Raw genomic sequence first — 56,034 nt, 5'->3', positions numbered from 1 at the left:
GGACCGAACACGCGCCGCACCAGCGGCTTGTCGTCGGCATCGTTCAGGGTCAGCTCGATGCTGGGCCAGGCCAGCGCCAGGTCGCCGCCGTTGCGCAGCACGGTGCTCAGGGTATAGGCGTTGCCGCCCAGGGCAATCAGTTCGCCGGTCTCGATCACCAGCGCGTCCGGCCGCGCCGGCAGGCCGACCTGGCAGCCGAACAGGGCGCAGGTCGAGACCAGGGCCGGACGCAGCGCCGGATAGCGCGCCGCCAGCACGTCGCGCAAGCTCACCATGGCCTGCACGGCGAGCGCCAGCAACAGCAGGATGCTGCCGGCGACCATCGCGATGCGCACGGCCTTGCTTGACTGCTCGCGCTGGCGGCCTCGGCGCACGAACTCGGGTTCGTCGATCTCGGGCACGCGCAGCTTGGGCGTGTCTTCGATCCGGGTCGGGGTCAGCTTGGAACGGCGCGAACGGGCGTCGGCGGCGCGTGCGCGCGGGGATTTCGGCGGCAGCGGCGGCGCATGCGAGACAATGGGCGGCGAGCCTCCGGCGGATTCGCGCAGCAGCAGCGGCGGGGCGTCGGGCGCCGGTGGACGCGCGACGGGTTCGGGCTCGTCGTGCTCATCGTCCGGCGGCGGAGCCGCCACGATCTCCTCGTCGGCCTGGATGTCGGCCACAGGAGCTGGTGCGGGTTCGGCCTCTACCGCCACATCCCGTTCTTCGTCCTGTTCGGTCAAGGGATGGGGCAGGATGCCGTACGGTGACAGCGCACGGTCGAATTCGAGCGTATAGATCGGCTGTTCGTTGTCCGCTGCGGTATCCGGAGCGGTATCCGGCGCGGTATCCGGCGTTTCGGCAGCGCCGGGCCCGGGCGCGTCTGGCGTGACGCCTGGCTCGGCGACCGGGGAGGAAGAAGAAGGGGCGGGCTGCGGGGCGTTCAGGTCGACCAGCCCCGCGTTGCCGTCAAAGACCTGCTGGCAGGCGCCGCAGCGCACGATGCCCCCACGCAGCTTGAGCTGGTCCGCGGCGACGCGGAACAGCGTGCCGCAGTGGGGGCATTGGGTGGCGAGCGCCATGCCTGCCTAGCCGCCAGAGCGGGGCGGCGGCGCGCTGTCCTGGCCGAGCGTCCCGTGAAGGGCAACCCAGCCGTCCTGCTCGGCCCAGACGCCCAGCTTGATGAAAGGTGCGTAGGCGGCGGCGACTTCTTCCGCCTGGCGCGCCAGCACGCCCGACAGGATGAGCGAACCGCCGGCGGCCACGCGGCCGGCCAGCATCGGCGCCATCAGCTTCAATGGGCTCGACAGGATGTTGGCCACGACGATATCGAACTTGCCGCCCGCATGACGCTCGTTGCCGGAGGCAGCGAAGGTATCGGGCAGGTAGTAGTCGATCTCGACGCCGTTGCGTTCGGCGTTGGCGCGCGCCGACTCGATCGCTTGCGGATCGATGTCGACGCCGGCGACGTCGTGCGCGCCCAGCTTCTTGGCCACCATCGCCAGGATGCCCGAGCCACAGCCGTAGTCCAGCACCGACCTGCCCGGCGCCGGATGGGCCTCGAGCCACTCCATGCACAGGCGGGTGGTCGGATGGCTGCCGGTGCCAAAGGCCAGGCCTGGATCGAGCTCGAGGATCAGGCCATTCGGGTCTGGGGCCTCGTGCCAGCTCGGCACGACCCAGATGTTCTTGCCGATGTGGATAGGCTCGAACTGCGATTGCGTCAGGCGCACCCAGTCGGCGTCTTCCACTTTACGGGTGGTGAAGGCCGGGACGACCGCCAGCTTGACCGCCTGGGCGGCTTCGGTGACGATCGCCAGTTGGTCGGCGTCGGTGTCCGTCAGGGCCACGACGCGGCTGTGGTCCCATGCGGCCTGGGTCGGTTCCATGCCCGGCTCGCCGAACAGGGGTTTTTCGTCCTCGGTGCCTTCGTCCGCGTCCTCGACGGACACCGACAGCGCGCCGGCTTCCATCAGGGCGTCGGACAGCGCTTCCGCGTGGTCGCGGGCGATCTCGATGACGACTTCAGTCCAGCTCATTCTTGTACCTTGGCTTCCGATTTGGCGCCGAGCGCCGTTTCCTTCGGCAGGTCGGGCTTGGCGGCCAGTTTCTGCTCCAGGTAGTGGATATTGGTGCCGCCTTCGATGAACCGGGCGTCGACCATCAGTTCGCGGTGCAGCGGAATATTGGTGAGGATACCTTCGACCACCATTTCGGAGAGCGCGATTTGCATGCGGCGGATCGCCTGCTCACGGGTCGCACCGTAAGAAATTACCTTGCCGATCATCGAGTCGTAATGAGGTGGCACATAGTAGCCCGCATACGAGTGCGAATCGACACGGATGCCAGGGCCGCCCGGCGGGTGCCAGCCGGTGATGCGGCCTGGCGACGGGGTGAACTTGAACGGGTCCTCGGCATTGATGCGGCACTCGATCGAGTGACCCGACAGCATGATGTCGCGCTGGCGGAAGCGCAGCTTCTCGCCGCAGGCGATGCGGATCTGCTCCTGCACGATGTCGATCCCGGTGATCATCTCGGTGACCGGGTGCTCGACCTGGACGCGGGTGTTCATCTCGATGAAGTAGAACTCGCCGTTCTCGTACAGGAATTCGAAGGTGCCGGCGCCGCGGTAGCCGATCTTGCGGCAGGCTTCGGCGCAGCGGTCGCCGATCTTCTCGATGAGTTTACGCGGGATGCCCGGCGCCGGCGCTTCCTCGATCACCTTCTGGTGGCGGCGCTGCATCGAGCAGTCGCGTTCGCCCAGCCAGACGGCGTTTTTATGTTCGTCGGCCAGGATCTGGATTTCCACGTGACGCGGATTTTCCAGATACTTCTCCATATAGACTTCCGGATTGCCGAAGGCGGTGCCGGCTTCGGTCTTGGTCATCTGCACGGCGTTCAGGAGCGCGGCTTCGGTATGCACCACGCGCATGCCGCGGCCGCCGCCGCCGCCGGCGGCCTTGATGATGACCGGGTAGCCCACGCGGCGCGCGGTCTGCACGATTTCCTTCGGATCGTCCGGCAGGGCGCCGTCCGAACCCGGCACGCACGGCACGCCGGCGCGGATCATCGCCTGCTTGGCCGAGACCTTGTCGCCCATCATGCGGATCGAGTCGGAACGCGGGCCGATGAAGACGAAGCCGGACTTTTCGACGCGCTCGGCGAAGTCGGCGTTCTCGGACAGGAAGCCGTAGCCCGGGTGGATCGCCTCGGCGTCGGTCACTTCGGCCGCGCTGATGATCGCGGGCATGTTCAGGTAGCTGAGGGTCGATTGCGCCGGTCCGATGCAGACCGATTCGTCCGCCAGTTTCACGTACTTGGCGTCCTTGTCGGCCTCGGAGTGGACGACGACCGTCTTGATGCCCAGCTCGCGGCAGGCGCGCTGGATACGCAGCGCGATTTCACCACGGTTGGCGATGAGGATTTTTTCAAACATGGTAGGTCCGGTATTCAGTGAAAACCGGCGCGGCTGAAAGAACAGGCGGCGCCGGACACGTCATGGAGGTAAGCCGGCGGCGCGTCATGCGCGGCCGGCTTGGAGAAGCAGATCAGCCGATCACGAACAGTGGCTGGCCGAATTCGACCGGCTGGCCGTTTTCCACGAGGATCTTGGTGACGGTGCCGGACACGTCGGCATCGATTTCGTTCAGGAGCTTCATCGCTTCGATGATGCACAGGGTGTCGCCTTCCTTGATGCTCTGGCCGACTTCGACGAAGGCGGCGGCGCCAGGCGCGGACGAGCGGTAGAAGGTGCCGACCATCGGCGACTTGACCACATGGCCGGTCGGTTCGGCGGCGACGGCCGGCGCGGCGGCCGGGGCCGGTGCGGCCGCGGGAGCAGCGGCAGGCGCCGAGTATTGCTGCACGCCTTGATGCGGCAGCATGACCATCTGGTTCTGCGGGATTGCGGACGACTTGACGATGCGAACCTTGCTTTCGCCTTCGGTCACTTCCAGCTCGGCGATGTCCGATTCAGCGACCAGGTCGATCAAAGTCTTGAGTTTTCGTAGATCCATGTGAAACCCCTTGGAATTATTCGTTTTAGAGAGCAGGCCGCTGTGTCGGAATGGGTCGTGCGGCCGCTGTTACATGAAGTTGACGTAGATTAACGCTATTTAAGTGCGAAGTCGATGGCAAACCGATATCCGTCCGCCCCCAGCCCGCAGATCACGCCGCGCGCGATTCCAGACAAATAAGAATGGTGCCGGAAGGACTCGCGTTGGTGGATATTCGAAATATGCACCTCCACGAAGGGAATGGCCACCGAGGCGAACGCATCGCGCAGGGCTACGCTGGTATGGGTCAGGCCGCCAGGGTTGATGACGATGAAATCCACGCCATCCGCACGCGCGGCATGGATGCGGTCGATCAACGCTCCCTCATGGTTACTCTGGAAATATTCCAGCGCTGCGCCGGCCTGGCTGGCCTGCGTGACTGCCGCTTGTTCGATGTCGGCCAACGTCGTCGTGCCGTACACCGCCGGTTCCCGCGTCCCCAATAAATTGAGGTTGGGGCCGTTCAGCAGCAGTAGCTTTTTCGCCATGGTGAGTGTCTGGTTGCCCGAAAGTCAGGCATTGTGCCGCCTAGCTCAGCTATTGGCAAGCAGTAAAATTGTCGGTCGATAGACGCAATTAACGGCAGTGTCAATCGTACGATCGTTCGTAATTTGGCCAGTCAGGACTCCAGTTTGGCGAGATCGGCGCGCAATTCATCGAACTTCAGTTCGCCCAGATAAGTCTTGATCACCTGCCCATCGGCGCCGATTAATACGGTATACGGCAAGCCGCCATTCGTATTGCCGAACCCGCGCGACAGCTCGGTGCCGCCCATGCCGCCCACGTACAGCGGATAGGTGACGTTCATCTTGGCGGCGAACTCGCTCATATTGGTGGGCGAATCGATGCCGATGCCGATCACGTTGAAGCGCTTGCCGCCATCCTCGCTCGCCAGGTGCATCAGTTCGGGCATCTCGCGCACGCAGGGACCGCACCAGGTGGCCCAGAAATTCACCAGGAGGGGCTTGCCCTTCCACTGGGCCAGCGGCTGCGGCTTGCCTTCGAGGTCGTTGAGCGACTGTGCATACAGGTTGACGGCCGGGTTGGTGACCTGGCCGTCGCGGGCGACGGTGGTCGGGGCAGGCAGCACGCTTTGCGCCGGTTTCTTGTAGACCGCCACCACGGCGCCCATCACGCCGAACAGCGCGGCGACTGCCGCATACGCGGCCAGATGTTTCTTGTTCATTCGTCAGCTTCCATCAGTTTCCACTCCGGTCGTCCGCCGCGATCAGGGCGCGCAGGCCGCTCATGTCGATGCGTTGCGGACGGCCGTCGGGGCGCGGCTTGAGGGCGCCGCGCAGGTCTTGATACTCATACAGTTCGGCATGCACCGTTTCCTTCATCCAGGAGAAGGTCACGGTCTCGACCGGCGCATGGCGGCCGCCCTTGAAATGCGGGGTTTCCGAGATGTCGATATTAACATTACGGTTGAGCAAGTAGATCTCTACCTCTTTGGCACTGTCGGCGAACAGCTGAAGGTGGATATCGTCGTGCTCGCCTGCTGTGCCGTTGAGGACGGCGCCGGTGAGATAGGGGTTAAAGTCGGCCAGGGCTTCCATCGCCTGCAGCGCGGTCGCGCGCAGGTGTGCCAGGCGCTCGGTGTGCGCGGCGCCGCCGAACAGGGCCAGGTATTTGCGCACCTCGTCCTCGACTTGAGCGTCGTCGGGCAGCATATTCGGTTTCGGCGGAGTCACGCCCAGGACCTGGCGGGCGGCCTTGCGGCGGGCGGTATCGAGATCGGCGCCATCCTGCGCGACCAGGCGCGCAGCAAGCAGGGCGATCTCGTTACGCAACTGGAGGAGATCGGTGTTCAGATTCGGCATCATGCCTGGGATCATACTCTTGAACGGAAAATGACAGCGGCTCGGGTAGAATCGCGTATTCGTCAATTCACTTCCGGTTAGATATTTTATCCATGCACATTCATATCCTCGGCATCTGCGGCACCTTCATGGGCGGCCTGGCCGTCCTGGCCAAGGAGGCGGGCCACCGCGTGACCGGTTGCGACGCTAACGTCTATCCTCCGATGAGCATCCAGCTGGAAGCCCAGGGGATCGAACTGATCCAGGGCTATGGCCCGGAACAGGTGGCGCTGAATCCCGACCTGTATGTGATCGGTAATGTCATGACGCGCGGAAATCCGCTGATCGAAGAGATCCTGAACCGCGGCCTGCCGTATGTATCGGGCCCGCAGTGGATCGGCGAACACATCTTGCGCGAAAAATGGGTGCTGGCCGTGGCCGGCACGCACGGCAAGACCACGACCACTTCGATGCTGGCCTGGATCCTGGAAGACGCGGGCTATGCGCCGGGCTTCCTGATCGGCGGCGTGCCGATGAATTTCGGCGTCTCGGCGCGCCTGCATGGCGACAAACCGAGCGACTTCTTCGTGATCGAGGCCGACGAATACGACACCGCCTTCTTCGACAAGCGCAGCAAGTTCGTGCACTACCACGCCAAGACGGCGGTGCTGAACAACCTCGAATACGACCACGCCGACATCTTCCCCGACATCGGCGCCATCGAGACCCAGTTCCACCACCTGGTGCGCACCGTGCCGGGCGTTGGCCGGCTGGTCGTGAATGGCGATGAAGCGTCGATCGGCCGCGTGCTGAAACGCGGCTGCTGGAGCGACAAGGAAAGCTTCGGCTCGGCCGACGGCGTCGATTGGGCGATGGTCGAGCATCCGGGCGGCGCCAGTTTCGACGTCATCTTCAAGGGCGAACACCAGGGCACCGTGCACTGGGACCTGAGCGGCAAGCACAACCGCTCGAACGCGCTGGCCGCGATCGCCGCCGCCCGCCACGTCGGCGTGCCGACCGCCCAGGCCATCGAGTCGCTGGCGCGCTTCCAGAACGTCAAGCGCCGCATGGAAGTGCGCGGCGTGGTGGGCGGTATCACCGTGTATGACGACTTCGCCCACCATCCGACGGCGATCGCCACCACGGTTGGCGGCCTGCGCCAGAAGCTGGGCACGGGCGGGCGCATCCTGGCCGTGCTCGAGCCGCGCTCGAACACGATGAAGCTGGGCGCCATGAAGGATGCGCTGCCGGGCAGCCTGAAGGACGCCGACCTGGTGTTCGGCTTCGGCAGCCAGCAGGCGCTGGGCTGGTCGCTGGCCGACGCCTTGACACCGCTGGGCAAGATCGCGCACAGCTTCGACCAGATCGACTATATGGTGCAGGCCATCGTGCAGCAAGCGCAGCCGGGCGACCACATCCTCGTGATGAGCAATGGCGGCTTCGGCGGCGTGCACCAGAAGCTGCTGGACGCGCTGGCGCCATGAGCTCGTCGCCTTACCTGCTGTATCTGCACGGCTTTCGCTCTTCGCCGCGCTCGTTCAAGGCGCGCGTGGTGCAGGAAAAGCTCGAGCAGGCCGGCCTGGGCGAAAGACTGATCTGCCCGCAGCTGCCGGCCTCGCCGAAGGCGGCGATGGATCTCGCGCTGGCACTGGCCGAACGCCATGCGCCGGATAATCTTGCGATCGTCGGCTCTTCGCTGGGCGGATTTTATGCATGCTGGCTGGCGGAGCGCCTGGGCGTGCGCGCGGCCGTCATCAACCCTTCCGTCGATCCGACCCGCAATCTGGAAAAGCACGTGGGCGTGACCACCGCCTGGCACTCCGACGAGCCGTTCGAATTCCGCCAGGAGTATATCGGCGAACTGCAGGCGCTGCGCGTGGAGCAGATCACCCGCCCCGAGCGTTACTTCCTGCTGGCCGCGACCGGCGACGAAGTGCTGGACTACCGCGACATGGTGGCCCACTATGCTGGAGCGCGCCAGCACGTGATCGAGGGCAGCGACCATGCGATCCCGGAATTCCCGCAGTATGTGGATGAAGTGCTGGCGTTTTGCGGCTTTGGCCCGGTGGGCGCGGCGCAGTGAAGGGCAAGTCTTTACGCCTGGCTGCCTGGCAGCCGCATGCGCGCGCGGTGCGCGCGCCGGAAGGCATGCACGACTGGCTGGTCACACCCGGTTCGCTGACGGCGCGGCTGGTGTCCAGCAGCGCCGCCTTCCGGGTGCGCCGCCTGCACCAGCGCAGCGCCACCTGCCTGGCGGACGAGGCGCAGGCGATCGGCCTGGCGCGTCCACAGCGGGCCTGGGAACGCGAAGTGCTGCTGGAGTGCGACGGCGAGCCGGTGGTGTTCGCCCACACGGTGGTGCCGATGGATTGCGACGCCACCGATTGGCCGCTGTTCTCGGCGCTGGGAGAGCGCTCGCTGGGCACCACGCTGTTCTACGATCCGCTGGTGCGGCGTGGGCAACTGGAATTTGCGCGCCTGTCTGCCGACCATCCGCTGGTGCGCCGTGCGCACGCGGCGCTCGGCAGGCAAGGCGACACTGACACGACTATTTATTACGCGCGGCGCTGCGTCTATCGCCGCCGTCAAGGCCTGCTCCTGGTCACCGAGGTATTCTTGCCGGCGGTACTGACCCTGGGAGCGGCTGCAACCATGAAGAACATTACTTAATATGAACGTATTTTTCGAGGAATCGGGCGATTTCAAGGTCGGCGCCATCCTGTCGCAAGCGGGCGAGGCCTACCAGGTGGAGATGCCGAGCGGTAAGCGCACCAAGGTCAAGACGCGCGACGTGCTGCTGCAGTTCGAGAAGCCCGAGCCGCAAGCCCTGCTGGATGCGGCCAAGGCGATCGTTGCCGAGGTCGATCTCGATTTCCTGTGGGAAGTTGCGGGCGAAGAAGAATTCGGTTTCGCCGAGCTGGGCGCCGAATACTTCGGCCATGCCCCGCTGCCGCACGAAGCCGCCGGCCTGGTGCTGGCCCTGCACGGTTCCCCGATCTATTTCTACAAGAAGGGCCGTGGTCGGTACAAGGCGGCGCCGGAACAGTCGCTCAAAGCCGCGCTGGCCGGCATCGAAAAGAAAAAACAGCAGGCCATCGTCCAGGCCGGCTATGTGGAAGAGCTGAAAGCGGGCAAGCTGCCCGCTTCGATGCAGCAGATCGTGCACCAGCTGCTGTTCAAGCCCGACAAGAACACCATCGAGTACAAGGCCTTCGAGACGGCGGCCAGCGAACTGCAGACCAGTGCGCCGCGCCTGATGCTGGACGTCGGCGGCCTGGCCTCGCCGAAAGAGCTGCACATGGGCCGCTTCCTGTTCGAGCACTTCCCGCGCGGCGCCGGTTTCGCGCCCGTGGAGATCCCGAAGGCGCCTGGCGACCTGCCGCTGGCCAACGTGGCCGCCTTCTCGATCGACGACGTCACCACCACCGAGATCGACGACGCCTTCTCGGTCGTGCGCCTGGATGACGGCAGCGTGCAGGTCGGCATCCACATCGCGGCGCCGGGGCTGGGCATCCGTCCGGACGACGCGATCGACAAGATCGCCCGCGCGCGCATGTCGACCGTGTATATGCCGGGCGACAAGATCACGATGCTGCCGGACGAGGTGGTCAATGCCTTCACCCTGGCCGAGGGCAACGATTGCCCGGCGCTGTCGCTGTACGCCGTGCTCGATCCGAGCGACTGGAGCGTCAAGTCGACCACGACCCGCGCCGAGCGCGTGCCGGTCAAGAACAACCTGCGCCACAACGACCTCGATCACGTGGTCAACGAAGAGACGCTCGAGAGCGGCGAGGGCGACTATCCGCACAAGGAAGAGCTGGGCCTGCTGTGGAAGTGGGCGCTGCAGCTGGAAGCGGGCCGCATGAAGAAGCGCGAAGCCTTCGGCCTCAAGCCGGAACAGGCGAACCGGGTCGACTTCAATTTCTACGTCGAGGACGACGTGGTCTCGATCGTGCGCCGCAAGCGCGGCGCGCCGCTGGACAAGATCGTGGCCGAGCTGATGATCTTCGCCAACAGCACCTGGGGCAAGCTGCTGCACGACTCGGGCGTGCCGGGCATCTACCGCTCGCAGACGCCGGGCGCCGGCGGCTGGGCCGCCAAGATGCAGGTGCGCATGGTCACGCACGCGGCGCCGCACCAGGGGCTGGGCGTGGACCAGTACGCCTGGAGCACCTCGCCGCTGCGCCGCTACACCGACCTGGTCAACCAGTGGCAGATCCTGGCCGCCGCCGAGCACGGCGTGACGGCGCCGCTGGTGGCGCCGTTCAAGCACTGCGACGCGACCCTGTTCGCGATCGTCTCGAGCTTCGACGCCGCCTACTCGGCGTATAACGACTTCCAGCAGAATATGGAGCGCTACTGGTGCCTGCGCTGGCTGGGGCAAGAGAATGTGAAACAGGCCGAGGCCGTCGTGCTCAAGGACGAGCTGGTGCGCCTGGTCGACGTGCCGCTGGTGGTGCGCCTGACCGGCATGCCGCAGGTGGCGCGCGGCGCCCAGGTGAAACTCGACATCGTGCGCTGGGACGAGATCGACCTGAACCTGGAAGCGCGCCTGCTCGAAGTGGCATCCGCCGAACCGGATGCATCGCTCGACTACGAGGAAGAAGCGGATACTGGCGAAGCGGCGGTGGCCGAGGTAGTCGAGGCCGAAGGCGCGGTGGCGGCGGTCGATACCGGGGATGCGCCGCAGCCGGCGCCGGCGTCGGCATCGTAGGGTTGGCCTCGGCGGCCCCGCGGTCATCCGCCGACGCGGTGATGGTTATTGGCGCCGATGTCGAATCGGATGATCTCGCCGCTAACCGTCACTAGACGGCAACCACATCCAGCTCACGTCCGAGCGCGGCCATCGCGTTCGCGACGGTATCGATCTTCGTGTTATGGCCCAGGTCGATAATGCGATTTACTTCCTGCGGCTTGATTCCCATGAGGCGGGCCAATTGAGAAGGACCGACCTGGCGCTCGATCATCGCGTTCAGCAGCAGCACCTTGGCCGACACGCTCAATGGCAGCGCGACCAGGCGCTCGCCTCTGCGTGCTTTCGAAGGCGCGGGTACGGGCCGGCTGTCCTCAAAGTAGAAGTCCATCGCGGTGACGAGCGCATCTTGCGCTTCCTTGAGTGATTCCTCCTCATCGTCGCCTTGGGCAATCGCCTCAGGGATATCTCGGAACGTGACAACGAATCCGCCTTCGTCGGCTGGGGTGAAGGTAGCAGGGTATTTCATACATACTCCATGGCTTGCATCTAATTTACTGTGGTACGGTGCTGCGGGGCAAAGACTTAATTGCGTGTATTACTTGAGCTTTAACTGCTACTTTACGCCCTCGACAAGGCCAGTCTTGAGTTCCTTGCTCGGGTGCCTCGGCAGGATGGTCTGCTGTCCGTTCAGGTAGACCTTCAAGTGGTTAGTGCCGTCCTTGAACGTCGCTCCTTGAAGCTTCAGCCACCTGACGAACTCGCTCTGTTTCACCGCGTGTCCCAGTGTGCTCCGACGTATCTAAGTTAGACAGGTTTGAGTGAGAGCGCAAATGGAAATTTAAACATATTTGTTTAAAATCTTATCCTCCAAGTTTTGATTAGCGGCTGTTTTTGCCTACTTGCAGCATTGATGCGTCCGAAGTTTAGAAAGAACGCCCAAGTCTTTAGCCACTAAGCGTTATCGAACCGACCACGTTCCAGGTCCTTCACGTTTTCAACCTCCCTCAACCGTTCCTGCCGGGTTAGAATTGGTCAATTCTCTGATTCAATTGCCCCACCAGGCCACCCGTAGCGCGTGAAGTCCTTTCTCCAAAACCGTCCCCTGATGATCGCCCTGGCCGTATCGGTGGCAGCCCATGCCGGGCTGCTGGCGCTGCGTTTCGCTGCGCCGGAGGCGTTCCGCCACCAGCCGGCCGATCCCGGACTGGAAGTGGTGCTGGTCAACGCCAAGCACGACCGGGCGCCAGCCAAGGCCGACGCGCTGGCCCAGGCCAACCTGGATGGCGGCGGCACGGCCGAGGCCGGCCGCGCCAAGTCGCCGCTGCCCGACCTGCGCAAGGTCGAGGACGGCGACAGCATCAAGGCCCTGCAGCGCCGCATCGCCGAATTGGAGCGCCTGCAGCAGAATGTGCTGACGCGCGCCCGCAGCGGCGGCAATTTCACTGCGCCGCCGGTCACCGAGCGCGAAAAGCCCGATCCGACCCGCACCGGCAACGACAACCTCGACACCACACGCGCCATCTCGCGCACCAGCGCCGAGATCTTCGAGCGCATCGAGGAAGAAAACCGCCGCCCCAAGCGCACGCAAATCACGCCCAGCACGCGCCAGGTCGGCTACGCGCTCTATTACAAGGCGATGCAGAAGCGCATCGAGGAAGTCGGCACGCTGAATTTCCCGCAGCAGGCCGGCCGCAAGCTGTATGGCGACCTGGTGGTCTACATCCCCGTGTTCCAGGACGGCACCCTGTACCTGGGCGATGGCGGCCCGCGCGTCGAACGCAGCTCTGGTAACCCGGCCCTCGACAAGGCCGCGCTCGAGATCGTGCGCCGCTCGGCCCCGTTCGGCGCCTTCCCGGCCAATATGCGCACCCAGGGCAAGGACGACCTGTGGGAAGTGTTCACCCGATTCCGTTTCACCCGTGAGGACAAGATGCAGGCAACCCTTGGAGACGCCGCCAAATGAGCGACCGCTACTGCGTCATCGGCAATCCGATCTCCCACAGCAAATCCCCGCAGATCCACGCCGCCTACGCACTGCAGACCGGCCAGGACATGACGTATGAACGCTGCCTGGCGCCGCTGGACGGCTTCGAGGCCACCGTGCGGCGCCTGGTCGCCGAAGGTTATCGGGGCGCCAACGTCACGCTGCCGTTCAAGCTCGACGCGGCGCGGCTGGCGACCCGGCTGGCGCCGCGCGCCCAGGCCGCCGGCGCGGTCAACACCCTGATTTTCGACCAGGGCGAGATCGTCGGCGACAACACCGACGGCCCCGGCCTAGTGGCCGACATCGTGCGCAATGCCGGCGTGCCGCTGGCCGATAAACGCATCCTGTTGCTGGGCGCCGGCGGCGCCGCGCGCGGCGCGCTGCTGCCGCTGCTGATGGAAAACCCGCGCCAGATCGTCATCGCCAACCGTACCCTGGCGACGGCCGAACGGCTGGCGGCCGATTTCGCGGCGCACGCGGACCTGCTGGCGGTGAGCGGTTTCCAGGACGTGGAGGGCAGCTTCGACGTGGTCATCAACGCCACCTCGGCCAGCCTGGCGGCCGACGTGCCGCCCGTGCCGCCATCGGTATTCGGACCCGGCGTGCTGGCGCTGGACATGATGTACGGGAAGGAGCCGACCGTGTTCATGGCATTCGCCGTGCGCCATGGCGCAAACGTGCGCGATGGCCTGGGCATGCTGGTCGAGCAGGCGGCCGAAGCCTTCCTGCTGTGGCGCGGCATGCGGCCGGAGACGGATGCCGTGCTGGCCGCGATGCGCCAGGCAGGCTGACCATGGCCAAGTCGCGCAAGGCCGCGCCGGCGCGGCGCCGCTGGATCAAGTGGATCTTCCTGGCCCCGCTGCTGCTGGTGCTGCTGGTCCAGCTGTATTTCTTTGCGATGGTGTGCTGGTATTCCCAGTTCAATCCCGGCTCGACCAGCTTCATGCGCGAGCAGCTGTCCCAGCTGCGCGAAAAGAATCCGAACGCGACCCTCAAGCACCAGTGGGTGCCGTATGCGCGCATTTCGCGCCACCTCAAGCGCGCGGTGGTGGCCTCGGAAGACGCCAACTTCAGCGTGCACAATGGCGTGGATTGGGAAGGGATCGAACGTGCCTACGAGCGCAACAACCGGCGCAGCAAGGTGGTCGGCGGTGGCTCGACCATCACCCAGCAGCTCGCCAAGAACCTGTTCCTGTCCGGCTCGCGCAGCTATGTGCGCAAGGGCCAGGAACTGGTGATCGCCTTCATGCTGGAGACGGTGATGAGCAAGGAGCGCATCCTCGAACTCTACCTGAACGTGGTCGAATACGGCCGCGGCGTGTTCGGCGCCGAGGCGGCCGCGCGCCACTATTACAGGACGTCGGCCGCCAACCTCAGCCAGGCGCAGGCGGCCCGGTTGGCGGTGATGCTGCCCAACCCGCGCTACTACGACAAGCACGGCACGACCAACTACCTGCAGCGCCGCACCAACGCGATCATGCGCCAGATGAGGTTCGCCGAGGTGCCTTGATGCGAAATTGTCGTTACTGAGTTGGCTCAGTGCACGGCGAACGGTTACACTTGCGCTAATTTTTCTCACCCGGCCGAAAAATAGCGAACGAGACCCCAGCGCATGATCAACGTATTTGTCCTCCAGAATGGCCGCCTGAACCAGGCAACGATCGCTTCCCGGCAAGACCTGGAGAACGTTGCGCCGGTGTGGGTCGACCTGACCGATCCGGACGAAGAAGAGCGCACCTGGGTCAAATCGAAGTATGGCGTCACCTTGCCGGGCGAGGACGAAGTCCAGGACATCGAAGCCTCGGCGCGCTACTACGAGGCCGAAAACGGCGACCTGCACCTGCGCACCGACTTCCTGCTCGAAGAAGAAGACGGCCCGTCGCGGGTGGTGACGGTGGCCTTCATCCTGTCCGGCAAAATCCTGTTCTCGGTCCATAACGACGACTTGCCCGTGTTCCGCCTGGTGCGCATGCGCGCGCGTTCGCGGCCCGGCTCGATCGAAGACTATATGGACGTGCTGCTCGACCTGTACGCGACCGACGCCGAATACTCGGCCGATGCGCTGGAAGGCATCTACGAAAGCCTCGAGGAAGTCTCGACCCGCGTGCTGCAGAAGGAATTCACCGACAATGACGCGGCCGCCGCGCTGAACGCCATCGCACACGAGGAAGACTTGAACGGCCGCATCCGCCGCAATATGATGGACACCCGGCGCGCGGTCAGCTTCCTGATGCGCGGCCGGCTGCTGAACTCGGACCAGTTCGAGGAAGCGCGCCAGATCCTGCGCGACATCGAGTCGCTCGACGGCCACACGTCCTTCCTGTTCGACAAGGTGAACTTCCTGATGGACGCCACCGTCGGCTTCATCAACATCAACCAGAACAAGATCATCAAGATCTTCTCGGTGGCCTCGGTCGCCTTCCTGCCGCCGACCCTGATCGCCAGCCTGTACGGCATGAACTTCGCCTTGATGCCGGAACTGAACTGGCGTTTCGGGTATCCGTTCGCGATCGCCCTGATGGCGGCCAGCGCGGTGGCGCCGCTACTGTACTTCCGCCGGCGCGGGTGGTTGAAGTAGGACTGGCAGGTTTTCTCTGAATTGGTCCGCTTGCTTTTAGATCGTCACTTCTGCCAGCGGCAGAAATGACGATCTAAAAGCAAGCGCGAATCCAAGTCTCGCGCACAACTGCCAGAACCCTTGCATCGGACGTGCTGGCTTTACCCGCCGAATAAAATCATTTTCCGTTGTCGTGGCGTGACCATTGGAGAGTTTTCTGTCGATCTTTGTCGACTAATATGCTCGCCTTGCGCCAGTCGGGCAGTCTTCACTGTGTATATTTCTGCCTAAATCGATACGTTTCCACAGTCCCGACCAATGGAATTGAGCGATTGGTAGCCGAGGAAAATTTGAAATCTGATCGCTAGGTGCAAAGCATGTGCGTCATCAGGCGCCAATAAAATCAAAGTAATTAAAGGAATATATGATATTAAGCCGGATCCTTTTCATAATTGCGCTTTTTGCCCAAAGTGCCTTATCATTTGCCGCAACAGCCATCGAAATCGAAAAAGTTGAACGTACAAACGCCGGCATTACCATTTATGGGGCTTCGCCGATTCTGCCGCCAGGAACCAAGCTCTGGGCTACCGTCATTAGGTTCAACGGCAAGAAAGTTGGTGATGCTATGGTTTTGAAAGATACAAAAGTACTGATAACGCCAGGAAAGAAATTCGTTGCAAATCTCTCGCGTAATAATCAAAGTGCCGCTTATCCGCCGGAGATAGGAAAGTATCAGGTCGAATTTTATGCGATATTCAACCGCGCGTGGCAGGAAGTGCCCGTGCTCAAGGCAGTTGGCGCCAGGCTCGACGAGCAAGGCAGGGCGATCGACTCGGAACCGCGTTCGCTTCCGTCATCCACCGATTTGATAAAGGAAGATATCTTCGGAGAAAAAGTTCGCGTATTGAGCACGCGACGCACAATCGACCTGAAACATGCAAATTCGGTTGGAGCGTCTGAGTCAAGCACCAAAAAGATTGTCGTGGAGATTCACGACGTGAATGCTGCCAATAATCCGGTTCGGGCTTTCGATGCGACGAACCTCTCGGTGAATGAGGCTATAAAGAAGGCTGGACGAGTCGGTAAGGGCCGAGCCATGTCGGTACTTTGCAACGGTGACTTCAAGGATGGCTTGGGTCAACGCTCCCTGGCCGACGATCTTATTTATCCAGATGGGCGTGTAAACCCGATCTTTAAAGTCAACGATTATGCAAATATGATGGACGTCTGTATAACTCAGGAGACTTCTTACAATTCCCGTCGACGTCGGTAATTATATATGTCGCGCCCGGCCGCAGGTGAGAGTCACGGCGATTACCATGGCCGTATTACTGGCAGCAAGCATGTAGGTCAGGCTCCCGCATTTCCGGAAACGGCATTCATTGGAAAAAATGGGGATAACCGGCGCAGACGAAATGCTGCGCCGTCCTCAATGCTCAGCCAATCCGCTTGAACACCCGCCGCGCCGCTTCGATCGTCTCGTCGATGACCGCATCATCATGCTGGATCGACACAAACCCCGCTTCGAACATCGCCGGCGCGAAGTACACGCCTTCTTCCAGCATGCCGTGGAAGAAGCGGTTGAAGCGCTCCTTGTCGCCCGCCATCATCTCGCTATAGCTGGACGGCACGTCCTTCGAGAAGTAGAAGCCGAACATGCCGCCCACCGAGTCGCCGCAGAAGTCGATGCCGGCTTCCTGCGCGGCGGCGGTGAGTCCCGTCACCAGCCGATCCGCGGTCGCGGTCAGCTTTTCATAAAAGCCTTCTTCCTGGATCAGCTTCAGGGTGGTCATGCCGGCCGCCACCGCCACCGGATTGCCCGACAGCGTGCCGGCCTGGTACACCGGGCCGATCGGGGCCATCTTCTGCATCAGGTCCGCGCGCCCGCCGAAGGCCGCCACCGGCATGCCGCCGCCGATCACCTTGCCCAGCGCGGTCAGGTCGGGGGTGATGCCGTACATGCCCTGCGCGCCTTCGAGGCCCACGCGGAAGCCGCACATCACTTCGTCGAAGATCAGCACCGCGCCGTGTTCGGTGCACAGTTCGCGCATGCGCTGCAGGAACTCAGGGGTGGCGCGGATCAGGTTCATATTGCCGGCCACCGGCTCCACGATCACGCAGGCGATGGTGTCGCCCATCGAGGCGAAGGCGTCTTCCAGCTGCGGGACGTTGTTATAGTCGAGCACCAGGGTGTGCTTGACGAAGTCTTCCGGCACGCCGGCCGAGGTCGGGTTGCCGAAGGTCAGCAGGCCGCTGCCGGCCTTCACCAGCAGCGAGTCGGCGTGGCCGTGGTAGCAGCCTTCGAACTTGACGATCTTGTCGCGGCCGGTGGCGCCGCGCGCCAGGCGCAGCGCGCTCATGGTGGCTTCGGTACCCGACGAGACCAGGCGCACCTGCTCGATCGACGGCAGCAGGCGGCAGATTTCTTCGGCGATCTCGATCTCGCCTTCGGTCGGGGCGCCGAAAGATAGACCGTTAGCAGCAGCGGCCTGCACCGCCTCGACCACTTCGGGACGGGCGTGGCCGAGGATGGCCGGGCCCCAGGAACCGATGTAGTCGATATAGCGCTTGCCGTCGGCGTCCCAGAAATGCGGGCCCTTGGCGCGCTCGATGAAGCGCGGGGTGCCGCCCACCGAGCGGAAGGCGCGCACCGGCGAGTTGACGCCGCCGGGCGTCGATTGCTGGGCGCGGGCGAACAGGGTGTCGTTGCGCGAGGTGGATTGTTCAGTGGTCATGATAGCTGCTTCGTGATTGGAAAGAACCCGTCCCGGCGCAGAACGCCTAGGGACGGAAGAATTTACTGGGAATGAACTTGCCCATGCCGAAACGCTGCGCATGCTCGAGCGCGCCGGTGGTGTATTCCTGGGCCACGACCAGCGCCTGCTTCGCGTCCATGCCGCGCGCCAGGCAGGCGGTGAAGGCGGCCGAATAGGTATTGCCGGCGCCCAGGAAGGGGCCGGGCAGGTGCTGCCACTCGACCCGCGCGACTTCGCCGCTGGCGTCGTACAGGCGGTTCGAGCAGGCGCCGTGTTCGTCGCGGCTGCCGGTCACCAGCACGTAATGCAGGCCGCTCGAGGTGAGTTCGGCCACGTCTTCTTCCAGGTCGCCGTCCTTGCCGTCGGCGCCATCGCGCCACAGCTCGGCCATGCGGCCCAGTTCGGACTGGGACAGGATCAGGGCGGTGGCCTGCGGCGCCAGGATCGAGCGCAGCGCGGACAGCATTTCCTCGTCGCCCAGGCCGGCGTCGGGCAGGGCCGACAGGAAAGGATCGAGGACCAGCGGCGCATCCGGGTAGTCGGACACGATCTCGGCGATCGCGGCCAGGTGCAGGGCCGAGCCGACGGCGCCGACCTTGAAGGCGGCGATCGGCATGTCTTCCAGCAAGGTGCGCGCCTGCTCGGCCATCCAGTCGCTGTCGAGCTCGTACATATTCTCGATGCGTGCACTGTCCGCGACCAGCAGGCCGGCGATGGCCGACAGCCCGTGGCATCCGAGGGCGGCGAACGCGGCGCAATCCGCCTGCACGCCGATGGCGCCGACCGGATCGCAGACGCCGAAGCTCAGGATGAGGGGGAACGTTTGGTTTTGCACGTCGGGTAGATTAAGATGCCGGATTCCGATTCCACATTTTACTAGATACAAGGACCAATACTGTGAGTACCGAATCCACCGCGCCTTTCCAGACCTGGATGTGCCTGATTTGTGGCTGGGTCTATGACGAGGCTGTCGGTGCGCCCGACGACGGCATCGCTCCCGGCACGCGCTGGGCCGACGTCCCGATGAACTGGACCTGCCCGGAATGCGGCGCGCGCAAGGACGACTTCGAAATGACGGCAATCTGAAGCAGGCGAAATACAAAAATGATCACAATGTGATCAGCTTGATAATGGCATCTCGGCCACTCTCGGGATGCCATATTACGCAGTAGTTGACTCTCTGCAACACTTTGCGCACAAGAAAGATGCGCTGTGCTATCGTGGCGCTTCAAGCCGAAGTGAAACGAAAATGACGACATCGCCGCAATCCACGGCCCTGACCATCATGGTGATCGACGACAGCAGCACGATCCGCCGCTCCGCCGAGATTTTCCTGAACCAGGCCGGTTACCAGGTGGTGTTGGCCGACGACGGCTTCGACGCCCTGGCCAAGATCAACGACCATCATCCGGCGCTGGTGTTCTGCGACATCCTGATGCCGCGCCTGGACGGTTACCAGACCTGCGCCCTGATCAAGAAGAGCGCGCGCTTTCGCGCGACGCCGGTCCTGATGCTGTCGTCCAAGGACGGCCTGTTCGACCGCGCGCGCGGCGCGATGGTCGGCGCCAGCGCCTATCTCACCAAACCCTTTACCAAAGACAGCCTGCTGGCGGCGGTGCGCGAGCACGCCTTGCCCCAGGCCTGACCTGACCTTTCTACCGAGCCGGAGCCGTAAGTGGCCATCAACAAGATCCTCATCGTCGACGATTCCCCGACCGAACGCCTGTACCTGACCGACATCCTGGTGAAGAACGGCTTTGCCGTCAGCACCGCCGTGAATGGCGACGAAGCGATCGAGCGCATCCGCGCCGAACGCCCCGAACTGATCCTCATGGACGTGGTCATGCCGGGCTCCAACGGCTTCCAGGTGACGCGCGCCATCGCGCGCGACCCGGAGCTGGCGGCGCTGCCGGTCATCATTTGCAGCAGCAAGAACCAGGAAACCGACCGCATCTGGGGCCTGCGCCAGGGCGCGAAGGATTACCTGGTCAAACCGGTCGACCCCGAGCGCCTGCTGGCCAGCATCGCGGCCGTGGCGACCGCCGGCGGCGTGAGCGCATGACCGGCGCGGCGGAGGAGGGCAAGGAGAGTGACGAGGGCGGCCGGCGCGATCCCGCGGCGCGCCGTACCCGCCTGCGCCTGTACCAGGAGCAGTTGCTGGAAAAAATGCAGGCAGCCAGGACCGGCGCCGGCGCCAGCACCGGCCAGCTGGGCCTGGCGATCGGCGCCACGCGCTACCTGGTCGACCTGCTCGAGGTCGGCGAAATCGTCGCCCCCGCGCCCCTGACCGCCGTCCCGCTGACCCAGCCCTGGTACCTGGGCCTGGCCAATGTGCGCGGCAGCCTGCTGGGCGTGATCGACCTGGCGCGCTACCTGGGCGAGGAAGCCGCGCCCGATGGTCCCGCGACGCCGCGCCTGGTGGTGTTCGCTCCGCATCTCGGCTTCAACTGCGCCTTGCTGGCCTCGAACGTTTTCGGATTGCGCCAGGCCGGCGCGATGGAACGCGTGGGGGATGCATTGCGCGACGCCGACGGCAACACATGGACGCCGCTGTCGCTGGCGGCGCTGGTGCGGGAAGAGCGTTTCCTGCGGGTTGCAGGCTAACTCGCAGGCTAACTTGCACGCTAAAACAACCATACTCACAGCAGCAAACAGGGAGCAGCAATGGGATTCGCTTCGAAACTGACCACGAATTTTTTCGCCAAGGATGATGCCGCCATCGATGCGGCCACGCCCGGCGAGTCCCCGCTGGACGCCGACGGCGGCGGGTCGGCCGCCGCGGCCGCGCGCCGGCTCGGTGGCTTTCGCAGCCGCAGCGCGACCGAGGCGCTGGCGGCGGAAAGCGCCGACGACCTGCGCGCGGTCCCGATCGGCGGGCAGTTCCAGCCCGGCCGCCTGAACCTGCTGCTCGGCGCTTTTGTGGGCGGCGTGCTGCTGACCATGCTGGCGGCCTGGCAGAATTCGGCGATCGATGCCCGCCTGGCCGGCCAGAGCCAGGTGACCGGCGACGCCGTGATGCACTCCCAGCGTTTCGCCAAGGCGGCGCCGATCGCGCTGCGCGGCGACGCCGCCGCCTTCGACCAGCTCGAGGACAGCCGCACCCAGCTGGGCCGCGAACTGGACCTGCTGGCGCGCGGCGGCCAGTCGCCGACCGGCCGCATCCCGGCCGCCAGCGGCCCGCGCGCGGAAGAACTGCAAAAGGCGATCGTGCTGTGGAACGCCTCGTCCAAGGCGGCCGCCAACATCATCGCCAACAAGCGCAACCTGCTGGCCTTCGGCGTCAGCCTGCGCCAGTACGAAGAGGTGGGGCCAGAGCTGACCGCGATCGCCGAGCGCCTGCAAAAGGACGAATCGAGCGACGCCCGGCGCCAGGTGGCGGCGCTGAGCATGCAGTCGCTGGCCCAGCGCCTGTCGGCCGGCACCCAGACCTTCACCACCCCGGGCTCGGCCCAGAACGCGGTGACCTACATCATGGGCGACATCGAGTCGCTGAGCGCGATCATCGACGGCCTGCTCGACGGCGGCGGCAAGCTGGGCCTGGCGCCGCTGACCGACCTCGAACAGAGCATGCGCCTGGCGCGCACCCGTGACAGCTTCGACGAGTACGTCAAGACCATCACCCCGCTGCTGGGCAACCTGACCAACTACGCCAGCGCGCGCGCCGCCGAGCGCGTGATCTCGCGCGACAGCGAACAGCTGCGCGTCATGCTGGCGGAGTTGCACCACGATTACCAAAGCGACCAGGCCGGCACCAGCGGCTGGTTCTGGCTGACGGTCGGCGCCGCCCTGTTCACCCTGGTGGCGGCGCTCGGCATCTCGCGCGCCATGCTGCAGGACGCCGCCTCCCGCGCGCGCGCCGCCGAGGAGCGCCGCCGCGAAGCGGAAGCGATGCGCCAGCTGGCCCAGGCCAAGGAAGAAGAAGCCAAGGCCACCAACGACCAGAACCAGGCCGCGATCCTGCGCCTGATGAACGAGCTGCAAGAGGTGGCGGACGGCGACCTGACGGTGCAGGCCACGGTGTCGGAAGACATCACCGGCGCGATCGCCGACTCGGTCAACTACACGGTCGAGGAATTGCGCGAGCTGGTGGTGCGCGTCATCAAGACCTCGGAACAGGTGGCGCGCGCCTCGAACGGCGCGCAGCAGGTCTCGACCGAGCTGCTCGGCGCGGCCGAGCGCCAGTCGCGCGAGATCCAGGAAGCGTCCAGCACCACCATGAAACTGGCCGGCCTGATCACCGACGTGTCGCGTTCGGCCCTCGAATCGGCCAGCGTGGCGCGCCAGTCGGTGGCGGCGGCGGAGCAGGGCGCGACCGCGGTGCAGAACGCGATCGAAGGCATGCAGGAGATCCGCGAGCAGATCCAGGAAACCTCGAAGCGCATCAAGCGCCTGGGCGAATCCTCGCAGGAGATCGGCGAGATCACCGAGCTGATCTCGGACATTACCGAGCAGACCAACGTGCTGGCGCTGAACGCCGCGATCCAGGCCGCATCGGCCGGCGAGGCCGGTCGCGGCTTCTCGGTGGTGGCGGAAGAGGTGCAGCGCCTGGCGGAACGCTCGGGCGAGGCGGCCAAGCAGATCGGCGCGCTGGTGCGCACCATCCAGACCGACACCCACGACGCGGTGGCGGCCATGGAAAAATCGACCCAGGGCGTGGTCGAGGGCGCGCGCCTGTCGGACGCCGCCGGCGCCGCGCTGTCGGACATCTCGCGCGTGTCGAACCGCCTCGGTGAACTGATCGGGGACATGTCGAACGCCACCGAGCGCCAGGCTACCAAGGCCACCGGCGTGGCCGACAAGATGCAGGAGATCCTGTCGGTGACCGAACATACGCAGCAGGGAACGCGCCAGACCGCGCAGTCGATTCATGAACTGGCCACCCTGGCCCAGGAGCTCAAGGATTCGGTGTCGCGCTTCCGCGTGGTATCCTGAGCGGCCCATGGCTACCCCGAATCCGACCTTGCAACGTTCCAGCTTCGACACCGGCCCGCTGTCCTGGGTCATCGGCGAAATCCGCGACGCCCTGGCGCGCGCCTCCACCGCCTTGCGCGAGGCCGCCGGACGCTCGCTAGAAGCCCAGCCGACCCTGCTGCTGCATGCCAAGACCCACCTGCACCAGGCGCACGGCGCCCTGCAGCTGGTCGACGTCGAGGGTGTCGGGGTGTACACCGGCGCGGCCGAGGCGGTGCTGGACGGTTTCAAGAATGGGGAACTGCCATGCACCGTGGATAGCGTGCAGGTGGTGCTGGACGCCTTCGGGGCGCTCGGCGAATACCTGGACGAACTGCTGGCCGGCATGCCGCAACAGCCGGCGCGCCTGTTCCCGTATTACCGCGACATGGTCGAGCGCCAGGGCGAGCGCAAGGTGCATCCATCCGACCTGATGCCGCTCGACTTGTCCACGCTGCCCGAGTTGCCTGCGCCGGAAGGTGACGGCCAGGTCGATATCGCGGCCTGCCGTGGCCGATTCGAAAAAGCGCTGCTGCCCTACCTGAAAGCCGAGGACGACGCCGGGCGCCAGATCCATGCCGCCGACCTGGTGGCCGCCATCGCGCCGATCGCAGCCAGCCAGGACGAGCTGCGCGCGCGCTTGTTCTGGCAGGCGATGCATGCCTTCGCCACCGTGGTGGCCGACGGCCAGGTCGAGAGCGATCTCTACATCAAACAGCTGTTCGGCCAGGTCAACCTGCAATTACGGCGCCTGGCCAAGGGTGAGCTCGATGCGCCCGAGGCGATGCTGCGCGACGCGTTGTTCTTCATCGCCGCCGCGCGCGAACCGGGACCGGAGGCGCGCGCGCTGCGCCAGGCCCTGGGCCTGGACGGCGCCGTGCCGCCCGACTATGCCGAGCGCCGCTACGGCAAGCTCGATCCACAAGCCCTGCAAGAGGCGCGCGAAGCGCTGGCGCGCACCAAGTCGGACTGGGACCGCATCGCCGGCGAGGGCAAGCCGGACGCCGAGGTCGAGAGCGACTTCAACGACGCGCTGGCGCGCCTGGCCGGCGCCAGCGAAAAGCTCGGCGCCCCCGCGCTGGCCCAGCTGCTGCGCGAACTGGGCCGCGCGGCCAGCGACTCGGTGCAGTCGGGCCGCGACGACCAGTTCGGGCTCGAGATGGCGGCCGCCATGCTGTTCGTCGAGAACGGCCTGGACCAGCTGCGCCAGCTGCCCGACGATTTCTCGGAGAATGCCGAAGCCGTCGGCGCGCGCCTGCTGGCGCTGGCCGCCGGCGAGACGCCGCCCGACGCCCCGCACTGGCAGGGCGAGCTGGCGCGCCAGATCCAGCAGGGCCAGACCGTGGCCGTGCTGGCGAACGAGGTCAAGGCCGGCCTGCGCCAGATCGAGAAGCTGCTCGACGACTACTACGACGACCCGGGCAAGCGTCAGGTGCTCGGGCAGGCGGCGCCGATCCTGCACCAGCTGCAAGGGGCGTTCGCCATCCTCGACCAGGACCAGGCGGTGCTGGCCGTGCGCCACGTCGAGGAAGCGGTGCGCGCTTTGGCCGCCAGCGATGCCGACGTGACCAGCCAGCACGCGTCGCTGCATAATATCGCCCAGAACATCGGTGCGCTCGGCTTCTTCGCCGACCTGCTGGCCCAGGACAGCGAGGCCGCGCGCGGCCGCTTCACCTTCGACCTCGACAAGCTGCTGCTGCGCGAGCTGCCGTTCGAGTTCGTCGAGGCGCCGGCCGAGGCCGCGCCTGCGGAGACGCCGGCGGCCGAGCCGGCAGATGAGATCGCGGACGGCGTCGACGCCGAACTGCTCGGCATCTTCATCGCCGAGGCGCAGGAAGTGCTGGCCTTCGTGGTCGAGACCCTGCCGCGCGCGGCCGACGAGCCGTCCAACCAGGAAATCCTGACCCAGCTGCGCCGCGGCTTCCATACGCTCAAGGGCAGCAGCCGTATGGTGGACCTGGAGGCCTTCGCCGCCACCGCCGCCGCCATCGAACGCGTGATGAACGTGTGGCTGGCCGACGGTCGTTCGGCCACCGCCGACCTGCTGGCCCTGCTGGCCCATGCCTACGCCGAACTCGATGCCTGGGTGGCCGAGCTGGCCGCCGGCCTCCTGCCCGCCCGCGATGGCGCGGCGCTGATCGAGGCTGCCGCGCGGGTGCAGGAGGGCGGGCCGTTCGAACCGCTGACGTTCGAGCCACCGGGCGAAGAGCCTTTGGTGCTGGACGACATCATCGAAGCGCCGGTGCTCGACGATATTCCGCTGCTCGACGAACCGCTGGCCATGCCCGGCGACGATGGCGTGAAGCGCGTCGGCGACCTGGCCATCCCGCAGGCCCTGCACGACGTCTACCTGGGCGAAACCGAGGCGCTGTGCGCCACCCTGGAACAGGCGTTGGACGCGCTGCGCCGCGGCCTGGACAAACAGGTGGTGCAGGACGCGGTGACGGCGGCGCACACGCTGTCCGGTACCTCGGCCACGGTCGGCTACAGCGCCTTGCGCGACCTCGCGCACGAGCTGGAGACGACGCTCGAGAAGCTGGCGGCGCCGGGCACGAAGCTCGAGGACGGCCAGTTCGATCTGTTCGATTCGACCCTGTCGCGCATGCGCACCATGCTGCAGGTGTTCACCCTCGGCGAGCTGGCCCCTGGCCAGCCCGACCTGGTGGAACAGCTGACTGCGCTGCGCGAGCGCCTGGCCAGCCAGCTGGCGGCCGCCTTGTATGGCGAGGCCGATCCGGCCCTGGCCAGCCAGCTCGACGCGCTGTTCGCGGCCGCCTACGAGCAGTTGCTGGCCGCGCCACCGGCATTCGAAGCGCGCCAGGCGCCGCAGGCCCAGCCGAAGCCGGCCGTGAAGGACGACATCGACGACCTGTTCGATTCCTTCCTCGACGATGCCTTCGCCGCGCCGGAACTCGACCAGGCCGCCCCGCAGGCGCAGGATGCGACCTTTGTAGCCGTCACCCCGGACGAAGCGGTGCTGGCCGAAGCGGTGCCGGAAGCCGAACCTGAACTTGAGCCGGAGCCGGAGCCGGAACCCGAACTGGTCGGCGCCAGCTATGCCGACGAGATCGACCCGGACCTGCTGCCGGTGTTCCTGGAAGAGGCCGCGGACCTGTTGCCGCGCATCGGCCACGACCTGCGCCAATGGCGCTCGGCGCCGACCAATACCGCGATCGCGCAGGGCATGCAACGCGACCTGCACACGGTGAAGGGCAGCGCGCGCATGGCCGGCGCGATGCGCCTGGGCCAGCACGCGCACGAGCTGGAAACCCAGATCGAGAACATGGTCCACGCCGGCACATCCACCTTGCCGGCCACCGCCTTCGACGAGCTGCTGGCCAACTACGACGCGGCGATGCTGCTGTTCGAGCAGTTGCAGCAACCTGTCCAGGCGCAAGCCGCGTCGACGCCGGAGCAGGCGCACACGCCGCCTCCTGCCGAGCCTGCCCGTTCGCCGCTGGTGCGGGTGCGCGCCGACATCCTCGACCGCGTGGTGAACCAGGCCGGCGAGGTGTCGATCACGCGCTCGCGCCTGGAAAACCAGATGGGCGCGCTCAAGGGTTCGCTGGGCGACTTCTCGGACAACGTGGCGCGCCTGCGGCGCCAGCTGCGCGAGATCGAGATGCAGGCCGAGTCGCAGATCGCATCGAAGCTGTCGATCTCGGGCGAGCGCGAATTCGATCCGCTCGAATTCGACCGCTTCACGCGCCTGCAGGAACTCACGCGCATGCTGGCCGAGAGCGTCGACGACGTCGCCTCGTTCCAGGAAAGCCTGGCGCGCACGGTCGACGGCGCCAACGAGGAACTGGCCAGCCAGGCGCGCATGACGCGTGACCTGCAGCGCGACCTGATGCGGGTGCGGATGGTGCCGTTCGCCAGCCTGTCGGAACGCCTGTTCCGCGTCGCGCGCCAGACCGCCAAGGAAACCGACAAGCGCGTCAACCTCGACATCCGCGGCGGCGCCGTGGAGATCGACCGCGGCGTGCTGGAACAGATGGCCGCGCCCTTCGAGCACCTGCTGAGGAATGCGATCGTGCACGGCATCGAGCCGCGCGCGGCGCGCCAGGAAGCGGGCAAGGCGGAGACGGGAGAATTGCTGGTGCAGGTCAGCCAGCACGGCAACGAAGTCATGATCGTGTTCGGCGACGACGGCGCCGGCCTGGACCTTGAGCGTATCCGCGCCAAGGCGCAGGCGGGCGGCCTGCTGGAGGGCGGCGAAGACGCCTCCGACCAGGAGGTGACGGAACTGATCTTCGAGCCGGGCTTTTCGACGGCGGACACGCTGACCGAGCTGGCTGGCCGCGGCGTCGGCATGGACGTGGTGCGCTCCGAAGCCCAGGCGCTGGGCGGACGCGTGGCCGTCGTGTCCGAACCGGGGCAGGGCGCGCGCTTCACGATCACGCTGCCGTTGACGCTCGCTGTCGCCCAGGTGGTGCTGGTGACCGCCGGCGGGCGCACGCATGCGGTGCCATCGACCCTGGTCGAGCGGGTGGAGCAGGTGCGCGCGCTGGACCTGGCGGCGGCGATCGAGGCCGGCAGCATCGCGCTGGCCGGCGAAACCCTGGCGCTGCATGCGCTGCCCGGGTTGTTGGGCGAAGACGAGGATGAGGACGAGGACAAGCCGACGGCGAGCCAGCGCTCGGCGCCGGTGCTGGTGCTGAACGGCGGCGCCAGCCGCATCGCGCTGCGCGTGGACGAAGTGCTGGGCAACCGCGAGGTGGTGGTCAAGAACATCGGTCCGCAGCTGTCGCGGGTGCCGGGCATCGCCGGCGCGACGGTGCTGGGTTCGGGCGAGATCGTCCTGATCCTCGATCCGCTGGCGCTGGCGCAGCAGCCGCAGGCTGCCGCGCAGGTGAAGAAGGAAGTGGCGCGCCAGGTGCGGCGCCCGACCGTGATGGTGGTCGACGACTCGCTCACGGTGCGCCGCGTGACCCAACGCCTGCTGGAGCGCGAAGGCTATCGCGTGCAGCTGGCCAAGGACGGCGTCGAGGCGCTCGAATTCATTGGACAGGGCGCGCCCGACCTGATGCTGGTCGATATCGAGATGCCGCGCATGGACGGCTTCGACCTGACCCGCAATGTGCGCGGCAACGACGCTACCAAGGACATCCCGATCGTCATGATCACCTCGCGCACGGCGGACAAGCACCGCAACGTGGCGATGGGGCTGGGCGTGAATGCCTATTACGGCAAGCCGTATCAGGAGCCGGTGCTGCTGGCGGCGATCGAAGAGCTGCTCAAACGCTGACGGTTTTCTTGACCACGGCAAAGCGCTCGAGCGTGCGCCTGCGCGCCGCGTCGTGGTCCACGACCGGCGCCGGATAATTCTCACCCAGCACCACGCCGCGCTCGGCCAGCACCTCCGGCTTGACCAGCCATGGCGCGTGGATCTGCTTCGCATCCAGCTTCGCCAGTTGCGGCAGGTAGCGCCGGATGATTTCCCCGCGCGCGTCGAAGCGCGTCGATTGCGTCACCGGATTGAAGATCCGGAACCAGGGCTGGGCATCGCAGCCGGTCGACGCCGCCCACTGCCAGCCGCCGTTGTTCGAGGCCATCTCGTAGTCGTTCAGCTTCAGCGCGAAATAGCGCTCGCCGCGGCGCCAGTCGATGCCGAAGTCCTTGGTGAGAAAACTGGCCGTCACCATGCGCAGCCGGTTGTGCATGAAGCCGGTCGTGTTCAGCTGCACCATGGCCGCGTCGACCAGCGGATAACCGGTGCGGCCCTCGCACCAGGCGGCGAACAACGCATCGGCCTCGAGCCCGTCGTCCCACCGCACCGCATCGAAGGCCGGCTTGAAGGAGCGCTCGACCACGTGCGGGTTCTGCGCCAGCACCATCGCATAGAAATCGCGCCAGATGAGTTCGGACAGCCATACCGAGGCGCCGTTGCCGCCGGCGCCCGACAGCATCAATTGCTGGGCCGTGCGCACCAGGTGGCGGATCGAGGTGGTGCCGAAGCGCAAATGCGTCGATAACCTCGACGTGCCATCCTCGGCCGGGAAATCGCGCGCGCGGCCGTAGTCGGCGATGTCTTCCACGAAGGCCTCGAACAAGGCTTCGGCGCCTTCCATGCCGGCCGGCAGCGGCGGTTCGCCGGACTCGAAGCCGATGTCTTCCAGCGCGGGCAGGGCCGGCGCCGGGGCCGAGGCGGCGGGCGGCGCGAACGCATGCGCGAACGCGTCGACCGGATACGCCGCCAGCGTATCGGGACGCGCCGCCAGCCGCTTGAGCCAGGCGTTCTTGTAGGGTGTGAAGACCGAGAATGGCTGGCCCGCCAAGGTCAGCACCTCCTCCCTCTCGAAGATGACCTGGTCCTTGTACGCATGGAAGGCGCGGCCTTGCGCCGCCAGCAGCCGCGCCACCTCGTCATCGCGCGCGATCGCCAGCGGTTCATAGTCGGTGCAAGCATGCACTGCGTCAACATCGAGTGCGTTCGCCAACGCCGCCACCTCATCCCGGGCGCTGCCGTGGCGCACGATGAGGTAGCCTCCAAGACGACGCAATTCCTCATCCAGGCTGGCCAGGCTGGCGTGAATGAAACGCAGGCGCCGATCGTCGCGCGGCAAGCCGTCGAGAATCTCGGTGTCATACACGAAGACGCAAAACACCTGTTGCGAACCGCGCAGGGCGTGGTGCAGGGCGGCGTGGTCGAATGCGCGCAGGTCGCGCCGGAACCAGACTAAAGACTTGCTCAAATTCATCACTGTGTGCGAGGTCAAGGCGGGAGCAGATTTTACTGTCTAGGATCGGACCGTGGTGTGCGTGTCGTGATGCTTCCGGGGGTGCTCCGGCCAAATGGGTGTAAACTAGGGAAAAGCGTAACGTTGTGCTGCAGAACGTTGGCAGTCGATCATGTTTTAACGCAAGAGTGCGCCTTTTGAGAGTATCCGTATGAAAAAAAGCAAAGTTGGCAAAACTCTACCGATGCCGGGCATGCCCCGGGAGCAGGATGAAGGGCTCGCCAAGGCCGGTCCGGCAGCATCCGGGCTCAACCTTGCGAACCATTTCCTGATCGCCATGCCATCGATCCAGGATCCGATCTTCGGCGGCACCGTCGTCTATGTCTGCGAGCACAACGACAAGGGCGTGCTGGGCGTGGTCATCAACAAGCCGACCGACATGACGATGGAAACCCTGTTCGACCGCGTCGACCTCAAGCTGGCCGAAGGCCTGCGCGCGACCGTGGTGGATGAGCCGATCATGTTCGGCGGGCCGGTCCAGGACGACCGCGGCTTCGTGCTGCACTCGCCGGGCGGCCGCTATTCCTCGTCCCTCAACGTCACCGACGACGTCGCCTTCACGACCTCGATCGACGTGCTCGAAGCCGTCGCCAGCGGCGGCGGCCCCGCGCGCATGCTGGTCTCGATCGGCTATGCCGGCTGGAGCCCCGGCCAGCTCGAAGAAGAAATCTCGCGCAACGGCTGGCTGACGGTGGGCGCCGACGCGCGCGTGCTGTTCGACCTGCCGATCGAGGAGCGCTACAACGCCGCCATCAAACTGCTGGGGATCGATCCCTTCATGCTCGCCACCGAAGCCGGCCATGCGTAGTTCGTTGTACCTGCACCGCTTTGCATGATGGTCGATATCGTTCTCGGCTTCGATTTCGGCGTCAAGCGGATCGGCATCGCCATGGGCAACACCCTGACCGGGCAGGCGCAGCCGCTGCGCGTCATCGCCGCCATCGACAACGCCACCCGCTTCAAGATCATCGGCGAGCTGATCGCCGAGTGGCGCCCGGCGCGCCTGGTGGTGGGCGAGCCGCGCCATCCCGACGGCGCCGAGCACGACATGACCCTGCGCAGCCGCCGCTTCGCCAACCAATTGCATGGCCGCTTCAACCTGCCGGTCGAGCTGGTCGACGAGCGCTATTCGTCGGCCGTGATCGCGTCGAAGCGCGGCGACGTCATCGACGACAAGGCGGCCGCCATCATTCTGCAACAATACTTTGACGCATATTCCCCACCTAATGCCAACTTCTAACCTCAACCTCGACGCCGAGGCGCTCTACCGCGAGCTGCTGGCCCAGGTCCGCGCGGGCCTGGACGGCGTGCCCGACGCCGCCATCGTCGGCATCCATTCCGGCGGCGCCTGGCTGGCCGAACGCCTGGCGCGCGACCTCGATCTCACCGCCCGCCTGGGCTCGATCGACGTGTCGTTCTACCGCGACGACTATGCGCGCAAGGGCCTGCATCCTGACGTAAAACCGACCCACATCCGCTTTCCGGTCGACGGCGCGACGGTCGTGCTGGTCGACGACGTGCTGCAGACCGGCCGCACCACGCGCGCCGCGATCAACGTGCTGTTCGACTACGGCCGGCCAAGCTGCATCAAACTGGCCGCGCTGGCCGACCGCGGCGGGCGCGAGCTGCCGGTGGCGGCCGATTTCGTCGGCACCCGCGTGTCGCTCGCGGCAAACCAGTCGCTGTGCCTGCAGCGCGACGAAACAGGCCAACTCTCGCTGACCATCGAAGAAGACAATGCCGACCCTGCACAATAATCCGCAACTGAACAAGAACGGCGAGCTGCAACACCTGCTCACCATCGAGGGACTCAAGAAGTCGCACATCGACCACATCCTCGACACCGCATCGAGCTTCGTCGGCATCTCCGACCGCGAAGTCAAGAAAGTCCCGCTCATGCGCGGCAAGAGCGTGTTCAACCTGTTCTTCGAAAACTCGACGCGCACCCGCACCACCTTCGAGATCGCCTCGAAGCGCCTGTCGGCCGACGTCATCAACCTGAACATCCAGGCCTCGTCGACCACCAAAGGCGAGTCGCTGCTCGACACCATCGACAACCTGGCCGCGATGCACGCCGATATGTTCGTGGTGCGCCACGCGCAATCGGGCGCGCCCTACATGATCGCCCAGCACCTGAACCGCACCCGCTCCGACGTGCACGTGGTGAACGCCGGCGACGGCCGCCACGCCCACCCGACCCAGGGCCTGCTGGACATGTACACGATCCGGCACTACAAGAAGGACTTCACCAACCTCCGCGTGGCCATCGTCGGCGACATCCTGCACAGCCGCGTGGCGCGCTCGGACATCCACGCGCTGACCACGCTGGGCGTGCCCGAAGTGCGCGCCATCGGCCCGCACACCCTGCTGCCGGGCGGCCTGGAACAGATGGGCGTGCGCACCTTCACGAACATGGACGAAGGCCTGAAGGACGTCGACGTCATCATCATGCTGCGCCTGCAGAACGAGCGCATGAGCGGCGCGCTGCTGCCCTCGGCCCAGGAATACTTCAAGAGCTATGGCCTGACGCCGGAGCGCCTGGCGCTGGCAAAACCGGACGCGATCGTGATGCACCCGGGCCCGATGAACCGCGGCGTCGAGATCGACTCGGCGGTGGCGGACGGCGCCCAGGCGGTGATCCTGCCGCAGGTGACTTTCGGGATCGCGGTACGGATGGCGGTGATGAGCATTTTGGCAGGAACCCACGCATGAAACTTCATATCAAGAACGGGCGAGTGATCGACCCGGCGAACGGCGTCGACGCCACCCAAGACCTGTTCATCGTCGACGGCAAGATCGCGGCCCTCGGCGCCGCGCCGCAAGGCTTCAGCGCCGACCAGACCATCGATGCGGCCGGCCTGGTGGTCGCCCCCGGCCTGGTCGACCTGTCGGCGCGCCTGCGCGAGCCGGGCTACGAATACAAGGCCACCCTGGAGTCCGAGTTGCAGGCTGCGATGCAGGGCGGCGTGACCACGTTGGTGTGCCCGCCCGACACCGATCCGGTGCTCGACGAGCCGGGCCTGGTCGAGATGCTCAAGCACCGCGCGCGGATGCTGGACCAGGCCAATGTGCACCCGCTGGGCGCGCTGACCGTGGGCCTGAAGGGCCAGGCGCTGACCGAGATGGCCGAACTCACCGAAGCCGGCTGCATCGGCTTCGCCCAGGCCGAGGAACCGATCCTCGACACCACCGTGCTGCTGCGCGCCATGCAGTACGCCAAGACCTTCGGCTACACCGTGTGGCTGCGTCCGCAGGACGCCCACATCGGCCGCGGCGGCGTGGCCCACAGCGGCCCGCTGGCGTCGCGCCTGGGCCTGTCGGGCGTGCCGGTGATGTCCGAGACCATTGCGCTGCACACGATCTTCGAACTGATGCGCGCCACCGGCGCGCGCGTGCACCTGTGCCGCATCTCGTCCGCCGCCGGCCTGGAGCTGATCCGCGCCGCCAAGAAAGAAGGCCTGGACCTCAGCGTCGACGTCGGCGTGCACCACCTGCACATGACCGACGCCGACATCGGCTTCTTCGACTCCAACGCGCGCCTGACCCCGCCGCTGCGCTCGCAGCGCGACCGCGACGCGATCCGTGCGGCGGTGCTGGACGGCACCGTGGACGCGGTCTGCTCCGACCACACCCCGGTCGACGACGACGAGAAGCTGCTGCCGTTCGGCGAAGCCTCGCCCGGCGCCACCGGCCTGGAACTGCTGCTCAGCCTCACCCTCAAGTGGGCCGAGGACCAGCAGGATGCAGATAAGGCACTGGCCCTGGCGCTCGGCCGCATCACGCATGACGCGGCCCGCATCGCCGGCCTGCCGGCCGGCACCCTGGGCGTCGGCGCCGCGGCCGACGTGGTGCTGTTCGATCCGAACGCGCGCTGGAAGGTGGAGGGCAAGACCCTGGCCAGCCAGGGCAAGCACACGCCTTTCCTCGGCTATGAGCTGGCCGGACAGGTCAGGGCCACCATCGTGCGCGGCCGCGTGGCGTACCAGCGCTGATCCACCCGGGACGGCGGGCTTGCCATGAAGCCGCCGTCCTCACCGCTTTTACTATCTTGAAGATTCGCCTAGCCTGGCGCCTCGCGCGCGTCGTCGTCCACCTGTGCGAGGGCCTGGCGACCTGCGCGCTGGTGTTTCCCTTCGCTTCGTCCCGCTCGCGCATGCGCCTGACGCGCGGCTGGTCGCGCCGCCTGCTGCGCCTGTGCCGGGTCGAGGTCGAGCATCGCGGCGGTGTCCCCGCGCTGGAACACGCGCTGGTCGTCGCCAACCACGTGTCCTGGCTCGACATCTTCGTCATCAACGCCCTCGACCCGTGCCGCTTCGTGGCCAAGGCCGAGATCCGTTCCTGGCCGGTGATGGGCTGGCTGGCGGCCGGCGCCGGCACCGTGTTCATCGCGCGCGGCAACCGGCGCGAGCTGCGCCACGTGTTCAAGGGACTGGTAGAGGTGCTGCAGCAAGGGGAACGGGTCGCCCTGTTCCCGGAAGGGACGACCGGCCTGCAGGGCGGGGTGCTGCCCTTCCACGCCAACCTGTTCGAGGCCGCGATCGATGCCGGCGTGCCGGTGCAGCCATATGCGCTGGCCTATGTCGATGCCGCCGGCCGGCATCATCCGTCGATCGAGTACATCGGCGACACCACCTTCGTCGACAGCCTGTTCAGGATCCTGCAGGGCCCGCCGGTGACGGCGCGCCTGGCCTGCCTGGCGCCGCTCGACAGCAGCGGCGTGCACCGGCGCGAGCTGGCGCTGGCGGCGCAGGAGGCGGTGGCGGCCGCCGTGAGCGTTTAGCGCTTCTTGCCGCCGTGTTCCCGGTACTCGGGACAATCCACCTGCAACAGCGTGCGGTCGTCCAGGCAGACCGCCGTCAGCTTGCCGCCCCACACGCAGCCGCTGTCGAGGCCGATCAGGTTCGGCCGCTGCACCAGACCCAGCGCCGACCAGTGGCCGAACACCACCGTCACGTCCTGGGTGCCGCGCTGCGGCAGGTCGAACCAGGGCAGCAGGCCGGAGCCGGCCGGGCCGGCGTCGCTTTCCTTGTGCTTGAAGTCCATCGTGCCGTCGGGCGCGCACAGGCGCATGCGGGTGAGGGCGTTGACGATGCAGCGCAGGCGGTCGATGCCCTCCAGGCCATCGTCCCAGCGGTCCGGCTGGTTGCCGTACATCGCGCCCAGGAACTCGATCCAGCCGTCTCCGCGCAGTGCGGCTTCGACTTCGCCGGCCAGCGCCATGGTCTGGCGCGCATCCCATTGCGGCGCCACGCCGGCGTGCACCAGCAGGTGGGCGTCGACGAACATCGCCAGCGGACGCTGGCGCAGCCAGGCGATCAATGCGTCGCGGTCGGGCGCGGCCAGGATCTCGTCGAGGGTGTCGGAGCGGCTCAGGCGCTGGACGCCGGCCGCCACCGCGATCAGGTGCAGGTCGTGGTTGCCGAGCAGGGCTTCGATACGCCCGCCGCTCGATTCCGATAAGGCCTTCATGCGCCGCAGCGCGGTGAGCGAATCGGGGCCGCGGTTGATCAGGTCTCCCACGAACAGGATGCGCGCATCGAGTCCCGCCGTCTCGAAGATTCGGTCCAGGAGCAGTTGCGCTTCATGTGCGCAACCCTGGAGGTCGCCAATGGCATAGGTTTTCATGTTTTTGGATTGGCCCGTGAAGCTGTCGTTGTTGTTTTTGCGGATACTAAATGATTTTACCCGCAGGCGCTGTCGCCGGTCCTGCGCTTGTGGTTCCCCGCGCCTGTCTCGTGTCCGAAATGCGTGCGCATCGACATTTTTTGACTCGCTTCCAACACTGCAAGCGAACACTACGGGCATGTTAAAACCGTGCGCCCGGAAATGGCCTTCCATTCCGGTACAATGAATACGGCTTACTGCGCGGCTTTCCCCCGCGAATAGCGTGCACTGGCAGTTCCATTTGCCAGGCGCCGCTGCCCGAGGCTCCACATACAGGCATCGAAAGAAAACAATAATGTTCTCGTTTTTCGTGAGCTTCCTTTCCTGCGCATTGCTGACGCTGCTTGTTATCAAGACCGCGCGAAAACATGGGCTGGGGCTCGATGGCGATTTTGGCGGCGTGCAGAAAGTGCACTCCCACGCGGTCGCGCGTATCGGCGGCATTCCGATTTTTCTCGCGGTGGTGGTGGCGTCCGGGATATCGATCCTGCGCGAGCCGCAAATGATGGCATGGCTCGCCACCCTGATTGCCTGCGCCACGATCGCGCTGGCCGGCGGCATCGCCGAGGATTACACCGGCCGCGTTTCCCCCCTGCGCCGGCTGGCGCTGACGATGGTCGCCGCGGCGCTCGGCTACTGGCTGCTCGACGCGCGCGTCGGCCGGCTCGACCTGCCGTGGGCCGTGGTGCCGATCGAGGCGTTGTGGATCGTGCTGCCGCTGACGATGCTGGCGGTGGCGGGCATCGCCAACGCCATCAACATCATCGACGGCTTCAATGGCCTGGCGGGCGTGATCAGCATCTTCATGCTGCTGTCGCTGTCCTACGTGGCGCTGCAGGTGGGCGATATGTTCGTGCTGGTGGCGGCCCTGATCGTGGCCGGCGCCACCGCCGGCTTCCTGATCTGGAACTATCCGGTGGGACTGATCTTCCTGGGCGACGGCGGCGCCTACTTCATTGGTTTCCTGCTGGGCGAGCTGGCGCTGCTGCTGGTGATGCGCAATCCCGGGGTATCGACCTGGTATGCGGCGCTGTTGCTGATTTATCCGGCTTTCGAAACGATATTCTCCGCTTATCGCCGCATGTTTGTGCGCGGTAAGTCGCCGGCGATGCCGGATGGTATTCACCTGCACAGTTTGATATTCCGCCGCATCGTGCAATGGACGGTGGGGCCGCGCGAAGCACGCGCATTGATGAAGCGCAATGCGCGGACTTCTCCTTATTTATGGCTGTTTTCATTGCTGGCCGTGATACCGGCAACGGTGTTCTGGAAAAACACGACGGCCCTGATGTTCTTCTGTTTGTTGTTCATAATCAGTTACCTCTGGTTGTATGGCCGTATTGTTCGATTCAAGTCCCCGCGTTGGCTTTTTTTAAGCAAGAAGGACTAGCCACGGTTTATTGATGTATTATATTGCGAGAATTAGTGAGAATTCACTAGAATCAGTAATTGCTGAATCTGCATTTAATCTTTAACGAACAAAGGAACGATGATGGATCTGTCGAATATGTCGCTGGGCGATTTGCGCAACCTGCAGGAACAAATCAAGCAGGAGATGAAAAAGCGCGAAGTCCAGGAAGTGCAAAAAGCACGCGAGCAAATCCTGGCCATCGCCCAAAGCGTCGGCGTGCCGCTGAAAGACCTGATGGCCGCCACCGGCCGCGGTTCGAAAGGCGCCACCGTCGCCGTGCGCTATCGCCACCCGGACGATTCCAACCTGCAGTGGACCGGCCGCGGCCGCCAGCCGAAGTGGGTCAAGGAATGGGTCGAAGGCGGCAAGTCGATCGACGATCTGCGCGTCTGATTTCATTTCCTCTGCGTTGCGGAACCTCACTTCCGCAGCGCAGGCGGTGGCGGCATTCCGCCAGGCACCGGGCGCTTTCCACGTCGCCCCGCTCTCCGCCAATTCGCTGCCACTCCCCCGCGCGCCAATCCCACGGCGCCAGCGCTTGCCGGTACAATAGCAAGCGATTTTTTATCATTCCTCCAACATCCGGCGATGACCACGGTCGATCAAGCGACCGGTGCATGCCTCTCAAGAATTCCAAGGAAGAACATGGTTGCTCTCTCGAAAACGATTTTCAAGGCCTATGATATTCGCGGCATCATCGGCAAGACCCTGGATGCGGGCATCGCACGCCACATCGGCCGTGCCTTCGGCGCCGCCGCGCTGGCCAAGGGAGAGCGCAAGGTCGTGATCGGCCGCGACGGCCGCCTGTCGGGTCCGGAGCTGAGCGCCGCCCTGAGCGAAGGCCTGCGCGATGCCGGCGTCGACGTGATCGACCTGGGCATGGTTGCCACGCCGATGGTGTACTTTGGAACGAACATCCTTGAAACCCGCTCGGGCATCATGGTCACCGGCAGCCACAACCCGCCCGACTACAACGGCTTCAAGATGGTGATGGCGGGCGAGGCGATCTATGGCGACGCCATCACCGGCCTGCACGACAGCATCGCGGCGTATGACGGCAAGGTGGCCGAGCAACGCGGCGAGTACAGCACCCACGACATCCGCGCCGCCTACATCGAGCGCATCGTCGGCGACGTCAAGCTGGCGCGTCCGATCAAGATCGTGGTCGACTGCGGCAACGGCGTCGCCGGCGCCTTCGCGCCCGAGCTGTTCCGCGGCATGGGCGCCGAGGTGGTCGAGCTGTTCTGCGAAGTGGACGGCAACTTCCCGAACCACCATCCTGACCCGGCCCACCCGGAAAACCTGCAGGACGTGATCCGCGCGCTGCAAGAGACCGACGCCGAGATCGGCCTGGCCTTCGACGGCGACGGCGACCGCCTGGGCCTGGTCACCAAGGATGGCCAGATCATCTTCCCGGACCGCCAGATGATGCTGTTCGCGGCCGACGTCCTGTCGCGCAACCCGGGCGCCGAGATCCTGTACGACGTCAAGTGCACCCGCCACCTGGCGCCCTACATCGAGAAGAACGGCGGCAAGCCGCTGATGTGGAAGACCGGCCACTCGCTGGTCAAGGCCAAGCTGAAGGAAACCGGCGCCCCGCTGGGCGGCGAGATGAGCGGCCACATCTTCTTCAAGGACCGCTGGTACGGCTTCGACGACGGCCTGTATGCCGGCGCGCGCATGCTCGAGATCCTGACGAAAGGGCAGAACCCGTCGGCGCTGCTCAACGGCCTGCCGATCGCCAGCAGCACCCCGGAACTGCACCTGCACCTGCAGGAAGGCGAGAACTTCGCCCTGATCGACCAGCTGCGCCGCGACGCCAGGTTCCCGACCTCGGAAAAGATCAACGACATCGACGGCCTGCGCGTCGAGTACGCGGACGGCTTTGGCCTCGCGCGCTCGTCGAACACGACCCCGGTCGTGGTGCTGCGCTTCGAGGGCGAAAATCCGGAAGCGCTGGCGCGCATCCAGTCCGAGTTCAAGAGCGTGATCCTGGCCGCCAAGCCGGATGCCGAGCTGCCGTTCTAAGGAAGTCCGCTTGAAGATCCTGCTGGTGCGCGTGTCGTCGCTGGGCGACGTGCTGCACAACCTGCCGATGGTGGCCGACCTGCTGCGCCGCCATCCGGGCGCCACGGTCGACTGGGTGGTCGAAGAAGGCTACGTCAGCCTGGTGCGCCAGAACCCGCACGTGCGCAAGGTGATCCCCTGGGCGCTGCGGCGCTGGCGCAAGAGTCTGGGCAAGTCCGAGACACGCGCCGAGATCCGCGGCTTCTTTCGCACCCTGCGTGAGGAGGAATACGACTATGTGTTCGACACCCAGGGCCTGCTCAAGACCGGCATCATCATGGGCGCGGCCAGGGTCCGCAAGGGCGGCAAGAAGGTCGGCCTGGCCAACGGCAGCGAAGGCTCGGGCTATGAAGGCATCTCGCGCATCTTCCACACCGACAGCATTCCCCTGAGCCCGCGCACCCACGCGGTGGCGCGCGGACGGCTGGTGGCCGGCGCGGCGCTCGATTATCCGGTCGATACGGCGCCCGACTTCGGCCTGCCGGCGCCGGACGCGTCGCAGCGTCCGGCCTTCCTGCCGCAGGAAGACTACGCGGTATTCTTCCACGGTACGGCGCGCGCCGCCAAGAAGTGGGCGGACGCCAACTGGATCGCGCTCGGCAAGGCGCTGGCGCCGATGCCGGTGCTGCTGCCCTGGGGCTCGGAGGCCGAACGCGTCGACGCCGAAGCGCTGGCCGCCGGCATGCCGAACGCGCGCGTGCTGCCCCGGCTGTCGATGATGGATGCCGTGACCCTGGCCCAGCATGCGCGGCTCGCGGTCGGCGTCGACACCGGCCTGACCCACATCGCCGCCGCTTTCGTGCGGCCGACGATCGAGATCTATTGCGATTCGCCGAAGTGGAAGACCGAGGGCAACTGGTCCGAGCGCATCGTCAACCTGGGTGACCTTGGCACGCCACCATCAAGCGACGAGGTGGTGGCGGCCGCGCGCCGCCTGCTGGCCCCGGCATGAATCGCACCCTGTATTCCGCCCTGTGGTGGGTGGCCTTGCCGGCCGTGCTGGGCCGCCTGTGGTGGCGTGGCCGCAAGGAGCCGGGCTACCGCGCGCACTGGGGCGAACGCCTGGCACTTGACGGGCCGGCGCCGGGCGAACGTCCCACCATCATGGTGCACGCCGTCTCGGTCGGCGAGACGCGCGCCGCCGAACCGGTGGTCGACGCGCTGCTGGCGGCCTATCCCGACTGCCGCATCCTGCTGACCCATATGACGCCGACCGGGCGCGCCACCGGCAAGTCCCTGTTTGCCCACCATGGCGAACGCGTGGTGCAAAGCTACCTGCCGTACGACACGGGGGTGATGACGCGGCGCTTCCTGCGCCGCCACCGGCCGCGGGCCTGCATCCTGATGGAGACCGAGGTCTGGCCCAACCTGATCCACGCCTGCAGGCAGCTCGAGGTGCCGATCGTGCTGGCCAACGCCAGGCTGTCCGAAAAATCCCTCAAGCGCGGCCGCAAGGCGGGCGCCGTGATGCTGGAGGCGGCGCGCGGCTTCACCCTGGTCGCGGCCCAGACCGAACTCGATGCCGAGCGTATCCGCTCGCTCGGTGCGCCGAACGTGGTGGTCACCGGCAGCGTCAAGTTCGACGTGACGCCGCCGCCGGCGGCACTGGAAAAGGGCGACTGGCTGCGCAGCCGCATCCGTTCCGGCGGCCCCGAGCGGCCCGTGTTCCTGTGCGCCAGCACGCGCGAGGGCGAGGAGGCGCTGATCCTCGACGCCTGGCAGCGGATGCCTGGCAAGCCGGCCGGCGCGCTGCTGGCGATCGTGCCGCGCCATCCGCAGCGTTTCGACGAAGTCGCTTCCCTGGCCTCGGCGCGCGGGTTCACGCTGGCGCGGCGCTCGCAGCTCGATCTCGATCATGGCGTGGACGGCGCCGACGTGCTGCTGGGCGACTCGATGGGCGAGATGTTCGCCTATTACGCGGCCTGCGATTGCGCCTATATCGGCGGCAGCCTGCTGCCGCTTGGCGGCCAGAACCTGATCGAAGCCTGCGCGCTGGGCAAGCCGGTACTGGTGGGCGAGCATACTTTCAACTTCCTCGACGCCACCAATGAGGCGGTGGTCGATGGCGCCGCGCTGCGGGCATCAAGCGCCGACGCCCTGGTGGCGGCGGCCGTGCGCCTGCTGGACGACGGCGCGGCGCGGGTGGTGATGGGGGAAAAGGCGCTGGCCTTCGCGCGCCGCCACCGCGGGGCGACCCTGCGCACTGTTGAACTCGTGCAACGGCATATCCGGTAGGTTTTGTTACCATTCCAAACTGCACGGTACAAAACAAAAGGGGATGCGCCATGTTGTCGTTGAATCGCCCGGTCGGTAGCGGAAAGCCCGCGGTTTTCCTAACGTCGGTACTGGTCCAGGAACAGGCGGCAGAGGCGCTGGAGGCCATCATGACCGCAGCACCGACCGAAGTCCCGGCGCCGCCACGCGCTGACGCTGCGCTCCCGCCCGATGCGCTGCACTTTTTCGTGCGCTATTCGCTGCGCGAGTACACCAGTTTCATGTGGCAGCATGGCGGCTTCCTGATCCGCCGCCGGCGCGTGCGCTGGCCGGCCAGCCTGCTCCTGCGCCTGAAAAGCACCTTCAGCGCGGCCCTCAACTTCGTTCTGCTCGGACGCGGGCGGCGCACCTATGAATTCACCATCGACGAACACGGCATCGTGCGCACCAGCGGCGGCGTGACCCTGATCGGCTGGGAGGACGTGGCCGCCGTGCGCACCTATTCGCGCGGCTTCATGATGGTGCTCAAGCGCGGCACCTTGCCGATTCCCTTCCGTTGCCTGTCCGAGGTGCAGGTCGCCACCATGCGCGAGCTGGCGGCGGCGCGGCATGAGCTGGCTTTGCGTTGATTGGGGCTGGTGGTAGGCGGGAACCTGATTTCGCCAGCAATCACGGAAATTTCGATCACTCCTCGAACAACGCCGGCATCTCGTGCGAACGCTTGCGCAGCTCAAGGCGCGCGCCGTCGTAATCCGGATACACCTCGCCCACCGTGGCCCAGAATGCCGGGCTGTGGTTCATCTCGCGCAGGTGGGCCAGTTCGTGCGCCACCACGTAGTCGATCAATGACAGCGGATAGTGGATCAGGCGCCAGTTCAGGCGAATGCTGCCGCCCACGGTGCACGAGCCCCAGCGCGAGCCGGCCGACGACAGCGTGAAGCTGCTGTAACTCACGCCCAGCTGCGGCGCGAAATGGTCCAGGCGCTCGCGGAACAGGCGCTTGGCCTCGGCCTGGAACCAGATTTTCACCCTTTCCTTGAGCTGCCATTCGGACAGCCCAGGCACCACGCCGATCCACAGCTCATTGCTTGCGGCGTCGAACTGGCAGTGGCTGCGCGCCGCTTCCTCGAGGCGCAGCACGACGTCGCCGCCCAGGTAAGGCAGGCGCGCGCCGTCCTTCCATTCGACAGGCAGCCGCTGCTGGCGCTGGTCGCGCCGTTCTCCCCGTTCGAGCAGCTTGGTGACGATCCAGCGCTGCTTGGCGCGCAGCGCGTTGTCGATTTCCTCGAGCGTCACGCGGCGCGGCGCCGTCACGCGCAGGCCGTCGTCGTCGATCGTGAAGCCGATCGAGCGCCGCGATGAGCGGCGCAGGGCGTACTCGATGGTGTGGTGGCCGAGGACGATGCGTTTCAGGGGAGGGTCTTGCGGGCCGACGGGCGGCGAGGGGAGCTTGATGCGGGGCGGCGCTGGCGGCGCCTTGAACAGCGGCTGCGCGGAAGGCGCAGGCCTGTCGGAAGGCTTCAGCGCCGCGAAGAATTCTTGCGCAAACAACTCCAGCTGATGCCCGTCGACTTTCGCCGAGGCCATGGTCTGTGGCCTCGACTCACGAATCTGGGCGCTGACGTCGCTCAACCACCTTTGTAGGCGTGGGGCGAAATGACGCGCATTTCGGATTCTATCCAATTTTCTACCTCTTGCATCAGGCTGTCGGGGGTATGGCCTTCGGGCGAGATCGGCTTGCCGATCGAGACCGTGATCAATCCGGGCCGTTTGATGAATGAATTCTTGGGCCAGCACTCGCCCGAATTATGCGCGATCGGCACCACGACCGCTTGGGTTTCCACAGCCAGGCGCGTGCCGCCGCTCTTGTACTTGCCCTTCTGGCCGACCGGGATGCGGGTGCCTTCGGGGAACATGATGATCCACTGGCCGTCGGCCAGGCGGCGCTTCCCGTGGCGCACGACCGAACTGAAAGCATTCTTGCCCTGCTTGCGGTCGATCGGGATCATGCGCAGCAAGCCCATGGCCCAGCCGAAGAAGGGGATGTACAGGATTTCCTTCTTGAAGACATAGACCAGCGGCCGCGTGAGATTGGGCAGCAGGAAGATCGTTTCCCATGCCGACTGGTGCTTCGAGAGCACGATGGCCGGCGCGTCGGGCAGGTTGTCGTAGCCCTTGAATTCGTAGCGGATGCCGCAGATGACGCGCGCGCACCAGATGATGAAGACATTCCAGCGCGAGGTGAACCAGAAGCGCTTGTTGTACGACAGCGGCGCCGCCAGGAAGCAGAGGCAGGCCCAGATGACGGTGGCGACGACCATGACGATCGTGAACAGCAGGGAACGCAGGAACAAACTGAAGTTACGCAAAGGGGCTCCGGACAAATCGATCTGGTTCTGGACTGGACAGCTTTTTATTCTTGTATTGATTATGCAGGCTGCGCGCCGGTTGTGCCAGAGGGGGCGCTCGGTGCGGGGGGACTCGAAGGAGTCCCCGGCTTGAGGAAGGCCGTCACCATCGCCGCCAAATCAGGGAACACCTGGGTGCCGGGCGGCAGGCCGCCGGTGGCCTCGGTCTTCTCGCCTTTCCCGGTCAGCACCAGGTAGGGCGTGCAGCCGCGGTTGAAGCCGGCCTGCAGGTCGCGCAGCGAGTCGCCCACGGTGGGCACGCCCTTGAGATTGACCTTGAAGCGCTTGCCGATCTCTTCGAACATGCCCGACTTGGGCTTGCGGCAATCGCAGGCGTCGATCGCCGCGTGCGGGCAGAAGAAGATGGCGTCGATGTCGGCGCCCACCAGCTGGGCCGCCGCATGCAGCTTGGCGTGGATGGCGTTCAGGGTCGTGATGTCGAACAGGCCGCGCGCGATGCCCGACTGGTTGGTCGCGACCACCACCCGGTAGCCCGCCTGGTTCAGGCGCGCGATCGCCTCGAGCGAGCCGGGGATCGGGATCCATTCGGCCGGCGACTTGATGAAGTCCGGCGAATCGTGGTTGATCACGCCATCCCGGTCGAGGATGATGAGCTTCATCGCCCGCTCTTCCTTGTCGCGCTCCTTGCCCATCTCAGGCCGCCAGCTTCGAGATGTCGGCCACGCGGTTCATCATGCCGTGCAAGACCGCCAGCAGGGCCAGGCGGTTGTTGCGCAGCTTGACGTCGTCGGCCATCACCATCACGTCGTTGAAGAAGGCGTCGACCTGGTCGCGCAGCTGGGCCAGGGTCTTGAGCGTGCCGCTGAAGTCGCCCGCGGCGAAGGCCGCATCGACTTCGGGTTGCACGCGGGTGACGGCAGCCGCCAGGTCCTTCTCGGCCTGGTCCTGCAGCAGGCCAGGGTCGACCGCGGCGTCCTTCGGCATCGCGTCCTCGTTCTTCTTGAGGATGTTGGTGATGCGCTTGTTGGCGGCGGCCAGCGAGGCTGCCTCGGGCAGCGCCGCGAAGGCCTGCACCGCTTCCAGGCGCTGCACCACGTCGTCGACGCGGTCCGGGTTCTGGGCCAGCACCGCCTCGACTTCGTTCGGCGAGAAGCCGCGCTCGCGCAGCATGCCGCGCAGACGGTCGAGCATGAAGGCGGTGACTTCCGCGCGCGGATCCCGCAGCGATTCGAAGCGTGCCGGCTCGTCGGCGAAGGTGGTCATCGCGTCGGCCAGCGTGTCGGCGATCGACAGCGGCAGGCGCTTCTCGACCAGCATGCGCATGATGCCCAGCGCGTGGCGGCGCAGCGCGAACGGATCCTTCTCGCCGGTCGGCTGCAGGCCGATGGCCCAGATGCCGACCAGGGTTTCCAGCTTGTCGGCCAGGGCGACCGCGAGACCGGTATTGGTGGCAGGCAGGGCGTCGCCGGCGAAGCGCGGCTGGTAGTGTTCGGACGCCGCGCGCGCGACTTCGTCATGCTCGCCGTCGTGGCGCGCGTAATACGTGCCCATGATGCCTTGCAGCTCGGGGAATTCGCCGACCATGTCGGTCAGGAGGTCGGCCTTGGACAGGCGCGCGCCGCGCTCGGCCAGCGCCGCGTCGAAGCCCAGGCGGGTGGCGATATAGGTCGCCAGCTTGGTCACGCGCTCGCTGCGCTCGGCCTGCGAGCCCAGCTTGTTGTGGTAGACCACGCTCGCGAGCTGCGGCAGGCGCGACTCCAGCGTTTTTTTCTTGTCCTGCTCGAAGAAGAACTTGGCGTCCGACAGGCGCGGGCGTACCACGCGCTCGTTGCCGCCGACGATGGCGGTAGGGTCGTCGGTCGCGATGTTCGACACGATCAGGAAGCGCGAACGCAGCTTGCCTTCGCTATCGGTCAGCGCGAAGTATTTCTGGTTCGTCTGCATGGTGAGGATCAGGCACTCCTGCGGCACGGCCAGGAATTCTTCCTCGAAGCGGCATTCATAGACCACCGGCCATTCGACCAGGGCCGCCACTTCGTCCAGCAGCGATTCGGGCATCAAGACCTGGTCGGCGCCGGCTTTGTCGAGCAGCTGGGTGCGGATGCTTTCCTTGCGCGCTTCCGCGGACGAGAGCACCTTGCCTTGGCTTTCCAACACTTGCGCGTAGTTGTCGGCATGGTCGATCGCGATCGGGCCGCCATGCGACAGGAAGCGGTGGCCCATCGTGGTGCGACCGGCGGCAAGGCCCAGCAGGGACAGCGGCAGCACCTGGTCGCCATGCAGCGCGGTCAGGAGGTGCACCGGACGCACGAACTGCACGGTGTCGCCGCTCGGACGCTGGTAGCTCATGACCTTCGGGATCGGCAGCTTGGACACTGTCTCGGCCAGCACGTCCTGCAGGGCGCCCGCAAGGGCGCTGCCGGCGGCCGTATAGGTGTAGAAGAAGCTCTCGGCCTTGCCGTCCTGGGCGCGTTCGAGCTGGTCGATGCTCAAGCCCGGGAAGCCCAGCGCGGCCAGCTTCTTGGCCAGCGGCGCGCTCGGATTGCCTTCCTTGTCGAGGGCCACGGAGACAGGCAGCACCTTCTCGCGGATCGATTTGTCGGGCGAGGTGTCGCGCACGTTCGTGATCGTGACCGCCAGGCGGCGCGGGGTGGCGTGGGTGGTGACGACGCTGTCGGCTTCCAGGAAGTCGCGCGCCTTCAGGCCGTTCGAGATTCCGGCGGCAAAAGCCGCGCCCAGCTTGACGAGCGCCTTCGGCGGCAGTTCTTCGGTCTGCAGTTCGACGAGGAGTGTTTGGTTCATGGTCTGTTCTGTTCTTTTCAAGCCGCAGCTGGTTCAGTCTTTGGAGCCATCGGGAAGCCCAGCTTCTCGCGCGAATCGTAATAGGCTTGCGCCACCAGGCGCGACAGGGTGCGCACGCGGCCGATGTAGGCGGCGCGCTCGGTCACCGAGATCGCGCCGCGCGCGTCCAGCAGGTTGAAGCTGTGCGAGGCCTTCATGATCTGCTCGTAGGCCGGCAGGGTCAGTTGCAGCTCGACCAGGCGCTTGGCTTCGGATTCGTGGTTATTGAAAGCCTGGAACAGGATCTCGGTGTTCGAATGCTCGAAGTTGTAGGTCGATTGTTCGACTTCGTTCTGGTGGAAGACGTCGCCGTAGGAGAGCTTCTTCTTGACGCCGTTTTCTTCCCACTCGGTCCACACCAGGTCGTAGACGTTCTCGACGCCCTGCAGGTACATGGCCAGGCGCTCGATGCCATAGGTGATCTCGCCCAGCACCGGCTTGCAATCGAGGCCGCCGACCTGCTGGAAATAGGTGAACTGGGTGACTTCCATGCCGTTCAGCCAGACTTCCCAGCCAAGGCCCCAGGCGCCCAGGGTCGGGCTTTCCCAGTCGTCCTCGACGAAGCGCACGTCATTCTTCTTGAGGTCCAGGCCCAGCGCCTCGAGCGAACCGAGGTACAGGTCGAGGATGTTCTCGGGCGCCGGCTTCAGCGCCACCTGATACTGGTAGTAGTGCTGCAGGCGGTTCGGATTCTCGCCATAGCGGCCATCCTTCGGGCGGCGCGACGGCTGCACATAGGCGGCGCGCCACGGCTCGGGGCCGATCGCACGCAGGAAGGTGCCGGTGTGGAAGGTGCCCGCGCCGACTTCCATGTCGTAGGGCTGGAGCAGTGCGCAGCCCTGCTTGTCCCAGTAGGACTGCAGGGTGAGGATGATTTGTTGGAATGTGAGCATCTCGAATGGGACGGGGCTAGTGGGCCGCGAACACGGTATGTTTGCCAAATGACTAATTCTACTGAATTTTTGCGCCCCTCTGGGGGGCGATTTCAACTCAGCTATTCGATTTAAGACGGTAGCGGCGGCCCGCAAACCACGCGCCGAGCAGCATCACGCCTCCCAGCATCAGGAAGGCCGCATTGCCAAGGCGGATGAACGGCGTCATGCCGCTCGCGCCGCGCACGGTCGCGCTCAGGACGCCATCGGTGTAGAAGGGCAGCACTTGCGTGATGTTGCCGCGGTGGTCGATCACGGCGGTGGCGCCGTCGTTGGTCGAGCGCAGCATCGGGCGGCCCGTCTCCAGGGTGCGCATGCGCGAGATCTGCAGGTGCTGCGGGATGGCCACCGACTGGCCGTACCACGACAGGTTCGACACATTCAGCAGCAGGGTCGCCGGGTGCTGCGCATTGCGCAGCTGGTAGGCGATCTCTTCGCCGAACACGTCTTCGTAGCAGATATTCGGCAGCACCCACTGGTCCTTGACCTGGAACGGGGCCTGCAGCGCGGCGCCGCGGGTGGCGTCGTTCAGCGGGATGTTCATCATGTCGGTGAACCAGCGGAAGCCCGGCGGGATGAATTCGCCGAACGGCACCAGGTGCGCCTTGTCGTAGCGATAGGGCTTGGGCTCGGGGCTCATCGCGATCAGGCTGTTGCCGTATTTTTCCGGGCCGTCGAACAGCGGCATGCCGATCGCCAGCGTGCTGCCGGTGGTCGTGGCATAGCGCTGCAGGCCGTCCAGGTAGCCGTCCGGCAGGTTGTGCGGGAAGACGGGCAGGGCGGTTTCCGGCGTCGCGATCAGGTCGGCCGGGGCCGCCGTGATCATGGCCTGGTAGCGCGTGACGATGCTGGTCAGGAATTCCATATCGAATTTCCTGTCTTGCGGGATATTGCCTTGCAGCAGGCGCACAGTGATCGGCTGCCCGCTTTCCTGGGTCCATTCGACCGTGCGCAGGCCCGCGCCCACCAGCATCAGGCCCGCCAGCAGGCCGATCGCCGGCCAGCGCGCGCGCTGGGTCAGCATCGCGATGCAGCCGGCGCCGACGCCGGCCAGGATGCCGATGCCGTACACGCCGATCAGCGGCGCGTAGCCGGCCAGTGGGGCCAGGTCGTGGGCGTAGCCCGACGAGGCCCAGGGAAAGCCCGTGAACACCCAGCCGCGCAGCCATTCGGACACGCCCCACAGCGTGGGCAGCACCAGCAGCAGGAAGGCGGCCACCGGCAGCGACCAGCGCTTGCGCAACCAGCTCGCCACGCCGGCGGTGAAGGCGGCGAACAGGCCCATGTACAGGCCGAGCAGGACGATCGCCACCACGGCCAGCAGCACCGGCAAGTGAGCGAAGCGGGTCATGAGGACGGAAAGCCAGTGCATGCCGGCGACCGACCAGCCGAAGCCGAAGGCCCAGCCGATCAGGGTCGCGCGCTTGACCGAACTGCCCATGCCGACCTGGTAGAACAGCCAGGCCAGAGAAAGGAATTGCAGCGGCCACCAGCCGAAGGGCTGGAACGACAGGATGGAGGAGCCGCCGGCCAGCGCGGCGGTGAGCAGCAACAGCGCCGACGGACGCGTGCCGCGCAGCGCCGGGTCAGGCGCTGTTGTAACGGTGGTCCGACGGCGCAGCATCAATCGCGTTCGTCTTCGACCGATGGCAACTGTTCGACCAGCAGGACGTGGATCTGGCGTGCGTCGGCGCGCAGGATCTCGAAGCGCAGGCCGTGCAGGTCGACCACTTCGCCCTTGTGCGGCATGTGGCCCAGGTGGCTCGCGATCAGGCCGCCGATGGTGTCGACTTCGTCGTCCGGCAGCTCGGTGCCGAGTTCCTCGTTGAATTGCTCGATCTCGGTCAGCGCCTTGATGCGCCAGCGCGGGCCGTGCTGGCCTTCGCGGATCGAGATGATGTTGTCTTCTTCTTCATCGAAATCGTATTCGTCCTCGATGTCGCCGACGATCTGCTCGAGCACGTCCTCGATCGTGATCAGGCCGGCCACGCCGGAATACTCGTCGACCACGATCGCCATGTGGTTGTGGTTGGCGCGGAAGTCGCGCAGCAGCACGTTCAGGCGTTTCGATTCGGGAATGAAGACCGCCGGGCGCAATTTGGTGCGTACGTCGAAAGATTCTTCAGCGTAATAACGCAATAAATCCTTGGCCAGCAGGATGCCGACCACCTTGTCGCGCTCGCCTTCGATGGCAGGGAAGCGCGAGTGGGCGGTTTCGAGCACGATCGGCATCCATTCCTCGATCGGTTTCGTGATGTCGATCACGTCCATTTGGGAACGGGGAACCATGATGTCACGCGCCGACAGGTCGGAAACCTGGAACACGCCCTCGATCATCGACAGCGCATCGGCGTCGAGGAGGTTGCGTTCGTGGGCATCGTGCAGCACTTCGAGGAGCTCTGCACGATTTTCGGGCTCGGGGGAGATGAAGGCGGTCAGCCGTTCAAGCAGTGACCTGTGGGGTTTGGCGTCCGGTCGGACGTCACTGGGATACTCGGGCATAGTTGGCGGGAAGCCGTTGTTGCAATGGGGTGTAGGATACACCAAAAGGTGGCGCACCCGATATTTACAGGGGTGCGCACCCGGCTGGTTGCGTCAATCGGCGTAGGGATCCGGGAAGCCCAGCACTTCCATGATGTCGCGCTCGAACTGCTCCATTTCTTCGGCATCGTCATCGTTTTCGTGGTCCCAGCCCTGGGCGTGCAGCACGCCGTGCACGACCAGGTGGGCCGCGTGTTCCTCGACCGTTTTCTTTTGCTCCTCGGCCTCGCGCTGCAGCACGTCGGTGCACAGCACGATGTCGGCCTGGGTCGGGTCGTCCTCGCCCAGTTCCTCTTCTTCGTTGTAGGCGAAGGTGAGGACGTTGGTGGCGTAGTCCTTGCCGCGGTAAGCCTTGTTCAGGGCCTGGCCTTCCTCGGCATCGACGAAGCGGATGGTCAGCTCGGCCGGGCCGAGCAGGGCCGCCTCGACCCAGCGCTGCAGCTTGGCTTCGGTGATCTCGCCTTCGAGGCGGGTATCGGCGAACTGGATTTCCAGTTCAAGTGGATATTTTTTTTCTTGCATTTTTCACCGGGGTCGGTTTGGGGAGGGCGGCCAGTTCCTGGACCGAAGTATCTTTCTCATATGCATCAATGATGCGCGCCACCAGCGGGTGGCGCACCACGTCGGCGCTCGAGAATTGAGTGAAGGCGATGCCGCGCACGTCCTTCAGCACATGCATGGCGTCGACCAGGCCGCTGCGCTGGGTCTTGTGCAGGTCGACCTGCGTGACGTCGCCGGTGACCACGGCCTTGCTGCCGAAGCCGATCCGGGTCAGGAACATCTTCATCTGCTCGACGGTCGTGTTCTGGGCTTCGTCCAGGATCACGAAGGCGTGGTTGAGGGTGCGGCCGCGCATATAGGCCAGCGGCGCAATCTCGATCACCTGTTTTTCGAAGAGCTTCTGCGTGCGGTCAAAGCCCAGCAGGTCGTACAGCGCGTCGTACAGCGGACGCAGGTAAGGATCGACTTTTTGCGCCAGGTCGCCCGGCAGGAAGCCCAGGCGCTCGCCGGCCTCGACGGCCGGACGGGTCAGGATGATGCGCTTGACGGCGTCGCGCTCGAGGGCGTCCACTGCGCAGGCCACGGCGAGATAGGTCTTGCCGGTGCCGGCCGGGCCGATGCCGAAGCTGATGTCGTGGTTCAGCACCGCGTTCAGGTACTGGATCTGGTGCGGCGTGCGGCCGCGCAGGTCGCTGCGGCGGGTCTTGAGGATCGGGCTTTCGAGGCTTTCCGGCGCCGCTCCGGCGTCGGCTTCGTCGCTGTCGTCGGCCTTGCTTGCCTTGTCGGCCGCCGCCTCGTCAGCCGCGGCGCGCGGCTTCAGGCCGGCGCGCTGCTCGACCAGGGCCAGTTGCACCTCCTCGATCGGCACGACCTTGTTGGCGACCGCATAGAAGCGTTCCAGCAATTCGACGGCGCGTTCGGCATTGGCGCCGCTGACGATGAATTTCTCGCCGCGGCGGAACACCGTGACGTCGAGCGCGGCCGAGATCTGGCGCAGGTTCTCGTCGAGCGGGCCGCACAGGTGGGCGAGCCGCGTATTGTCGAGCGGCTCGGGAATGAAGTACGAGGGCAGGGTTGGCTGTGTTTTCAACTGGCTTTGGCTATCGTATCGAGGTTGGCGACGAGTTCGCCGCGCAAATAGTAATCGTGGCTGGCGGCGATGCGCACGTCGGCCAGCTGGCCGATCAGGGAAGCATTCGTCTCGTCCAGCGGGAACAGAACCACGCGGTTGTTCTCGGCGCGGCCCTGCAACTGGGTGGCGTCCTTCTTGGCGACGCCTTCGACCAGCACCCGCTGCACGGTGCCGACCATGGCGGCGCTGTGCTTGCGGGTATTGGCATCGATCAGGGCTTGCAGGCGCTGCAGGCGCGCCAGCTTGACTTCGTGCGGGGTGTCGTCTTCGAGGTTCGCGGCCGGCGTGCCGGGGCGCTTGCTGAAGATAAAGCTGAAGCTATTGTCGAAGTTCACGTCCTCGACCAGCTTCATCATGGCTTCGAAATCGGCCTCGGTCTCGCCCGGGAAACCGACGATGAAGTCGGACGAGAAGGTCATGTCCGGACGCACCGCACGCAGGCGGCGGATGATCGACTTGTATTCGAGGCCGGTATAGCCGCGCTTCATGGCATTGAGCACGCGGTCGGAGCCGTGCTGCACCGGCAGGTACAGGTGGCTGACCAGTTGCGGGATGCGGGCATAGGCGTCGATCAGGCGCTGGCTGAATTCCTTCGGGTGGCTGGTGACGAAACGCAGGCGCTCGATGCCGGGAATCTCGGCGATGTATTCCAGCAGCAGGGCGAAGTCGGCCGTCTCGCCGCTTTCCATGGCGCCGCGGAAGGCGTTCACGTTCTGGCCCAGCAACATGATTTCCTTCACCCCCTGGGCGGCGAGGCCGGCGACTTCGGTCAGCACGTCCTCGAAGCGGCGCGAGACTTCTTCGCCGCGGGTATAGGGCACGACGCAGTAGCTGCAATACTTGCTGCAGCCTTCCATGATCGACACATACGCGATAGGGCCTTCAACCTTGCTAGGTGGCAAGAAGTCGAATTTCTCGATTTCGGGGAAACTGATGTCGACTTGCGCCTTGCCCGACTGGCGCCGGTCCTGGATCAGCTGGGGCAGGCGATGCAGGGTCTGCGGGCCGAACACCACGTCCACATAGGGTGCGCGCTTGACGATGGCGTCGCCTTCTTGCGACGCGACGCAGCCGCCGACGCCGATGACCAGCTCGGGATTCTTGCGCTTCAGTTCCTTGATGCGGCCCAAGTCGGAGAACACTTTTTCTTGCGATTTCTCGCGGATCGAGCAGGTATTAAACAGGATCACATCCGCGTCTTCCGGCGTGTCGGTGCGCACCAGTCCATCCGAGGCGCCAAGGACGTCGACCATCTTGTCCGAGTCGTACTCGTTCATCTGGCAGCCGAAGGTTTTAATGAATACTTTTTTTTGCATGGAATTGCTAGTTGTGGGCGAGCGCTGCATCGACAAGACGTGGACGGGGCCAGTTTACCGTAATTCGGCATGGACCCAAGCGGCCACGGGTGTGGCTGTTTTAATGCCGCGCGGAATGGTTAATTTCTTTACCTAAAGTAATTGTATTTATACTCAGATTGTTAAATGTCCGCTAGCGAACATACTTTATTATTCATGACACATAGCCTTGCTGTCATGATGTGTTTCCCTATGTAAATCAATGACTTCTGACTGGATTCCGATTTACAAAATTTATCCAAGAAATCTCTTGCGTGCGCCACAATTGAGCCCCATGTGCTGAAATGCAAACGTGACAAGCTTTCCACACGATAGCTTGATTTCCGACAAGGAGTCACATGCGCCGCTTCGTGATCGCACTGGCGTACGCGGAAGATAATTTGTTTGAAAGACAAGTGCGTATGTGGAAAGAAACATGGAGCACTGTGGGCCGGAATTCTTAAGGGAATGTTCAGATTAGCGCTGTTTAATCCCTGAACAAGTTCCGGGAACTTATGTTGACGAAAGGTAGTCTTTAACAAAAGTTCGTAAAGGAACTATTTTAACCAAACTCGTGAGGTAATTATCATGGCACAACAACATCACGCTCTATCTTCGCAGGAAAGTTACAACCCGAACCATCTGTTGGACATCCTGCTCGGCAAGATGCAGCTCAAAAACGACGCCGCCCTGTCGCGCATGCTGGAAGTGGCGCCGCCGGTCATCAGCAAGATCCGCCACCACCGCCTGCCGGTCGGCGCCTCGCTGCTGATCCGCATGCACGAAGTGACCGGCATGAGCATCCGTGACCTGCGCGACCTGATGGGCGACCGCCGCACCAAATACCGCCTGTCGGATGCCCAGGGCCGCCCGAAGCCAGAAGAGAAAGCTGCACAGGCCGCAGCCGCTGCCGCCCAGCAGCAAGCCCAGCCGCAAGGCCAGGGCGCGCAGACCAACGAAGCGTCGAACAAGACCTCCGGCAATTATGCGCACTGATGCCGTGGGCATGACAGCCGCATCTGTCATGCCTTCGGTATTGGCGGGCTGCGGCGCCGCCACGTTGACTTTGCAACAGCAGCGGCGCCGCACTACGTACTAGTTTCTACTGATTCATCGTGCACCGTCCTGCGGCCTAGGCCATCAGGATGGCTGTCATTTCCTCGAACTGCAGTTCCGTCTCGCGGAACACGTGCAGCCATGTTTCCTCAGGCAGACCGAGCGCCGTCCAGGCCACGCTGGACACGGCGGGCACCAGCTCGTCCGCGTCGCCGGCGAGGTCGAGCGCATGGGCCACCGCATGGGCCACATGGACGATGGTGGCCAGGAAGCCGGCGCCCGGCGTTTCCGGCGCGTGATAAAACGCGATCGCCTGCTGCATCGTGCCCGAGAACTGCCAGTGCTCGGCCAGCGCCGCGCCGGCCAGCAGGTGGTCGACGCCCAGCATCGCCCGCTCGGCGTCGAGCAGGTCGCCATCGAGGCGCTTGCGTTCGCGCAGAACGGCATCGTACTGCTCGGGATAGCGCGTCACCAGCACCAGGCGGCCGATGCCGTGCAGCAGGCCGGCCGTGAACGCCACGTCCTGGTTGAAGCGCATATGGCGCGCCAGCACCCGCGCGCAGGCGGCGGTGGCGATCGACAGGCGCCAGAAGGCCTTGTCGTCGAAGCTGGGGCAGCGTCCACTCGGGAAGCATCCCGTCATCGCCGCCGCCATGATCAGGTTGCGCGTGGCCTGGAAGCCCAGATAGGTCATCGCCTGCTGGATCGTGGTGGCCTTGACCTGCAGCCCGAAGGCCGACGAGTTGGCCAGGCGCAGCGTCTTCGCCGTCAGCGCCTGGTCGGCCGACACTTTCCTGGCCAGCACCGAGATGTCGACGTCTTCCTGGTCGATGCTGCCGAGCAGCTCCATCACGACGGCGGGCAGCGAGGGCAGGTCTTCCAGGCCCTGGACCAGCTCTTCCGAAGTGATCGTCATGGCGCCACCTGCCGTTCCAGGCGGTAATCCTCGACGTAGCGGCGCAGCAGCTTGCCGGCCCAGTCGTTGTCGCCCTCGAGATCGTGCTTGCGGAACAGGTGGTCGAGCCGGGCAACGACCGCCCCCTCGTCCGGCGCGCGGTGCGCTTCGACGCGCGCCACCGGCACCGCCTCGATGTGGTGACGCTGCAGCGAAGCGATGGTCGCCTCGCTGAGGACGGCGCCCTTGGCCAGCAGTACCAGGCCATGATTGTCCAGCAGCTCGTCCGAGAGCACCATGCCCGGCATCAACTGGGGCACGGGGACCATCGCGTGGTCATCGCTCATATTACCTCCATTCAATTCTGCGCCGATGTTATCACCGGCGCGGATGAATTTCTGTAAGCATGCGCAATCGTTTGTCTGTCCCGCCTGCAATATGCGTCAAGACGCGCGCACCGATTGCCCGCGCCACGTTACCATGATCCCATGACCAGCCAACGCTACATTGCCTTGTTGCGCGGCGTAAATGTCGGCCGCGCCAAACGGATTGCCATGGCCGACCTGCGCAAGCTGGTCGAAAGCCTGGGCTATACCGGCGTGCGCAGCCTGCTCAACAGCGGTAACGTGATCTTCGATGCCGACGTGCCATCCAGCCAGGCGGCCGAGGTGCTCGAGGAAGCGATGGTGCTGCGCCTCGGCGTGGCGGCGCGCGTGTTCGTGCTCGAGCGCCAGGAGCTGGCCGACATCATCGACGACAATCCCTTGCTGGACCTGGCCGACGACCATGCGCGCCTGTTCGCCTTCCTGCTGGCGGGCGAGCCGCAGCGCGAGGTGGCGGCCTGCCTGTGCTGCCAGGACTGGCAGCCCGAGGCGCTGGCGATCGGCCGCCGCGCCGCCTATGTCTGGTGCCCGGAAGGCGTGCTCGACAGCGCCGCCGCCGCGGCCCTTGGCAAGGGGCTGGGCGATGGCACGACTTCGCGCAACTGGCGCACGATCACCAAGCTGCACGGCTTGTGCAGCCATCCGGCCGGGTGCTGACCGGCCGCGCGCCGGCACTCCCGGCGCTGTCGGGCGCCTACTTGAACTTGTCGCTGCTGTCCCGGCCGGCACGGTAGCCGATCAGGATCAGGCCGACCAGCATCATCGCGAACACTTCCGGCTCGGGCAGTTCGGACAGGTGGGACGGTGGGGCGACGATGTGCGTGTGACCCGTGATTGCCAGGTCGTGCACCGCTTGCGGGACCGGATTGGCTACGACGCCATTGCCGGGAGCAAGATCGATAACGGCGGCTTGCGCCGCATTGGCGAGGAAGAGTGCAAGCGCCGCTGTCAGAGCATGTCTTTTCATAGCCGTTCCTCTTTACAAGCTAAATGCCACCGAGCTTTGGATGGGTTGAAACTTCATCCGCGGTCGCCATCTTGCCACATCAGGATGGCTTTGTTGCATAAATCAATTGAGCGCGTAGTACCCCAAACCCCAGACGGATTTACGGCATGGTCACCGCTACGGTCGTGGGCGTGCCCAAGCGCGTGAAGCGATTGAGGATGGCGGCACG

The 56,034-nt window shown here is 65.3% G+C and carries 54 protein-coding genes (1 of these 54 only partly in view); 29 read left to right on the top strand and 25 right to left on the bottom strand.

Features of this window, described 5'->3' with window-relative positions; all coding sequences use genetic code 11:
- From J3U95_RS24945 to J3U95_RS24915, 7 genes are all read right to left on the bottom strand, one after another.
- Window positions 1-1,061: the 5' portion of a DUF3426 domain-containing protein gene (locus J3U95_RS24945; RefSeq protein ID WP_208281324.1), read on the bottom strand. It extends 133 nt beyond the left edge of the window; 1,061 of the gene's 1,194 nt are visible here — the first part of the coding sequence; its start codon is at window positions 1,059-1,061; its stop codon lies beyond the left edge, outside the window.
- A 6-nt stretch (window positions 1,062-1,067) separates the two neighbouring features.
- The gene (prmA, locus tag J3U95_RS24940) at window positions 1,068-2,018 is read right to left on the bottom strand and encodes a 50S ribosomal protein L11 methyltransferase (protein ID WP_208281323.1); all 951 of its coding nucleotides are present in this window, start codon (window positions 2,016-2,018) and stop codon (window positions 1,068-1,070) included.
- Window positions 2,015-3,415 (bottom strand): acetyl-CoA carboxylase biotin carboxylase subunit, encoded by a 1,401-nt coding sequence (accC, locus tag J3U95_RS24935; RefSeq protein WP_208281322.1) that lies wholly within the window; start codon window positions 3,413-3,415, stop codon window positions 2,015-2,017. The genes prmA and accC overlap by 4 nt, the downstream gene beginning before the upstream one ends.
- Before the next feature lie 112 nt (window positions 3,416-3,527).
- Window positions 3,528-3,995, bottom strand: a complete 468-nt coding sequence (accB, locus tag J3U95_RS24930) for an acetyl-CoA carboxylase biotin carboxyl carrier protein (RefSeq protein WP_208281321.1) — start codon at window positions 3,993-3,995, stop codon at window positions 3,528-3,530.
- A gap of 95 nt (window positions 3,996-4,090) precedes the next feature.
- Window positions 4,091-4,522 carry a type II 3-dehydroquinate dehydratase gene (gene aroQ, locus J3U95_RS24925; RefSeq protein WP_208281320.1) on the bottom strand — a complete coding sequence of 144 codons (432 nt, stop codon included), beginning with the start codon at window positions 4,520-4,522 and terminating at the stop codon, window positions 4,091-4,093.
- Window positions 4,523-4,653: 131 nt separating this feature from the next.
- On the bottom strand, window positions 4,654-5,220 hold the full coding sequence (locus J3U95_RS24920; protein ID WP_208281319.1) for a TlpA family protein disulfide reductase: 567 nt from the start codon (window positions 5,218-5,220) through the stop codon (window positions 4,654-4,656).
- Between the two features lie 13 nt (window positions 5,221-5,233).
- Window positions 5,234-5,860 (bottom strand): hypothetical protein, encoded by a 627-nt coding sequence (locus tag J3U95_RS24915; RefSeq protein WP_208281318.1) that lies wholly within the window; start codon window positions 5,858-5,860, stop codon window positions 5,234-5,236.
- An 89-nt stretch (window positions 5,861-5,949) separates the two neighbouring features.
- Here J3U95_RS24915 and mpl point away from each other — a divergent pair, with 89 nt between their 5' ends.
- From mpl to J3U95_RS24895, 4 genes are read left to right on the top strand one after another with little or no spacing between them, the layout of a single operon-like run.
- Window positions 5,950-7,320 carry a UDP-N-acetylmuramate:L-alanyl-gamma-D-glutamyl-meso-diaminopimelate ligase gene (mpl, locus tag J3U95_RS24910; protein ID WP_208281317.1) on the top strand — a complete coding sequence of 457 codons (1,371 nt, stop codon included), beginning with the start codon at window positions 5,950-5,952 and terminating at the stop codon, window positions 7,318-7,320.
- The gene (locus J3U95_RS24905) at window positions 7,317-7,919 is read left to right on the top strand and encodes a YqiA/YcfP family alpha/beta fold hydrolase (RefSeq protein WP_208281316.1); all 603 of its coding nucleotides are present in this window, start codon (window positions 7,317-7,319) and stop codon (window positions 7,917-7,919) included. Before mpl ends, J3U95_RS24905 begins: the two co-directional genes overlap by 4 nt.
- Window positions 7,916-8,506 carry a chorismate--pyruvate lyase family protein gene (locus tag J3U95_RS24900; protein WP_208281315.1) on the top strand — a complete coding sequence of 197 codons (591 nt, stop codon included), beginning with the start codon at window positions 7,916-7,918 and terminating at the stop codon, window positions 8,504-8,506. The genes J3U95_RS24905 and J3U95_RS24900 overlap by 4 nt, the downstream gene beginning before the upstream one ends.
- 1 nt (window position 8,507) lies before the next feature.
- Window positions 8,508-10,550, top strand: coding sequence for a ribonuclease catalytic domain-containing protein (locus J3U95_RS24895; RefSeq protein WP_208281314.1), 2,043 nt, complete (start codon window positions 8,508-8,510; stop codon window positions 10,548-10,550).
- A 91-nt stretch (window positions 10,551-10,641) separates the two neighbouring features.
- Here the strand turns inward: J3U95_RS24895 and J3U95_RS24890 are convergent, their stop codons facing one another.
- Complete coding sequence (locus J3U95_RS24890; RefSeq protein WP_147933329.1) at window positions 10,642-11,058, bottom strand: type II toxin-antitoxin system HicB family antitoxin; 417 nt, start codon at window positions 11,056-11,058, stop codon at window positions 10,642-10,644.
- Between the two features lie 579 nt (window positions 11,059-11,637).
- On the opposite strand from J3U95_RS24890, the gene J3U95_RS24885 reads away from it, so the two are divergent.
- From J3U95_RS24885 to J3U95_RS24865, 5 genes are all read left to right on the top strand, one after another.
- Window positions 11,638-12,495: a TonB C-terminal domain-containing protein gene (locus J3U95_RS24885; protein WP_208281338.1), complete on the top strand. Its 858-nt coding sequence runs from the start codon at window positions 11,638-11,640 to the stop codon at window positions 12,493-12,495.
- Entirely contained in the window at window positions 12,492-13,307 is an 816-nt protein-coding gene (aroE, locus tag J3U95_RS24880; protein WP_208281313.1) for a shikimate dehydrogenase, read from the top strand. Before J3U95_RS24885 ends, aroE begins: the two co-directional genes overlap by 4 nt.
- A gap of 2 nt (window positions 13,308-13,309) precedes the next feature.
- On the top strand, window positions 13,310-14,026 hold the full coding sequence (gene mtgA / locus J3U95_RS24875; RefSeq protein ID WP_208281312.1) for a monofunctional biosynthetic peptidoglycan transglycosylase: 717 nt from the start codon (window positions 13,310-13,312) through the stop codon (window positions 14,024-14,026).
- Window positions 14,027-14,128: 102 nt separating this feature from the next.
- On the top strand, window positions 14,129-15,094 hold the full coding sequence (corA, locus tag J3U95_RS24870; RefSeq protein WP_208281311.1) for a magnesium/cobalt transporter CorA: 966 nt from the start codon (window positions 14,129-14,131) through the stop codon (window positions 15,092-15,094).
- 403 nt (window positions 15,095-15,497) lie between these two features.
- Window positions 15,498-16,346, top strand: a complete 849-nt coding sequence (locus J3U95_RS24865) for a hypothetical protein (protein ID WP_208281310.1) — start codon at window positions 15,498-15,500, stop codon at window positions 16,344-16,346.
- A 163-nt stretch (window positions 16,347-16,509) separates the two neighbouring features.
- On the opposite strand, the gene hemL is transcribed toward J3U95_RS24865, so the two are convergent.
- A complete protein-coding gene (hemL, locus tag J3U95_RS24860) occupies window positions 16,510-17,808 on the bottom strand; it encodes a glutamate-1-semialdehyde 2,1-aminomutase (protein WP_208281309.1) in 1,299 nt (432 codons plus the stop codon).
- A 46-nt stretch (window positions 17,809-17,854) separates the two neighbouring features.
- Window positions 17,855-18,664 carry a bifunctional hydroxymethylpyrimidine kinase/phosphomethylpyrimidine kinase gene (thiD, locus tag J3U95_RS24855; protein ID WP_208281308.1) on the bottom strand — a complete coding sequence of 270 codons (810 nt, stop codon included), beginning with the start codon at window positions 18,662-18,664 and terminating at the stop codon, window positions 17,855-17,857.
- A gap of 98 nt (window positions 18,665-18,762) precedes the next feature.
- On the opposite strand from thiD, the gene J3U95_RS24850 reads away from it, so the two are divergent.
- The 6 genes from J3U95_RS24850 (at window position 18,763) to J3U95_RS24825 (ending at window position 28,027) form a co-directional block, all read left to right on the top strand.
- Entirely contained in the window at window positions 18,763-18,915 is a 153-nt protein-coding gene (locus tag J3U95_RS24850; protein ID WP_040775196.1) for a rubredoxin, read from the top strand.
- Between the two features lie 163 nt (window positions 18,916-19,078).
- Window positions 19,079-19,474 (top strand): response regulator, encoded by a 396-nt coding sequence (locus J3U95_RS24845; protein WP_208281307.1) that lies wholly within the window; start codon window positions 19,079-19,081, stop codon window positions 19,472-19,474.
- Between the two features lie 30 nt (window positions 19,475-19,504).
- Window positions 19,505-19,891, top strand: a complete 387-nt coding sequence (locus J3U95_RS24840; protein WP_307729052.1) for a response regulator — start codon at window positions 19,505-19,507, stop codon at window positions 19,889-19,891.
- Entirely contained in the window at window positions 19,888-20,433 is a 546-nt protein-coding gene (locus tag J3U95_RS24835) for a chemotaxis protein CheW (RefSeq protein WP_208281306.1), read from the top strand. The genes J3U95_RS24840 and J3U95_RS24835 overlap by 4 nt, the downstream gene beginning before the upstream one ends.
- A 60-nt stretch (window positions 20,434-20,493) precedes the next feature.
- Entirely contained in the window at window positions 20,494-22,761 is a 2,268-nt protein-coding gene (locus J3U95_RS24830; protein ID WP_208281305.1) for a methyl-accepting chemotaxis protein, read from the top strand.
- 7 nt (window positions 22,762-22,768) lie between these two features.
- A complete protein-coding gene (locus J3U95_RS24825) occupies window positions 22,769-28,027 on the top strand; it encodes a hybrid sensor histidine kinase/response regulator (RefSeq protein WP_208281304.1) in 5,259 nt (1,752 codons plus the stop codon).
- Here the strand turns inward: J3U95_RS24825 and J3U95_RS24820 are convergent.
- On the bottom strand, window positions 28,017-29,480 hold the full coding sequence (locus J3U95_RS24820) for a cryptochrome/photolyase family protein (protein ID WP_208281303.1): 1,464 nt from the start codon (window positions 29,478-29,480) through the stop codon (window positions 28,017-28,019). The genes J3U95_RS24825 and J3U95_RS24820 overlap by 11 nt on opposite strands.
- A 232-nt stretch (window positions 29,481-29,712) precedes the next feature.
- On the opposite strand from J3U95_RS24820, the gene J3U95_RS24815 reads away from it, so the two are divergent.
- From J3U95_RS24815 to J3U95_RS24790, 6 genes are read left to right on the top strand one after another with little or no spacing between them, the layout of a single operon-like run.
- Window positions 29,713-30,327 carry a YqgE/AlgH family protein gene (locus J3U95_RS24815; protein WP_208281336.1) on the top strand — a complete coding sequence of 205 codons (615 nt, stop codon included), beginning with the start codon at window positions 29,713-29,715 and terminating at the stop codon, window positions 30,325-30,327.
- A 27-nt stretch (window positions 30,328-30,354) separates the two neighbouring features.
- On the top strand, window positions 30,355-30,759 hold the full coding sequence (ruvX, locus tag J3U95_RS24810) for a Holliday junction resolvase RuvX (protein ID WP_370661227.1): 405 nt from the start codon (window positions 30,355-30,357) through the stop codon (window positions 30,757-30,759).
- A complete protein-coding gene (gene pyrR / locus J3U95_RS24805; protein ID WP_208281301.1) occupies window positions 30,746-31,276 on the top strand; it encodes a bifunctional pyr operon transcriptional regulator/uracil phosphoribosyltransferase PyrR in 531 nt (176 codons plus the stop codon). The genes ruvX and pyrR overlap by 14 nt, the downstream gene beginning before the upstream one ends.
- Window positions 31,257-32,231, top strand: a complete 975-nt coding sequence (locus J3U95_RS24800; protein ID WP_005665326.1) for an aspartate carbamoyltransferase catalytic subunit — start codon at window positions 31,257-31,259, stop codon at window positions 32,229-32,231. Before pyrR ends, J3U95_RS24800 begins: the two co-directional genes overlap by 20 nt.
- The gene (locus J3U95_RS24795) at window positions 32,228-33,511 is read left to right on the top strand and encodes a dihydroorotase (protein ID WP_208281300.1); all 1,284 of its coding nucleotides are present in this window, start codon (window positions 32,228-32,230) and stop codon (window positions 33,509-33,511) included. The genes J3U95_RS24800 and J3U95_RS24795 overlap by 4 nt, the downstream gene beginning before the upstream one ends.
- A gap of 56 nt (window positions 33,512-33,567) precedes the next feature.
- Window positions 33,568-34,299, top strand: a complete 732-nt coding sequence (locus J3U95_RS24790) for a lysophospholipid acyltransferase family protein (protein WP_208281299.1) — start codon at window positions 33,568-33,570, stop codon at window positions 34,297-34,299.
- Here the strand turns inward: J3U95_RS24790 and J3U95_RS24785 are convergent.
- Entirely contained in the window at window positions 34,296-35,144 is an 849-nt protein-coding gene (locus J3U95_RS24785) for a symmetrical bis(5'-nucleosyl)-tetraphosphatase (protein ID WP_208281298.1), read from the bottom strand. The genes J3U95_RS24790 and J3U95_RS24785 overlap by 4 nt on opposite strands.
- A gap of 334 nt (window positions 35,145-35,478) precedes the next feature.
- Between J3U95_RS24785 and J3U95_RS24780 the strand changes: the two genes are divergently transcribed.
- The 6 genes from J3U95_RS24780 to J3U95_RS24755 all read left to right on the top strand — a co-directional run bounded on the left by J3U95_RS24780 (window position 35,479) and on the right by J3U95_RS24755 (window position 41,504).
- Window positions 35,479-36,573, top strand: coding sequence for an MraY family glycosyltransferase (locus J3U95_RS24780; RefSeq protein WP_208281297.1), 1,095 nt, complete (start codon window positions 35,479-35,481; stop codon window positions 36,571-36,573).
- A 102-nt stretch (window positions 36,574-36,675) separates the two neighbouring features.
- Entirely contained in the window at window positions 36,676-36,987 is a 312-nt protein-coding gene (locus J3U95_RS24775) for an H-NS histone family protein (RefSeq protein ID WP_109348056.1), read from the top strand.
- Window positions 36,988-37,239: 252 nt separating this feature from the next.
- Window positions 37,240-38,622, top strand: coding sequence for a phosphomannomutase/phosphoglucomutase (locus J3U95_RS24770; protein ID WP_208281296.1), 1,383 nt, complete (start codon window positions 37,240-37,242; stop codon window positions 38,620-38,622).
- Between the two features lie 10 nt (window positions 38,623-38,632).
- Window positions 38,633-39,613: a lipopolysaccharide heptosyltransferase I gene (waaC, locus tag J3U95_RS24765; RefSeq protein ID WP_229520085.1), complete on the top strand. Its 981-nt coding sequence runs from the start codon at window positions 38,633-38,635 to the stop codon at window positions 39,611-39,613.
- Window positions 39,610-40,896 (top strand): lipid IV(A) 3-deoxy-D-manno-octulosonic acid transferase, encoded by a 1,287-nt coding sequence (gene waaA, locus J3U95_RS24760; protein WP_208281294.1) that lies wholly within the window; start codon window positions 39,610-39,612, stop codon window positions 40,894-40,896. The genes waaC and waaA overlap by 4 nt, the downstream gene beginning before the upstream one ends.
- A 149-nt stretch (window positions 40,897-41,045) precedes the next feature.
- A complete protein-coding gene (locus J3U95_RS24755) occupies window positions 41,046-41,504 on the top strand; it encodes a YcxB family protein (RefSeq protein ID WP_229520084.1) in 459 nt (152 codons plus the stop codon).
- A gap of 55 nt (window positions 41,505-41,559) precedes the next feature.
- Here J3U95_RS24755 and J3U95_RS24750 read toward each other — a convergent pair whose 3' ends face one another.
- The 10 genes from J3U95_RS24750 to miaB form a co-directional block, all read right to left on the bottom strand.
- Window positions 41,560-42,462 (bottom strand): M48 family metallopeptidase, encoded by a 903-nt coding sequence (locus tag J3U95_RS24750; RefSeq protein ID WP_208281292.1) that lies wholly within the window; start codon window positions 42,460-42,462, stop codon window positions 41,560-41,562.
- A gap of 41 nt (window positions 42,463-42,503) precedes the next feature.
- Window positions 42,504-43,244 (bottom strand): lysophospholipid acyltransferase family protein, encoded by a 741-nt coding sequence (locus J3U95_RS24745; RefSeq protein ID WP_208281291.1) that lies wholly within the window; start codon window positions 43,242-43,244, stop codon window positions 42,504-42,506.
- Between the two features lie 59 nt (window positions 43,245-43,303).
- Window positions 43,304-43,903, bottom strand: a complete 600-nt coding sequence (gmhB, locus tag J3U95_RS24740) for a D-glycero-beta-D-manno-heptose 1,7-bisphosphate 7-phosphatase (protein ID WP_208281335.1) — start codon at window positions 43,901-43,903, stop codon at window positions 43,304-43,306.
- A gap of 34 nt (window positions 43,904-43,937) precedes the next feature.
- A complete protein-coding gene (glyS, locus tag J3U95_RS24735; RefSeq protein WP_208281290.1) occupies window positions 43,938-46,046 on the bottom strand; it encodes a glycine--tRNA ligase subunit beta in 2,109 nt (702 codons plus the stop codon).
- Between the two features lie 17 nt (window positions 46,047-46,063).
- Window positions 46,064-46,978 (bottom strand): glycine--tRNA ligase subunit alpha, encoded by a 915-nt coding sequence (gene glyQ, locus J3U95_RS24730; protein ID WP_208281289.1) that lies wholly within the window; start codon window positions 46,976-46,978, stop codon window positions 46,064-46,066.
- A gap of 97 nt (window positions 46,979-47,075) precedes the next feature.
- Entirely contained in the window at window positions 47,076-48,641 is a 1,566-nt protein-coding gene (lnt, locus tag J3U95_RS24725) for an apolipoprotein N-acyltransferase (RefSeq protein WP_208281288.1), read from the bottom strand.
- Window positions 48,641-49,519, bottom strand: a complete 879-nt coding sequence (locus J3U95_RS24720; RefSeq protein ID WP_208281287.1) for a CorC family transporter — start codon at window positions 49,517-49,519, stop codon at window positions 48,641-48,643. Before J3U95_RS24720 ends, lnt begins: the two co-directional genes overlap by 1 nt.
- A 93-nt stretch (window positions 49,520-49,612) precedes the next feature.
- Window positions 49,613-50,080: an rRNA maturation RNase YbeY gene (ybeY, locus tag J3U95_RS24715; protein WP_208281286.1), complete on the bottom strand. Its 468-nt coding sequence runs from the start codon at window positions 50,078-50,080 to the stop codon at window positions 49,613-49,615.
- Window positions 50,055-51,149, bottom strand: coding sequence for a PhoH family protein (locus tag J3U95_RS24710; RefSeq protein ID WP_208281285.1), 1,095 nt, complete (start codon window positions 51,147-51,149; stop codon window positions 50,055-50,057). Before J3U95_RS24710 ends, ybeY begins: the two co-directional genes overlap by 26 nt.
- Window positions 51,146-52,507, bottom strand: coding sequence for a tRNA (N6-isopentenyl adenosine(37)-C2)-methylthiotransferase MiaB (gene miaB, locus J3U95_RS24705; protein WP_208281284.1), 1,362 nt, complete (start codon window positions 52,505-52,507; stop codon window positions 51,146-51,148). Before miaB ends, J3U95_RS24710 begins: the two co-directional genes overlap by 4 nt.
- A 606-nt stretch (window positions 52,508-53,113) precedes the next feature.
- Between miaB and J3U95_RS24700 the strand changes: the two genes are divergently transcribed.
- Window positions 53,114-53,521, top strand: a complete 408-nt coding sequence (locus tag J3U95_RS24700; protein ID WP_109346351.1) for a hypothetical protein — start codon at window positions 53,114-53,116, stop codon at window positions 53,519-53,521.
- 136 nt (window positions 53,522-53,657) lie between these two features.
- Here J3U95_RS24700 and J3U95_RS24695 read toward each other — a convergent pair whose 3' ends face one another.
- Both J3U95_RS24695 and J3U95_RS24690 read right to left on the bottom strand, forming a co-directional pair.
- Window positions 53,658-54,497: an HDOD domain-containing protein gene (locus J3U95_RS24695; protein ID WP_208281283.1), complete on the bottom strand. Its 840-nt coding sequence runs from the start codon at window positions 54,495-54,497 to the stop codon at window positions 53,658-53,660.
- Window positions 54,494-54,823, bottom strand: coding sequence for a hypothetical protein (locus J3U95_RS24690; protein ID WP_208281282.1), 330 nt, complete (start codon window positions 54,821-54,823; stop codon window positions 54,494-54,496). The genes J3U95_RS24695 and J3U95_RS24690 overlap by 4 nt, the downstream gene beginning before the upstream one ends.
- 141 nt (window positions 54,824-54,964) lie before the next feature.
- On the opposite strand from J3U95_RS24690, the gene J3U95_RS24685 reads away from it, so the two are divergent.
- Entirely contained in the window at window positions 54,965-55,516 is a 552-nt protein-coding gene (locus tag J3U95_RS24685; protein ID WP_208281281.1) for a DUF1697 domain-containing protein, read from the top strand.
- A gap of 37 nt (window positions 55,517-55,553) precedes the next feature.
- Here J3U95_RS24685 and J3U95_RS24680 read toward each other — a convergent pair whose 3' ends face one another.
- A complete protein-coding gene (locus tag J3U95_RS24680) occupies window positions 55,554-55,826 on the bottom strand; it encodes a hypothetical protein (RefSeq protein WP_208281280.1) in 273 nt (90 codons plus the stop codon).
- Window positions 55,827-56,034: the final 208 nt, after the last annotated feature.

It is taken from the genome of Massilia oculi, from assembly GCF_017582745.1.
Taxonomy (GTDB): Bacteria; Pseudomonadota; Gammaproteobacteria; order Burkholderiales; family Burkholderiaceae_D; genus Telluria; species Telluria oculi_A.
Note: the sequence above shows the minus strand (reverse complement) of the source record. Positions and strands in the feature narration are given on the sequence as shown.

Excerpts from the sequence above, each read along its gene's own strand:
- prmA (WP_208281323.1), bottom strand. The coding sequence starts at position 2,018 with ATGAGCTGGACTGAAGTCGTCATCGAGATCGCCCGCGACCACGCGGAA.
- accC (WP_208281322.1), bottom strand. The coding sequence starts at position 3,415 with ATGTTTGAAAAAATCCTCATCGCCAACCGTGGTGAAATCGCGCTGCGT.
- accB (WP_208281321.1), bottom strand. The coding sequence starts at position 3,995 with ATGGATCTACGAAAACTCAAGACTTTGATCGACCTGGTCGCTGAATCG.
- aroQ (WP_208281320.1), bottom strand. The coding sequence starts at position 4,522 with ATGGCGAAAAAGCTACTGCTGCTGAACGGCCCCAACCTCAATTTATTG.
- J3U95_RS24920 (WP_208281319.1), bottom strand. The coding sequence starts at position 5,220 with ATGAACAAGAAACATCTGGCCGCGTATGCGGCAGTCGCCGCGCTGTTC.
- J3U95_RS24915 (WP_208281318.1), bottom strand. The coding sequence starts at position 5,860 with ATGATGCCGAATCTGAACACCGATCTCCTCCAGTTGCGTAACGAGATC.
- mpl (WP_208281317.1), top strand. The coding sequence starts at position 5,950 with ATGCACATTCATATCCTCGGCATCTGCGGCACCTTCATGGGCGGCCTG.
- J3U95_RS24905 (WP_208281316.1), top strand. The coding sequence starts at position 7,317 with ATGAGCTCGTCGCCTTACCTGCTGTATCTGCACGGCTTTCGCTCTTCG.
- J3U95_RS24895 (WP_208281314.1), top strand. The coding sequence starts at position 8,508 with ATGAACGTATTTTTCGAGGAATCGGGCGATTTCAAGGTCGGCGCCATC.
- J3U95_RS24890 (WP_147933329.1), bottom strand. The coding sequence starts at position 11,058 with ATGAAATACCCTGCTACCTTCACCCCAGCCGACGAAGGCGGATTCGTT.
- J3U95_RS24885 (WP_208281338.1), top strand. The coding sequence starts at position 11,638 with ATGATCGCCCTGGCCGTATCGGTGGCAGCCCATGCCGGGCTGCTGGCG.
- aroE (WP_208281313.1), top strand. The coding sequence starts at position 12,492 with ATGAGCGACCGCTACTGCGTCATCGGCAATCCGATCTCCCACAGCAAA.
- mtgA (WP_208281312.1), top strand. The coding sequence starts at position 13,310 with ATGGCCAAGTCGCGCAAGGCCGCGCCGGCGCGGCGCCGCTGGATCAAG.
- corA (WP_208281311.1), top strand. The coding sequence starts at position 14,129 with ATGATCAACGTATTTGTCCTCCAGAATGGCCGCCTGAACCAGGCAACG.
- J3U95_RS24865 (WP_208281310.1), top strand. The coding sequence starts at position 15,498 with ATGATATTAAGCCGGATCCTTTTCATAATTGCGCTTTTTGCCCAAAGT.
- hemL (WP_208281309.1), bottom strand. The coding sequence starts at position 17,808 with ATGACCACTGAACAATCCACCTCGCGCAACGACACCCTGTTCGCCCGC.
- J3U95_RS24850 (WP_040775196.1), top strand. The coding sequence starts at position 18,763 with ATGTGCCTGATTTGTGGCTGGGTCTATGACGAGGCTGTCGGTGCGCCC.
- J3U95_RS24845 (WP_208281307.1), top strand. The coding sequence starts at position 19,079 with ATGACGACATCGCCGCAATCCACGGCCCTGACCATCATGGTGATCGAC.
- J3U95_RS24835 (WP_208281306.1), top strand. The coding sequence starts at position 19,888 with ATGACCGGCGCGGCGGAGGAGGGCAAGGAGAGTGACGAGGGCGGCCGG.
- J3U95_RS24830 (WP_208281305.1), top strand. The coding sequence starts at position 20,494 with ATGGGATTCGCTTCGAAACTGACCACGAATTTTTTCGCCAAGGATGAT.
- J3U95_RS24825 (WP_208281304.1), top strand. The coding sequence starts at position 22,769 with ATGGCTACCCCGAATCCGACCTTGCAACGTTCCAGCTTCGACACCGGC.
- J3U95_RS24820 (WP_208281303.1), bottom strand. The coding sequence starts at position 29,480 with ATGAATTTGAGCAAGTCTTTAGTCTGGTTCCGGCGCGACCTGCGCGCA.
- J3U95_RS24815 (WP_208281336.1), top strand. The coding sequence starts at position 29,713 with ATGCCCCGGGAGCAGGATGAAGGGCTCGCCAAGGCCGGTCCGGCAGCA.
- ruvX (WP_370661227.1), top strand. The coding sequence starts at position 30,355 with ATGGTCGATATCGTTCTCGGCTTCGATTTCGGCGTCAAGCGGATCGGC.
- pyrR (WP_208281301.1), top strand. The coding sequence starts at position 30,746 with ATGCCAACTTCTAACCTCAACCTCGACGCCGAGGCGCTCTACCGCGAG.
- J3U95_RS24800 (WP_005665326.1), top strand. The coding sequence starts at position 31,257 with ATGCCGACCCTGCACAATAATCCGCAACTGAACAAGAACGGCGAGCTG.
- J3U95_RS24795 (WP_208281300.1), top strand. The coding sequence starts at position 32,228 with ATGAAACTTCATATCAAGAACGGGCGAGTGATCGACCCGGCGAACGGC.
- J3U95_RS24785 (WP_208281298.1), bottom strand. The coding sequence starts at position 35,144 with ATGAAAACCTATGCCATTGGCGACCTCCAGGGTTGCGCACATGAAGCG.
- J3U95_RS24780 (WP_208281297.1), top strand. The coding sequence starts at position 35,479 with ATGTTCTCGTTTTTCGTGAGCTTCCTTTCCTGCGCATTGCTGACGCTG.
- J3U95_RS24775 (WP_109348056.1), top strand. The coding sequence starts at position 36,676 with ATGGATCTGTCGAATATGTCGCTGGGCGATTTGCGCAACCTGCAGGAA.
- J3U95_RS24770 (WP_208281296.1), top strand. The coding sequence starts at position 37,240 with ATGGTTGCTCTCTCGAAAACGATTTTCAAGGCCTATGATATTCGCGGC.
- waaA (WP_208281294.1), top strand. The coding sequence starts at position 39,610 with ATGAATCGCACCCTGTATTCCGCCCTGTGGTGGGTGGCCTTGCCGGCC.
- J3U95_RS24755 (WP_229520084.1), top strand. The coding sequence starts at position 41,046 with ATGACCGCAGCACCGACCGAAGTCCCGGCGCCGCCACGCGCTGACGCT.
- J3U95_RS24750 (WP_208281292.1), bottom strand. The coding sequence starts at position 42,462 with ATGGCCTCGGCGAAAGTCGACGGGCATCAGCTGGAGTTGTTTGCGCAA.
- gmhB (WP_208281335.1), bottom strand. The coding sequence starts at position 43,903 with ATGAAGCTCATCATCCTCGACCGGGATGGCGTGATCAACCACGATTCG.
- glyS (WP_208281290.1), bottom strand. The coding sequence starts at position 46,046 with ATGAACCAAACACTCCTCGTCGAACTGCAGACCGAAGAACTGCCGCCG.
- glyQ (WP_208281289.1), bottom strand. The coding sequence starts at position 46,978 with ATGCTCACATTCCAACAAATCATCCTCACCCTGCAGTCCTACTGGGAC.
- lnt (WP_208281288.1), bottom strand. The coding sequence starts at position 48,641 with ATGCTGCGCCGTCGGACCACCGTTACAACAGCGCCTGACCCGGCGCTG.
- J3U95_RS24720 (WP_208281287.1), bottom strand. The coding sequence starts at position 49,519 with ATGCCCGAGTATCCCAGTGACGTCCGACCGGACGCCAAACCCCACAGG.
- ybeY (WP_208281286.1), bottom strand. The coding sequence starts at position 50,080 with ATGCAAGAAAAAAAATATCCACTTGAACTGGAAATCCAGTTCGCCGAT.
- miaB (WP_208281284.1), bottom strand. The coding sequence starts at position 52,507 with ATGCAAAAAAAAGTATTCATTAAAACCTTCGGCTGCCAGATGAACGAG.
- J3U95_RS24700 (WP_109346351.1), top strand. The coding sequence starts at position 53,114 with ATGGCACAACAACATCACGCTCTATCTTCGCAGGAAAGTTACAACCCG.
- J3U95_RS24695 (WP_208281283.1), bottom strand. The coding sequence starts at position 54,497 with ATGACGATCACTTCGGAAGAGCTGGTCCAGGGCCTGGAAGACCTGCCC.
- J3U95_RS24690 (WP_208281282.1), bottom strand. The coding sequence starts at position 54,823 with ATGAGCGATGACCACGCGATGGTCCCCGTGCCCCAGTTGATGCCGGGC.
- J3U95_RS24685 (WP_208281281.1), top strand. The coding sequence starts at position 54,965 with ATGACCAGCCAACGCTACATTGCCTTGTTGCGCGGCGTAAATGTCGGC.
- J3U95_RS24680 (WP_208281280.1), bottom strand. The coding sequence starts at position 55,826 with ATGAAAAGACATGCTCTGACAGCGGCGCTTGCACTCTTCCTCGCCAAT.